This window comes from Oceaniovalibus sp. ACAM 378, from assembly GCF_008085915.1.
GTDB lineage: Bacteria > Pseudomonadota > Alphaproteobacteria > Rhodobacterales > Rhodobacteraceae > Oceaniglobus.
Genome location: NZ_VSJK01000021.1, coordinates 1 through 57,671, shown reverse-complemented (window position 1 = coordinate 57,671; position 57,671 = coordinate 1). Strand labels below are relative to the sequence as shown.

General features: G+C 58.2%; 49 protein-coding genes and 7 pseudogenes (1 of these 56 running past the window's edge). 30 read left to right on the top strand and 26 right to left on the bottom strand.

Annotated elements, in window-relative coordinates; genetic code table 11:
* Together FQ320_RS21485 and FQ320_RS21480 are read left to right on the top strand one after the other, a co-directional pair.
* Nucleotides 1–521: the final stretch of a PLP-dependent cysteine synthase family protein gene (locus tag FQ320_RS21485; RefSeq protein ID WP_148475377.1), read on the top strand. The gene continues 571 nt to the left of window position 1, outside the view; only the last 521 of its 1,092 coding nucleotides appear in the window; its start codon lies beyond the left edge, outside the window; its stop codon occupies nt 519–521.
* Between the two features lies 1 nt (nt 522).
* Nucleotides 523–2,001, top strand: coding sequence for a pyridoxal-dependent decarboxylase (locus FQ320_RS21480; RefSeq protein ID WP_148475360.1), 1,479 nt, complete (start codon nt 523–525; stop codon nt 1,999–2,001).
* A 297-nt stretch (nt 2,002–2,298) separates the two neighbouring features.
* Here FQ320_RS21480 and FQ320_RS21475 read toward each other — a convergent pair.
* Nucleotides 2,299–2,676 (bottom strand): annotated as a pseudogene (locus FQ320_RS21475) (DDE-type integrase/transposase/recombinase).
* 21 nt (nt 2,677–2,697) lie between these two features.
* Here FQ320_RS21475 and FQ320_RS21470 point away from each other — a divergent pair.
* Nucleotides 2,698–3,067 (top strand): annotated as a pseudogene (locus FQ320_RS21470) (DDE-type integrase/transposase/recombinase); the annotation flags it as partial.
* 35 nt (nt 3,068–3,102) lie between these two features.
* On the opposite strand, the gene FQ320_RS21465 reads toward FQ320_RS21470, so the two are convergent.
* From FQ320_RS21465 to FQ320_RS21450, 4 genes are all read right to left on the bottom strand, one after another.
* The gene (locus FQ320_RS21465; protein WP_255509656.1) at nt 3,103–3,765 is read right to left on the bottom strand and encodes an aspartate/glutamate racemase family protein; all 663 of its coding nucleotides are present in this window, start codon (nt 3,763–3,765) and stop codon (nt 3,103–3,105) included.
* Between the two features lie 27 nt (nt 3,766–3,792).
* Entirely contained in the window at nt 3,793–5,031 is a 1,239-nt protein-coding gene (locus FQ320_RS21460; RefSeq protein WP_148475359.1) for an FAD-binding oxidoreductase, read from the bottom strand.
* A 3-nt stretch (nt 5,032–5,034) separates the two neighbouring features.
* Nucleotides 5,035–7,260 carry a TRAP transporter fused permease subunit gene (locus tag FQ320_RS21455; RefSeq protein ID WP_148475358.1) on the bottom strand — a complete coding sequence of 742 codons (2,226 nt, stop codon included), beginning with the start codon at nt 7,258–7,260 and terminating at the stop codon, nt 5,035–5,037.
* An 81-nt stretch (nt 7,261–7,341) separates the two neighbouring features.
* A complete protein-coding gene (locus FQ320_RS21450; protein ID WP_148475357.1) occupies nt 7,342–8,352 on the bottom strand; it encodes a TAXI family TRAP transporter solute-binding subunit in 1,011 nt (336 codons plus the stop codon).
* Between the two features lie 162 nt (nt 8,353–8,514).
* Between FQ320_RS21450 and FQ320_RS21445 the strand changes: the two are divergent.
* Nucleotides 8,515–9,219: pseudogene (locus FQ320_RS21445) on the top strand (IS6 family transposase).
* A gap of 124 nt (nt 9,220–9,343) precedes the next feature.
* On the opposite strand, the gene FQ320_RS21440 reads toward FQ320_RS21445, so the two are convergent.
* The 3 genes from FQ320_RS21440 to FQ320_RS21430 all read right to left on the bottom strand — a co-directional run bounded on the left by FQ320_RS21440 (nt 9,344) and on the right by FQ320_RS21430 (nt 13,088).
* A complete protein-coding gene (locus FQ320_RS21440) occupies nt 9,344–9,844 on the bottom strand; it encodes an RcnB family protein (protein ID WP_148475356.1) in 501 nt (166 codons plus the stop codon).
* 150 nt (nt 9,845–9,994) lie between these two features.
* Nucleotides 9,995–12,244 carry a PBP1A family penicillin-binding protein gene (locus FQ320_RS21435; protein WP_148475355.1) on the bottom strand — a complete coding sequence of 750 codons (2,250 nt, stop codon included), beginning with the start codon at nt 12,242–12,244 and terminating at the stop codon, nt 9,995–9,997.
* A gap of 163 nt (nt 12,245–12,407) precedes the next feature.
* Entirely contained in the window at nt 12,408–13,088 is a 681-nt protein-coding gene (locus FQ320_RS21430; RefSeq protein WP_148475354.1) for an SH3 domain-containing protein, read from the bottom strand.
* A gap of 480 nt (nt 13,089–13,568) precedes the next feature.
* Here FQ320_RS21430 and FQ320_RS21425 point away from each other — a divergent pair.
* The 9 genes and pseudogenes from FQ320_RS21425 to FQ320_RS21385 form a co-directional block, all read left to right on the top strand.
* Nucleotides 13,569–13,939 (top strand): annotated as a pseudogene (locus tag FQ320_RS21425) (IS6 family transposase); the annotation flags it as partial.
* 84 nt (nt 13,940–14,023) lie between these two features.
* A pseudogene (locus tag FQ320_RS21420) lies at nt 14,024–15,448 on the top strand (transposase).
* Nucleotides 15,449–15,690: 242 nt separating this feature from the next.
* On the top strand, nt 15,691–16,023 hold the full coding sequence (locus FQ320_RS26620; protein ID WP_148475353.1) for a helix-turn-helix transcriptional regulator: 333 nt from the start codon (nt 15,691–15,693) through the stop codon (nt 16,021–16,023).
* A 9-nt stretch (nt 16,024–16,032) separates the two neighbouring features.
* Nucleotides 16,033–16,542: an arsenate reductase ArsC gene (locus tag FQ320_RS26615; protein WP_148475352.1), complete on the top strand. Its 510-nt coding sequence runs from the start codon at nt 16,033–16,035 to the stop codon at nt 16,540–16,542.
* 24 nt (nt 16,543–16,566) lie between these two features.
* Nucleotides 16,567–17,634, top strand: a complete 1,068-nt coding sequence (arsB, locus tag FQ320_RS21405) for an ACR3 family arsenite efflux transporter (protein WP_148475351.1) — start codon at nt 16,567–16,569, stop codon at nt 17,632–17,634.
* Nucleotides 17,631–18,053 (top strand): arsenate reductase (glutaredoxin), encoded by a 423-nt coding sequence (gene arsC, locus FQ320_RS21400; RefSeq protein ID WP_148475350.1) that lies wholly within the window; start codon nt 17,631–17,633, stop codon nt 18,051–18,053. Before arsB ends, arsC begins: the two co-directional genes overlap by 4 nt.
* Entirely contained in the window at nt 18,046–18,756 is a 711-nt protein-coding gene (arsH, locus tag FQ320_RS21395) for an arsenical resistance protein ArsH (RefSeq protein ID WP_148475349.1), read from the top strand. The genes arsC and arsH overlap by 8 nt, the downstream gene beginning before the upstream one ends.
* A gap of 260 nt (nt 18,757–19,016) precedes the next feature.
* On the top strand, nt 19,017–19,556 hold the full coding sequence (locus tag FQ320_RS21390) for a recombinase family protein (protein ID WP_148475376.1): 540 nt from the start codon (nt 19,017–19,019) through the stop codon (nt 19,554–19,556).
* Nucleotides 19,557–19,570: 14 nt separating this feature from the next.
* Nucleotides 19,571–19,831, top strand: coding sequence for a WGR domain-containing protein (locus tag FQ320_RS21385; RefSeq protein ID WP_148475348.1), 261 nt, complete (start codon nt 19,571–19,573; stop codon nt 19,829–19,831).
* 304 nt (nt 19,832–20,135) lie between these two features.
* Here the strand turns inward: FQ320_RS21385 and FQ320_RS21380 are convergent, their stop codons facing one another.
* From FQ320_RS21380 to FQ320_RS21370, 3 genes are read right to left on the bottom strand one after another with little or no spacing between them, the layout of a single operon-like run.
* Nucleotides 20,136–20,819 carry an ATP-binding cassette domain-containing protein gene (locus FQ320_RS21380; RefSeq protein ID WP_148475347.1) on the bottom strand — a complete coding sequence of 228 codons (684 nt, stop codon included), beginning with the start codon at nt 20,817–20,819 and terminating at the stop codon, nt 20,136–20,138.
* Nucleotides 20,819–21,994 carry an FtsX-like permease family protein gene (locus tag FQ320_RS21375; RefSeq protein ID WP_148475346.1) on the bottom strand — a complete coding sequence of 392 codons (1,176 nt, stop codon included), beginning with the start codon at nt 21,992–21,994 and terminating at the stop codon, nt 20,819–20,821. The genes FQ320_RS21380 and FQ320_RS21375 overlap by 1 nt, the downstream gene beginning before the upstream one ends.
* Nucleotides 21,991–23,055, bottom strand: a complete 1,065-nt coding sequence (locus FQ320_RS21370; RefSeq protein ID WP_187394022.1) for an HlyD family efflux transporter periplasmic adaptor subunit — start codon at nt 23,053–23,055, stop codon at nt 21,991–21,993. The genes FQ320_RS21375 and FQ320_RS21370 overlap by 4 nt, the downstream gene beginning before the upstream one ends.
* 562 nt (nt 23,056–23,617) lie before the next feature.
* Between FQ320_RS21370 and FQ320_RS21365 the strand changes: the two genes are divergently transcribed.
* Nucleotides 23,618–23,854 carry a YdcH family protein gene (locus FQ320_RS21365; RefSeq protein ID WP_148475344.1) on the top strand — a complete coding sequence of 79 codons (237 nt, stop codon included), beginning with the start codon at nt 23,618–23,620 and terminating at the stop codon, nt 23,852–23,854.
* Nucleotides 23,855–23,894: 40 nt separating this feature from the next.
* Nucleotides 23,895–24,314, top strand: coding sequence for a cupin domain-containing protein (locus tag FQ320_RS21360; protein WP_148475343.1), 420 nt, complete (start codon nt 23,895–23,897; stop codon nt 24,312–24,314).
* A gap of 1,196 nt (nt 24,315–25,510) precedes the next feature.
* Here the strand turns inward: FQ320_RS21360 and FQ320_RS21350 are convergent.
* From FQ320_RS21350 to FQ320_RS21340, 3 genes are all read right to left on the bottom strand, one after another.
* A complete protein-coding gene (locus tag FQ320_RS21350) occupies nt 25,511–26,818 on the bottom strand; it encodes a TRAP transporter large permease subunit (protein ID WP_187394021.1) in 1,308 nt (435 codons plus the stop codon).
* 165 nt (nt 26,819–26,983) lie between these two features.
* Nucleotides 26,984–28,042, bottom strand: a complete 1,059-nt coding sequence (locus FQ320_RS21345; RefSeq protein ID WP_148475341.1) for a TRAP transporter substrate-binding protein — start codon at nt 28,040–28,042, stop codon at nt 26,984–26,986.
* 49 nt (nt 28,043–28,091) lie between these two features.
* Nucleotides 28,092–28,622 (bottom strand): TRAP transporter small permease subunit, encoded by a 531-nt coding sequence (locus tag FQ320_RS21340; protein ID WP_148475340.1) that lies wholly within the window; start codon nt 28,620–28,622, stop codon nt 28,092–28,094.
* Between the two features lie 739 nt (nt 28,623–29,361).
* Here FQ320_RS21340 and FQ320_RS21335 point away from each other — a divergent pair.
* Genes FQ320_RS21335 through FQ320_RS21310 form a run of 6 tightly spaced genes read left to right on the top strand, consistent with a single transcriptional unit; the run spans nt 29,362 to nt 35,223 of the window.
* Nucleotides 29,362–30,138 carry an IclR family transcriptional regulator gene (locus FQ320_RS21335; protein WP_148475339.1) on the top strand — a complete coding sequence of 259 codons (777 nt, stop codon included), beginning with the start codon at nt 29,362–29,364 and terminating at the stop codon, nt 30,136–30,138.
* 45 nt (nt 30,139–30,183) lie between these two features.
* Entirely contained in the window at nt 30,184–31,158 is a 975-nt protein-coding gene (locus FQ320_RS21330) for a tripartite tricarboxylate transporter substrate binding protein (protein ID WP_148475338.1), read from the top strand.
* Nucleotides 31,159–31,174: 16 nt separating this feature from the next.
* Nucleotides 31,175–31,609 carry a tripartite tricarboxylate transporter TctB family protein gene (locus tag FQ320_RS21325; protein ID WP_148475337.1) on the top strand — a complete coding sequence of 145 codons (435 nt, stop codon included), beginning with the start codon at nt 31,175–31,177 and terminating at the stop codon, nt 31,607–31,609.
* Nucleotides 31,610–31,628: 19 nt separating this feature from the next.
* Entirely contained in the window at nt 31,629–33,152 is a 1,524-nt protein-coding gene (locus tag FQ320_RS21320; protein WP_148475336.1) for a tripartite tricarboxylate transporter permease, read from the top strand.
* The gene (locus FQ320_RS21315) at nt 33,152–34,402 is read left to right on the top strand and encodes a CaiB/BaiF CoA-transferase family protein (RefSeq protein ID WP_148475335.1); all 1,251 of its coding nucleotides are present in this window, start codon (nt 33,152–33,154) and stop codon (nt 34,400–34,402) included. Before FQ320_RS21320 ends, FQ320_RS21315 begins: the two co-directional genes overlap by 1 nt.
* Complete coding sequence (locus FQ320_RS21310) at nt 34,399–35,223, top strand: CoA ester lyase (RefSeq protein WP_148475334.1); 825 nt, start codon at nt 34,399–34,401, stop codon at nt 35,221–35,223. The genes FQ320_RS21315 and FQ320_RS21310 overlap by 4 nt, the downstream gene beginning before the upstream one ends.
* Nucleotides 35,224–35,637: 414 nt before the next feature.
* Here the strand turns inward: FQ320_RS21310 and FQ320_RS21305 are convergent, their stop codons facing one another.
* From FQ320_RS21305 to FQ320_RS21295, 3 genes are read right to left on the bottom strand one after another with little or no spacing between them, the layout of a single operon-like run.
* Nucleotides 35,638–36,915, bottom strand: coding sequence for a cytochrome c (locus FQ320_RS21305; RefSeq protein ID WP_148475333.1), 1,278 nt, complete (start codon nt 36,913–36,915; stop codon nt 35,638–35,640).
* Entirely contained in the window at nt 36,912–37,478 is a 567-nt protein-coding gene (locus tag FQ320_RS21300; protein WP_148475332.1) for a (2Fe-2S)-binding protein, read from the bottom strand. The genes FQ320_RS21305 and FQ320_RS21300 overlap by 4 nt, the downstream gene beginning before the upstream one ends.
* Complete coding sequence (locus FQ320_RS21295; protein WP_148475331.1) at nt 37,478–40,285, bottom strand: xanthine dehydrogenase family protein molybdopterin-binding subunit; 2,808 nt, start codon at nt 40,283–40,285, stop codon at nt 37,478–37,480. The genes FQ320_RS21300 and FQ320_RS21295 overlap by 1 nt, the downstream gene beginning before the upstream one ends.
* A gap of 436 nt (nt 40,286–40,721) precedes the next feature.
* Here FQ320_RS21295 and FQ320_RS21290 point away from each other — a divergent pair, with 436 nt between their 5' ends.
* Nucleotides 40,722–41,423 carry a cytochrome c oxidase assembly protein gene (locus FQ320_RS21290; RefSeq protein WP_148475330.1) on the top strand — a complete coding sequence of 234 codons (702 nt, stop codon included), beginning with the start codon at nt 40,722–40,724 and terminating at the stop codon, nt 41,421–41,423.
* Nucleotides 41,417–41,929: a CopD family protein gene (locus tag FQ320_RS21285; RefSeq protein WP_148475329.1), complete on the top strand. Its 513-nt coding sequence runs from the start codon at nt 41,417–41,419 to the stop codon at nt 41,927–41,929. Before FQ320_RS21290 ends, FQ320_RS21285 begins: the two co-directional genes overlap by 7 nt.
* On the opposite strand, the gene FQ320_RS21280 is transcribed toward FQ320_RS21285, so the two are convergent.
* Nucleotides 41,899–42,414, bottom strand: a complete 516-nt coding sequence (locus FQ320_RS21280; RefSeq protein WP_148475328.1) for a DUF2231 domain-containing protein — start codon at nt 42,412–42,414, stop codon at nt 41,899–41,901. The two genes, FQ320_RS21285 and FQ320_RS21280, sit on opposite strands and share 31 nt — an antisense overlap.
* Nucleotides 42,415–42,480: 66 nt before the next feature.
* Here FQ320_RS21280 and FQ320_RS21275 point away from each other — a divergent pair, with 66 nt between their 5' ends.
* The 3 genes from FQ320_RS21275 to FQ320_RS21265 are packed head-to-tail and all read left to right on the top strand — an operon-like array spanning nt 42,481 to nt 45,898.
* Nucleotides 42,481–43,101, top strand: coding sequence for a cytochrome c oxidase subunit II (locus tag FQ320_RS21275; RefSeq protein ID WP_255509655.1), 621 nt, complete (start codon nt 42,481–42,483; stop codon nt 43,099–43,101).
* Nucleotides 43,098–45,581, top strand: a complete 2,484-nt coding sequence (gene ctaD / locus FQ320_RS21270; RefSeq protein WP_148475327.1) for a cytochrome c oxidase subunit I — start codon at nt 43,098–43,100, stop codon at nt 45,579–45,581. The genes FQ320_RS21275 and ctaD overlap by 4 nt, the downstream gene beginning before the upstream one ends.
* Nucleotides 45,578–45,898: a hypothetical protein gene (locus FQ320_RS21265; protein WP_148475326.1), complete on the top strand. Its 321-nt coding sequence runs from the start codon at nt 45,578–45,580 to the stop codon at nt 45,896–45,898. Before ctaD ends, FQ320_RS21265 begins: the two co-directional genes overlap by 4 nt.
* 230 nt (nt 45,899–46,128) lie before the next feature.
* Here FQ320_RS21265 and FQ320_RS21260 read toward each other — a convergent pair whose 3' ends face one another.
* The 6 genes from FQ320_RS21260 to FQ320_RS21235 all read right to left on the bottom strand — a co-directional run bounded on the left by FQ320_RS21260 (nt 46,129) and on the right by FQ320_RS21235 (nt 53,349).
* Nucleotides 46,129–47,757, bottom strand: a complete 1,629-nt coding sequence (locus FQ320_RS21260; protein ID WP_148475325.1) for an ABC transporter ATP-binding protein — start codon at nt 47,755–47,757, stop codon at nt 46,129–46,131.
* Entirely contained in the window at nt 47,754–48,581 is an 828-nt protein-coding gene (locus FQ320_RS21255; protein WP_255509654.1) for an ABC transporter permease, read from the bottom strand. Before FQ320_RS21255 ends, FQ320_RS21260 begins: the two co-directional genes overlap by 4 nt.
* A 2-nt stretch (nt 48,582–48,583) precedes the next feature.
* Nucleotides 48,584–49,540, bottom strand: a complete 957-nt coding sequence (locus tag FQ320_RS21250; protein ID WP_148475323.1) for an ABC transporter permease — start codon at nt 49,538–49,540, stop codon at nt 48,584–48,586.
* A gap of 81 nt (nt 49,541–49,621) precedes the next feature.
* Nucleotides 49,622–51,157 carry an ABC transporter substrate-binding protein gene (locus FQ320_RS21245; protein WP_148475322.1) on the bottom strand — a complete coding sequence of 512 codons (1,536 nt, stop codon included), beginning with the start codon at nt 51,155–51,157 and terminating at the stop codon, nt 49,622–49,624.
* Nucleotides 51,158–51,166: 9 nt separating this feature from the next.
* Complete coding sequence (locus FQ320_RS21240; RefSeq protein WP_148475321.1) at nt 51,167–52,639, bottom strand: sulfatase-like hydrolase/transferase; 1,473 nt, start codon at nt 52,637–52,639, stop codon at nt 51,167–51,169.
* A complete protein-coding gene (locus FQ320_RS21235) occupies nt 52,636–53,349 on the bottom strand; it encodes a class II aldolase/adducin family protein (protein WP_148475320.1) in 714 nt (237 codons plus the stop codon). The genes FQ320_RS21240 and FQ320_RS21235 overlap by 4 nt, the downstream gene beginning before the upstream one ends.
* Before the next feature lie 95 nt (nt 53,350–53,444).
* On the opposite strand from FQ320_RS21235, the gene FQ320_RS21230 reads away from it, so the two are divergent.
* Complete coding sequence (locus FQ320_RS21230; RefSeq protein ID WP_148475319.1) at nt 53,445–54,284, top strand: LysR family transcriptional regulator; 840 nt, start codon at nt 53,445–53,447, stop codon at nt 54,282–54,284.
* 69 nt (nt 54,285–54,353) lie between these two features.
* Here FQ320_RS21230 and FQ320_RS21225 read toward each other — a convergent pair.
* Together FQ320_RS21225 and FQ320_RS21220 are read right to left on the bottom strand one after the other, a co-directional pair.
* Nucleotides 54,354–54,530: pseudogene (locus FQ320_RS21225) on the bottom strand (transposase); the annotation flags it as partial.
* A gap of 69 nt (nt 54,531–54,599) precedes the next feature.
* On the bottom strand, nt 54,600–55,514 hold the full coding sequence (locus FQ320_RS21220) for a LysR family transcriptional regulator (protein ID WP_148475318.1): 915 nt from the start codon (nt 55,512–55,514) through the stop codon (nt 54,600–54,602).
* A 116-nt stretch (nt 55,515–55,630) separates the two neighbouring features.
* Between FQ320_RS21220 and FQ320_RS21215 the strand changes: the two genes are divergently transcribed.
* The 3 genes and pseudogenes from FQ320_RS21215 to FQ320_RS26610 form a co-directional block, all read left to right on the top strand.
* On the top strand, nt 55,631–56,641 hold the full coding sequence (locus FQ320_RS21215; protein WP_148475317.1) for a zinc-binding alcohol dehydrogenase family protein: 1,011 nt from the start codon (nt 55,631–55,633) through the stop codon (nt 56,639–56,641).
* Nucleotides 56,642–56,721: 80 nt separating this feature from the next.
* A complete protein-coding gene (locus FQ320_RS21210; RefSeq protein ID WP_187394020.1) occupies nt 56,722–56,964 on the top strand; it encodes a DUF1330 domain-containing protein in 243 nt (80 codons plus the stop codon).
* Between the two features lie 167 nt (nt 56,965–57,131).
* A pseudogene (locus FQ320_RS26610) lies at nt 57,132–57,331 on the top strand (transposase); the annotation flags it as partial.
* Nucleotides 57,332–57,671 lie beyond the last annotated feature (340 nt).

Here is a 57,671-nt window from a genome sequence, read left to right as displayed (position 1 = left end):
GCACGCTGGCCGGCGTTTCGGCGGTTCTGCGTCGGGAGCGGCCAGAGACGAAGATCGCCTTGTCCGAGCCGGGCAATGCAAGGCTCATCGGCAGCGGAAAGCCGCAGAGACGCGATGGCGATGGCGGCCCCTCGGCCACGCATCCCGCCTTTCCCGCCTTTGAGCCGCACCCGATTCAAGGCTGGACGCCGGACTTCATTCCCCATGTTTTGCAAGCAGCGCTTGCGCAGAACGCCTATGACGAGCTTATGCCGGTTTCCGGCACCGAAGCCATGGAGTGGACACGGCAGCTGGCGCGCAAGGAAGGCATCCTTAGTGGGATCTCGGGCGGTGCAACCTTCGCAGTGGCAGTCCAGATCGCGGAGCAAGCGCCGGAGGGATCGGTTATCCTCTGCATGCTGCCCGATACCGGGGAGCGCTACATGACCACACCGCTATTTGAGGCAATCCCTGAGGAGATGGACGAGGCGGAGACGGCTCTGTCGCGCTCCACACCGGGCTATCAATTTGCGGCGCAATGAGATGGGGGACTCTGAACAAACCACAGCGGCCTCCGAGGAAACCCTCGATCCCGCCGACTGGGACGCCGCGCGTGCCCTCGTCACCCGGGTGGCCGGCGAGGCGGTTGACCACCTGCGCGATATCCGGTCCCGACCGGTCTGGCGCGACATGCCGCCAGAAATCCGCACCCGGCTCGCCACCAAGGTGCCGCACCGGCCGACGCCGCTGGAGGATGTGGTGCGCGAGGTGTTTGGCACTGCAATGGCCTATCCGATGGGCAACACCCATCCTCGCTTTTGGGCGTGGTATATGGGGGCGGGAAATCTGACCGGCGCACTTGGTGAGTTTCTGGCCGCCGTGCAGGGATCGAATCTCGGCGGTGGCAACCATGCGGCAGCACGGATGGATGATCAAGTCGTGGGCTGGCTGAAGGAAATGGTGAATTTCCCGAGTGAAGCCAGCGGCACTCTGACCAGTGGCGGATCCATGGCCAATTTGATCGGTCTGACGGTGGCACGCAACGTCATGGCTGGGGTTGATGTCCGCGCCGAAGGCATCGGGGCTTTACCCCAACCGCTCCGCTTTTACGCCTCGGATCAGGTGCATGGCTGTCACTTCAAAGCGGTAGAGGGTTTGGGGTTGGGGCGTAAGGCGCTTCGCTTGATCCCGACAACTGAGGATTTTCGGATAGATTTGACCGCGTTGCGAACAGCCATTGCCGAGGATCGGGCGGCGGGCCTGAAGCCTGCCTGTATCATAGGCACCGCCGGGACGGTCAACGTCGGTGCCATCGACGACCTCAATGCGCTCGCCGATCTGGCCGCAGTGGAGGGAATGTGGTTCCATATCGACGGTTGCATCGGCGCACTGATCGCCATCGCGCCTGTTAACGCGCCGCTGGTAACGGGGCTTGAGCGGGCCGATTCCATCGCCATGGACCCGCATAAGTGGCTCCATGCGCCCTTCGAGGCTGGCTGCGCCCTTATCCGTGACTCCGCCGCACATCGAGACAGCTTCGCGCATTCTGCAGAATATCTACAGGGCGCCTCGCGCGGCCTCGCGGCGGCACCGTGGCTTCACGACCTTGGCCCGCAGACCTCCCGCGGGTTTCGGGCCCTGAAGGTTTGGATGGCGCTGAAGGAACACGGGGTGACAAAATTCGGGCGGCTGATCGATCAAAATATCGCTCAAGCCAAATATCTCGCGGATCTGATCAACCAAACGCCGGAACTGGAGTTGGCCGCGCCCACTTGTATCAACATTGTCTGCTTCCGCCATCTGCCGAAAGTTGGGATGTCTGCCGAAGACCTCAAGCGTTGGAACGTCGAGATCATGCTGCGGCTTCAGGAAGAAGGCATTGCCGTGTTCTCGGACACGACGTTGAATGGCCGCCACTGTCTTCGGGTCGCTATCACCAACCACCGCACCCGCCGTGCTGATCTGGACTTGTTGGTGAAAGAAATCCTGGCAGTCGCCATGCGTGATCGATGGCCAGTTTAACCCGAACCGATGAACGACGAATGAACGGAGTACTGCGGACGGCTCCGCTGCGAAACGACGGGTTTCCTCTCACCTGTCGACTCCGGCCTTGGCCAACCGCCCGATCAAGAATCTTGGGAAGCATGGACGGACAGTCACAAGCATTCATTGGAGTGCAAGGTCGTGATGACCTGCCCCCCGCGCGTGCTGTTTCCCGGCGGTCAGGGTCAGGACAAGGGCGCCCATATCTACGCCGCACGCTGGATGGTAGTGTCGCACAGTTTTTGCCCGCCTAAAAAGTTCTTCTGGTGAACACACTTATCCAGCGAGCGTCGCGAACTGCGCGACGCCAGACTGCTCTGAGTGGTCAAACTGACCTTTCCGGATCATATGCGCGAATTCAATCCCGGCAAGAGTTGCCGAAGCTGAATTCAGCGATTTGAAGGTCTGCATCGGTCGGGTAAGTTTCTTAGTGAAACGGTGGTCCTGTTCAATGATGTTGTTAAGATATTTCGTCCGCCGGACAGTGACCAACCAACACCAGCCGCACATCACGAGCAGTCAGTTCATGTTGAACAGACCAGCCGTGTTCGATCCACTTTTGTCGATGACGACCGTGCCCGGCCAGCCGTTATTGCCGATAGATTTCATGAAGAACGCAGTAGCTGCGGCTTCGTCGCGGCGCTCCGACAGCATGAAATCAAGGGTTTCCCCCTTCTTGTCATTCTCGTGCAAACACGCCGCAATGCGCTTTTTCGAAAGATTGGTCGTCACGTTCAGCGAACCGAGGGTAGTGATCACCGATAAATTGCGCAGTTATACTAAACCAATCAAGACACTGGCCCCGCGCGCCGACCACCGCGCCCACAAAGGTCTAAACAACGTGATCGAAGTCACGCATCGACCAACCCACAAACAAGAGAAGATATTTGGCCGCTTCAAATCCCACCGCCAAGCTCAGAGGTTTCTGTCTGCACATGACCAGATCACCCTAATCTTTCGCCCTCGACGCTACCAACTCAATGCCCTTCCAGCCCAAACGCCGGCTGTTACCAAGGCATTTCGCCTGTATAATGCGTTCGTGTAGTGACGTTGTGGGCCATTGTTGCGAGGGTTGTCAGATCAAAAACGGGAATCCGCAGCTGGGCCTGAATTTGAGCAGCATAGGGTGGTAGGTCGGTACATTCCAAAACCAAAGCCCCCATATCGGGATTGCGCTTGAAGGCGGGTGACGGCTTGCATCACTTCGGCCTCGATCAGGTCTGTGTCCATCCTGTTGCGCTTGTTTTGCAAGATTACTTCGGAGAACTCTTGCGCTGTCTCCATGCCTTCCACCACGACGGGAATATCCGCAGCGCCGACGCCTGCAAAATGCCGCTCAGTCAGGGCGCGGGTATCAGCGGTAAGTACGCCCACGGGCGCTCGGGCACCCGTCATGTGATAAGCCAGCGGCACCTGGATCAGGCTGGAAGCGAAAACCGGAATGTTTACGGCTGCAGCAAGTTCCTTTTGAAAGAGGGCGAGGAATCCGCAACTGCCGGTGATTGCTCGCACCCCTTCGCGCTCCAATCGTTTGGCGCCTTCAATGAAAGGTTGCAGCAATTTAGAGGTAGGATTATTAAGCAGGATAGGCACCGTCACCCCGTCGATCATCTCATACAATAGGGAGAAGGGCAGGCTGGAAGGGTTTTTAATATGGCCCGGCGGTTTAGGGAAATAACTTTCAAGGCAGAGCACCCCAATCGAGGCGCCGCAGATATTTTGACCTCCGGCAAATATAGGCATCAGGCTTCCTTTAATTTTGAGCTGGATTTATCGAAAGCGGCAGGCGCTAAACGGTGCCAGATCGGCGTTGGCGGCGCGGCCGGACAGGATATCGGCCAAGACCTCCCCTGTTTTCGGGGCCATCATTAGGCCGTAATGGCTGTGCCCGAAGGCGGTGAATAGGCCCGCCTGCCCGGCCAATTCACCAAGAACCGGCAAACTATCGGGGAAGGATGGTCTGCGCCCCATCCAGAATGATGCGCGCGCCGTGTTTAAATCAGGCAGCATTCCCTTGGCTTGTCGAGTTAGAAGGGCCTGCTTTTTGGGATCAGGAGAGGCTTCAATCGAGGCAAATTCTGCCGTGCCCGCAAGGCGAAGGCCGCCCAGCATGGAACTGGCGACGGCCTTGGCATCAACATCCAATACTGAATTAGTCAGGGTTACCCCCGGTGCAAGAAACTCAACGTGATAGCCACGCTCAGCCAGTAAAGGCAGGTTAACACCCAATGGCCGCAACAAGTCGGCAGACCAAACGCCGGCGGCCAGAACCACGCGCGGCGCGCTAAAGCTCTGGTCTTTGGCGCTGATCGTCCATTGGTCGTCGTGGCGCGATAGACCAGTAACCTCGGCCAATACCACATCCACACCCATGGCGCGGGCTTTATTGGCCAGTACACGGCCGATTTCGCCGGGAGCATGGGCGCGGGCCTGACCTTTGATCAGAACGGCTGCTTTGAAGTCATGCGAAAGTCCAGGTTCCAGCGCCTGCAGCTCAGCAGGTCCAATCAGTTCTAGGTCGCAGCCCTTTTCCATCCGGATGCGATACTCAAGGCTTTGTAGGCTGGCCTTGTCCGCGTCGCGAAATGCGTGGATGTAATAGCTATCGCTTAGCAGGTTTTCATGGTTAGTTCCGCGCAAGTGGCGGCGATAGAGATCAACAGAAGGGCTGCACAAATATTCCATACTGTCCGAAGTTTTGCGCGCTTTGGCCTCAGTTGCATGGCGCAAGAACCGCAGACCCCACGGGATCATCTGGGGCCAAAAGCTGGGTCTTACCGACAGGGGGCTTTCTTTGTCCCGCAACAAGCCGGGAAGTGTTCTCCATATTCCTGGCATAGCCTGTGGAATAATCGACCAAGGCGAAATAACGCCTGCATTCCCGTAAGAGGTTTCCTGCCCGGGTGACGCTCGATCGATCAGCCGCACAGCAAAACCGCGTTCGCGCAGCGACAGAGCAGTGCAAATGCCCACTATGCCTGCTCCAATAATGGTGACTTGCTCTTCCATCAACTACCCTGCCTTCACCAGTGCGCGACGCGTCATCAATTGGCTGATAACGGCGGGGCTTGCGATAAGTGCGGCAATCAGATCGGCCTGAAGCGATGGGGCGATGAAGACGACCCCAGCTATGGCCAATAAGACACGCATGAGTATGCCCATCGGTGCTTTCCAATACCCCACGACTGCAGTTGAAAGCGCCAAAACCCCCAAGATACAACTGGTGGCAGTATAGATAAACTCCCACATGTCAAACCCGGTTGATGAGACAATCAAAAGCACCGGCGCATAGACAAAGGCCATTGGCGCTACGATCTTGCCCAAGCCCAATGTAAAGGCGGAAACGCCGGTGCGGAATGGGTTAGAATTGGCGATCGCCGCCGCTGCATAGGCGGAGGTACAGACGGGCGGTGTAATCTCAGACACCACACCATAATAGAGCACGAACATATGGCTTGCGATCGGCGGCACACCGAGTTGTGCCAGTGCGGGCTGCGCAATTGAAACAAGCATGATGTAAAGCGCCGTTGTGGGAATGCCTGCCCCCATCAAAATGCAGGAAACTGCGATAAACACCAACGACAGAAATAGTTGCAGATCCGGGATAGAGATCATTTCCCAACCGCCGAAGGTGATCATCTCGTTCAAGCTTATCGCCATAGCGCCGGCGCTTTGCGTCACCATATAACCCATTCGGAACCCGACACCCGTGGTGTTGATAACTCCAACTACGATGCCCACCGCAGCCGCGGCAGCACCAACTGCCAGCGCGTATTTGACGCCCAGTTCTAACGCTTCAGCCATTTCTGGAACGCGGATACGATCTTGCGGGTTTAACGTGGCAATCATTGCCCCAACAATAAGGCCAAAGGCCATAGGGCCGTCGAAGCCACCCCCGATCCATTTCCATACAACAAAGGCTATGAAAGCCACCGGATAAACCAAGGTAGACGGGGTTCGCAGTCGTGCCATGCCCGCAATCACCGTCAGTGAGATGGCACAAAACGCCGACATATAGGGCGTGTAACCGGAAAACAGGACGACTAAGAGACCGATCAGCGGAATGATATTTGCCCAGCCTTCGCGCCATACGGCTGCGAACCTCGGCAAAGATTCCTTTGCCATGCCTTTCAGGCCAAGTTTCAGCGCCATCAGATGCACTACTGTAAACACGCCGACGTAATGCAGCATCGCCGGAAAAATAGCTGCGATGACTATGGTGGTGTAGGGAAGTTGCAGAAACTCTGCCATGATAAAGGCGGCGGCACCCATGATTGGCGGCGTAATCTGCCCTCCCGCCGAGGCAGCCGCCTCGACCCCACCTGCGAAATGGCCGGGATAGCCAAGGCGTTTCATATTTGGGATCGTCAGCGAGCCAGTGGAAACCGTATTGGCCACGGAAGAGCCGGATATGGTACCGAAGAACGCCGATGAGACTACCGAAACCTTGGCTGGCCCTCCGACATATTGCCCCGCAAGTATCGTCGCATTGTCGATGAACAGTTGCCCAAGCCCAGTGCGCTGCGCGATAACGCCGAACAGAACGAAGTGGAATACGATGGTTGAGACGACCCAAAGTGTGACTCCAAAGATCCCTTCTTGCGGGAAGTACATCGATGAGACGAAGTTTTTGAAATTAACGCCGGGATGCTGCAACAGCCCCGAAAAATGTGCCCCCAGCAGAGCGTAGGATATAAATAAACAAATAATTAGCGGCAAGACCCAGCCCAACGTACGTCTAGCTATATCCAGAACCAGTAGGATAATTACCACCCCGAAAAATACGTCGTATCCGTTGGGGTTGCCCATCCGGAAGGTCTGTTCTTCAATTCCCAATACGGGAATCCCGCGCCACGCAAGGCCCACATACAGTGACGAGGCCACGCCGAGCGCCATGAACACCAGATCATAAAGCGGAATATTGCCCAGCCGTACCCGGCTGACTTTCATCGCAAACAGACTTTCGGTTTTAAATATCGGGAACAGAGCATAGATTAGAATAAACAGCCCAGAAAGATGCCAACCCATATGCCAATGATCGGCTGGGAGGCCAAAGCCCGCCGTGATAAAGTGATACATTGCAAAAATCAGCGCTACCGCTCGCAACACCTTGCTTGCATTCGGGCCAACCGGTCGCGTGGCGACACCCTCGTCATACTTGCGCTCGATCTCGGCCAGCTGTTCCGGTGTCAGTTCCGCTATCTCTTCTGCGGTTAGGTCATCACTGCTATGAGTCACTGGCCTACCTTGTCAATAATAAGAAGGGGTGGCGATGCCCGGTGCCGGGCATCGCTTAGCTAGAACAGATCGCAGGACTGTTTATTTTAGCAGCCCCGCTTCGCGGTAGAACCGTTCTGCCCCCGGATGCAGCGGCACTCCGAGGCTATCAACGCCATCCAGTGCCGTATCCGCCGTGATCAACTTGCCCTTGGCGTGGCCGTTATCCAACAACATGCGGGTGTTTTCATTCCAAAGTGCCTTGGTGATCCCGTAAACCAGATCGTCGGACAGGTCAGACGACACAATCAAAAAGGCCGAAACGGCTGGTACCATCGTATCGTTATCAATACCCTCATAAACTCCGCCCGGAATCTTGGACGGAATATAGGCGGGAACTATATCGTTTATCGCCTTCATTTCTTCGTCGCTGAAGGAATATAGCGACATACCCTTAGTCGAGGCGAGCTGCACCATCGCGGCAACTGGCCAGCCTGCCGCATAGAAAAATGCGTCCAATTGCCCATCCGCCAAACGCTCTGCGGATTGGGCGTTGTTAAGCTCGGCCTCCTCCATATTATCGCGATTGACGCCCCAATTCTCTAGCATCTTAAGCACAGCAACCTGCGTGCCAGAACCGGCCTGTGCAATGCCGACACGTTTACCTGCCAATTTATCCAAGCCGTCCAGCGTTGCATCTTTGGGCATGACCAGGTGAAGGTCTTCGGGAAAGAGATTGGCGACCAGTCGCAATTTCTCGTGTTTCTTGCCTTCGAAGGTGCCGACACCCATGTACATTTCGCGCGTCACATCAGCGGCGGAAAGACCGGCCTCCAAGTCGCCATTCTGAATTGCAGCATTGTTGAACACCGAGGCGGTCGTCGATTGCGCTATTGCAATCAGACCCGGCACGCCGCACTGTCCGCCCTCGTCACAAGGACGAGAGCCGGGTGGGGAAGAGATCGCGTTGGCAATCGTTCCGCCAATCGGAAAATACGTGCCGCCCGCACCTCCGGTACCGATGCGAAAGAATGTCGGATCTTGTGCCAGCGCAGAGCCGGCGATCAAGGCCGTCGCTAATGCTGCACCCGCAATCCTTTGGATAAATGCCATCGTAAACTCCCTATTATTATACGCGCAGCTTGAGCCACGTCCTTGTATGTCGTGATGGGGAGCCTAGTGAAGTTCGACATAGAATCAACTTTTAACTGCTGAAGGGGATTGTCACATAGACTGTCGTTCGGTTGCTCGCGTGACATTTGGACATAGCTGGCAATGATGCATACACCTTCTATCAGCTACAAACGTCACCGCTTCCCAGCCCAGATCATCGCTCATGCAGTGTGGCTGTACGTCCGTTTCAACCTGAGTCTGCGCGAGGTTGAGGCGATGCTGCTCGAGCGCGGCATCGACGTGTCCTATGAGACCATCCGGCGCTGGACCGTCAAGTTTGGTCAGCAGATCGCCCGGAACCTGCGACATCGGCAGGCCTGTCCCGGTGACGTCTGACATGTGGACGAAGTCGTCATGAAAATCGCATGCAGGTCATACTGGCTGTGGCGCGCCGTCGATCAGAATGGTGTCGTGCTGGAAGAATTCCTTCAATCCAGACGGCATAAGCGCGCGGCAACGCGGTTGCTGGTCAGGCTGCTCAAGCGGCATGGCTTCGTCGCCAAACGGATTGTCACAGACAAACTGCGTTCTTATGCAGCGGCCAAACGAGAGGTCGCGCCCGACCTCGATCACTGGTCGCATAAGGGCCTCAACAATCGTGCCTAAAACCGCCACCTGCCGTTCCGAAAGCGTCAGAGAATAATGCAGGGGTTCCGGTCACCGGGCGGGTTACAGCGTTTTGTGTCACTCCACTCCGCAACCCGAAATTGCTTTTCTGTCCCATTCCGTCGCCATGCAGCCCTAACAATCCGCTATCACCGACTGGAAGCATTCGACGCTTGGGGCGCGGCGGCTAATATCGCCTGAGCAACCTAGAAATTGCTCGCTTCGGCGCTCGCGAAGTTAAGGTGACAACACTCCCTGCTGAGCTATGTTGAGCCATGGCTTTCGAAGAAATGGCGTCCGGTCTTTCGCAGTGATGGGATTTCAGTCAATCGATCAACAGGTTTGCCAGCGCGACTAGTGCAAGCACCTCCCGCGTATCGTTATCAACCATCACTGCTGTGTCGCCGACGCGCACATAGCTGCGGTTCTCTGCAACGGGGGCCAGATCAAAAAGATCCGGGTTATCGATCACCCTGACAAGATCGCGATAACTTGTGTTGAGCCGGTCGCCGACACGATAGCGCTCGCCGTTTTCCAATGTGACGTATTCAACGGTGCGTGTCGTAATGGTGCCGTCTCGGGTCTCGGTCGTTGTTGTTGTCTCGCGTATGGTTACATCCGGGTTGGGCGTACTCTGCTTTCGCGCCTTTTTGGCTTGGCCGGGCGGCCGGCAACCGTTGTGTTTCTTCGCCAGACCGGGCGGGCAGCCTTGTACCGCTGTGCTTTGGTGCTTGCCGCCATGCTTGGGTTTGTCATTCTTCGCCAATGCAAGGCTTGGCGGTAAACTGGCCAAGGCCAGTGCCGCTGTAAAAATCAGGATTTTCATAATGACTTCCATTTGCCTATTCACTCCAGGACAACACGGTAACAAACCAAGTGTTCCCTCCGTCCCGGCACCATTCGCAGCGGTGAAAAGCTTCGCCTTAAAAGATGCGATTTTTACCAGTAACGCCTGCCTCAGTGTAACGCCGCAAGCTTAACGGGTACAAAGTTTCCGACCACCCCGATAGGGCTGAAACGTGCAATCCGAAGCCCGAAACGACCGATAGGCGCGTTGGCAGGCTGACACGTTGCAACTGGGGGGGACGGGCGCGGATTCCATGACATTTGTTGCTGATCCAGAAGCGTTAGGTGTGGTTGCCGCCGCCATGAACCGCTTCCAGATCTGCGCAGGCAATTGGCCACCGGTCACTCCGTCCATCGGTGAGTTGTCGTCATTGCCAACCCACACACCCGTTATCAGATCATTGTTCCAACCGATGAAAAGAGCATCCCGGAAGTCCTGGCTCGTGCCCGTTTTGCCTACCGCACCTCCCGGCAAGGCCGCTGCCTGACCGGTACCGTCACTTACCACAAGCGCAAGCATCTCGATCATGTCGCTCCGCGCTGCCATCAGACGTTTGGACTCGTCCGTGACGGGCGCCTCGGGCCATCGAAAGTTGAAGGACGCTTTATCGTCCCCGGAGCTAATTCCTGTTATTCCGCGTCCAGTGACCGGGATGGTTCCGGCGGCAATACCTGCATAGGCTTCGACCATGTCCAACAACGTGACACCAGATGCGCCAAGTGCGAGAGCGGGAGTTTCGCTCAACTCGGCATCAATTCCAAGCGTGCGAGCGGTCTCGATCACATTGTCCAGTCCCACTGCCATTGCCAGCCGAACCGTCGCGGTGTTCAGCGAAAGGGCAAATGCCTCGGCCAATGTGACCTTGCCCCGGTAGCGATCTCCAAAATTGTTCGGGCGATAGCCGTCGATATCCATGGGGGCATCCACGACCCGATCATTCGGTGAAAGCCCCTGTGACAACGCCGTGAGATAAACAAATGTCTTGAAGGTTGAACCCGGCGAACGCAGAGCATCGGTCGCACGATTAAACTGACTCTGAGTATAGTCCCGGCCTCCAACCATCGCCACGACCTGACCCGATGGTGTCATCGCGATGAGCGCCGCCTCAGCCGGATTTTGGGCCTGTTCGAGGATCTCGCGCACTGCAGATTCTGCGGCTTTTTGGATTTCCGGGTTCAGGGAGGTGCGCAAGGCAACCACGCCATCGAATTCGGTGGCAAGATCGTCTGCTTCGCGCACAACCCAATCGGTAAACCAACTGCCATAGCTTGCGCTGGAACGTTGTGGTCTCATGGTTGCCAATTCTGCGCGCGCAGCATTGGCCGATGCCTTACCAATTCGGTCTTGGGTCTGCATCAAGTCGATGACCAAACCGGCGCGTGTGCGCAGTTGCTGAAGGTTTGAGAATGGATTGACTTTGCTGGGGGCCTGAATCATCGCAGCCAATGCTGCAGATTGAGCAAGGCTCAGCTCCGAGATGTTGACACCAAAGTAAACTTGAGCAGCTGCAGGCATTCCGGTAGCGCCGGAACCCAGATAAACTGCATTCAGATAGCGTGTCAGGATCTCCTCTTTGGTCAAACGTCGTTCGAGCTGTCGTGTCAAAATCGCTTCGCGCAGTTTGCGCCGAAAGGTACGATCTGGATTGAGATAGGTGATCTTGACCAATTGCTGGGTAATTGTGCTGCCACCCTCGACGACACCACCAGCACGCATATTGGCCCAGCCAGCACGCGCGATTGCCTTCAGGTCTAATCCTCCATGGTCAAAGAAGCGCCTGTCTTCAATCGCAAGCACGGCATCCTGCAGATCGTCGGGTATTCGTTCGTACTCCGCATAATCCAACGGAACACTGCCTTGAGCGATTAACGGGTTGCCCTGCGAATCCTCGAATATCAGCCGGTTCTCAGCGCCCGATTTGAGGTCGTCCAAGTCCGGCAATGATGTCAGAACAGTGATTATCATCGCCATCAGGGCCAAAGAGGCCAGTCCACCTACCCCGATCGCAATTTTTCGAAAGGACAGGCCAAACCTTGGGGTATTGGCCTTTTTTGGTGACGCCGGATCAGGAACAGTCGGTGCAATCGGCGTTTCGGGAAGGTCAACGCCAGGATTGCTTTTGTGCCGAGCATAGCGAATGACCAGCGCGCGACGCCCGTTATCGAATTGACCAACTATAGCACCGCCTACTGTCGACGCTTTTGCGCCAGCCAGACGCAAAAGCGTCATCATGCCTTTCATCAGTTGGGATATTTCGCGCCAAAGCGCACCGAAAAAGAGGCGCGTTGCGTCACCCAGTCCTGGTTCCGCTTTGTGATCGTTCATTGCCACGGGGTGAGTGACTGGACCGCGCTGCGGTTCAATTGGGTCATCTGGCACGCTGGCTGTCTTTCCTTAATTTCTTGGCAGAAAAATTATAATGCAATTTAGGCCCCGTTTATCCGGCTTCCGGCACCTGAAGCACTTATTGCCGAAAAGGCCCGGGTGCGAACCCGGGCCTGTCGACTAATTCGATCCTGTAGTTATTGAACTGTTTTGGCGATTAGCGAACTACGTGGATAATCGCGTTGTTCTCGGTATTGACCAACACGGTCTGGCCATTGACGTTGAGATAACGCAGCCCGTCTTGGGGCACTTCATAGGTGGTCACAGTTTGAGGCACCGTTGCACCGACTACAACTTCGCCGTCAAGATAAACGGTTTCGACTGGGTTTGATGTTACATAGGTAACGGTTTCGGTGGTCGGCTCCACTGCCGACGAACCGACTGCGCCGCCCAAGAGGCCACCTGCGATTATTCCGCCGATCGGGCCACCCACGGCATAGGCGGCCAGTGCGCCTATTGTAGCACCGGCTGCGGCACCAGCACCCTTATCGGCCTCGGTCGCTGCCGTGTTCTCATAGGTCACCGAGTTGATCTCGATATTGGCAGGATTGGCGCTTAGCGCTACGGCCTGCTCCTCAACCGCTACCGCGAGATAGCTGGACGAGGCCCAACCGGTTGCGCCGTTAAAGTCGATTTTGCACCAAGGGCTGGCATCAAGGCAGCCTTCAACTGCGGTGGTCTCGCCGCCGGGGATCACGCCGACGACTTCGAATTGCGGGCCAGGACCGCTGCGGATATTAAGATCCGTGGCGGCGATTGCTTCGGCGCTCTGTGCGAAGGTAGGTGCTGCAGCGGTGAGCGCTATAACGGAAGCCAATCCAAGCTTTGTAATACGCATGTTCCAGTCCTTTTTCTCGCAGCGATCGGCCCCGGTATGGATGCCGCATTAAACTCGCTGCCTGTCTGGAGAAGAAACAGCGCAGGGGGACATTGGTTCCAGACTCAAATTTTCCATCCTCAATTGGCCTGAATGGAGCGTTCGTTGGTGCGTCAAGACGGCTCTCCGCTACTCAATGGCTATTCGGCAGATCTGTGATTGAGGAAGCTATTCGATTAGTTCCAGATTACACAGCACCGCAACTTCCCGAGAACTACCATTCATTCATTGAGCAACATTCTGGTTGTTCGATTGTCCGCAACGCGGGCGCACCCGCTGTTGCGACCGACAGATTACAAGGTTTGGTTTGCAAATTTGCACGACGCGCCTGATGATCTCAGGCTCTTTAGATGAGGCGCCATGTAGGTACCGAAAGCTCGCAATCCGCCAAGCAGGTATTGCCAAGTTGTTGGACGCCTCTGATCTGGGTATGGATGGCTGATGAACATTCCAACCCACATGCCGCGCCTGAAAGGCTTTCTTTATCCCAGCGAGATCATTGCATACGCGGTTTGGACGTATCACGGCTTCGCGCTGAGCACGGCAGATGTTGAAGACCTTCTGGCCGCGCGGGGCGTAATTGTCAGCCGGGAAGCGGTCCGTCTGTGGGTTAATCGCTTTGGACAACATTTCGCAAACTGGATCCGGCGGGATCGTCCACGACCAAACAACAAGTGGCATATCGACGAAGGCGTGATCAGATCCGGGGCAGGAAACATTGGTTGTGGCGCGCCATCGACGCGAATGGCGACGTACTCGACATTCGCGTGCAAACACGCCGCAACGCCAGGCGCTTCGCAGCATCATACATTTTGGGCTTATTCTGTTGAAAAACTCTTGTTGATTTGGGGCCCTGTCGCTGATTCAATTCCTCTTGTGAAGAGGGAGGATTTGCGATGTTGGGACCGAAGCAAGAGGCGCAAGGCGCGTTGTTTTATGAGTTCTCGATTGAGGATCATGTGCCCCAAGACCATTTGCTGCGCTCCATCGATCGTTTCGTCGACCTGTCCGGCATTCGCCAGCATCTGGCCCCGTTTTACAGTAACACCGGTCGCCCTTCCATTGATCCCGAGCTGCTGCTCCGCATGTTGCTGGTTGGCTATTGCCTGGGGATTCGGTCCGAGCGGCGGCTCTGCGAAGAGGTGCATCTGAACCTCGCCTATCGCTGGTTCTGCCGTCTTGATCTGACGGATCGGGTGCCGGACCATTCCACATTCTCCAAGAACCGCCATGGCCGTTTCCGCGACAGCGACCTGCTGCGCCATCTGTTCGAGACCACTGTGGCGCGGTGCATTGCGGAGGGTCTGGTGAGCGGGCAGCGCTTTGCGGCGGATGCCAGTTTGATCGAAGCTGATGCCAACAAGCAGAACTCGACCGCAAAGGAAGATTGGCATCCGACAAGCATTAATCCGGAGGACGCGCCACGCGCGGTTCGGGAATATCTGGAGGTTCTGGATGCCGCCGCTTTTGGCGCCGCGTCTGAGGTGGAACCAAAGTTCACCTCCCACTCAGATCCTGCAAGCCAGTGCCTCTCGGCAGATTGCTACGCAATCGCATGCCGGTAATAGACGGCGGCACGCAAAGGCCCTGCGTTCTTTGCGTATTCGACCAATTACCTGATCGACACCGACCACGCTGTGATCGTCGATGTTGAAGTGACCCGGTCCATCCGGCAGGCCGAGGTCGGGTCCGTGCGCACGATGCTTGTCCGTGTAAAAGACACGTTCGATCTGAATCCCGAGCGCATCATCGCGGATACTGCTTACGGCTCCGGCCCGATGCTCGGCTGGCTCGTCGATCGCAAGATCGCGCCCCATATCCCGGTGATAGATAAAGCAGGTCGCACAGACGGCACATGGTCTCGCGCGGACTTTGAATGGGACGCGGAGAATAACCAATACATCTGTCCTGAAGGCGAAGCGCTCAAGCAATTCCGCCGAAACTATTCGGACCCGGACCGTGGCCCAACCGGCAAGGGTGTCGCAAAGTATCAGGCGCTGAAGCTGACCTGCCAGGCCTGTCCTTCCAAACCGAAATGCTGCCCAAATGCCGACGCGCGCAAAATCACCCGTGAAGAACACGAAGACGCCCGCCAGGTTGCCCGTGACATCGCCAAAACCGACCAATATGCCGTATCGATGCGACTACGAAAGAAGGTCGAGATGCTCTTTGCCCACCTCAAGCGCATACTGGGGCTGGGAAGACTCCGATTACGCGGCCCGAACGGAGCAAATGACGAATTCCTGCTCGCCGCCACCGCCCAAATCCTTCGCAAATTGGCGAAGATCTTTCCTGCACCGCAGCAAATGCGAAACGCCTGACAGGAAAGGCGCTTACCCTCCAATCAAAGGGCCAGTTTCTGCGGCGGCAGCACGGAGTTTTTCCGCAGAATCGGCTCTTTACGGACCCTCGCTGCACGAAGCACCAACGGCAGGTCTAATGACAGCCGACCTTCGCCACAGTTTACACCGAGGTCCGATGAGCGGACGAAGCGTCCATTACACGAGGGACCGTTTTAAGAAGAGCCTTGACGTGCATCATTTATATCTATAATTCTTGATGTATGGATAAAAATGACGCCATCGACGCTTTCGCCGCTCTCAGTCAGGCTACCCGGCTCGACGTGTTCCGTCTTCTTATCAAGGCTGGAGAGGGCGGCATGTCGGCAGGCGAGATTGGCGACACCCTCGAGGTGCGTCAGAACACGATGTCGACCAACCTGGCTATCCTCGCACGCTCAGGCTTGATCCGGAGTGAGCGCGAAGGGCGCTGCATCCGTTATTTTGCGGACATGGACGGGATGCGCGGCCTGCTGGCTTTTCTGATGGAGGATTGCTGCGGCGGTCGCCCGGAGTTGTGCCAGCCGGTCATCAACGAACTCGCTTGCGCCTGTTAGGAGACAGACATGACCAAGGACATCTACAACGTCCTGTTTCTTTGCACTGGAAACTCTGCACGGTCGATCATCGCAGAAGCCATCATGAACCAAGAGGGGAAGGGCAAATTCAAAGCTTATTCCGCCGGATCGAAGCCAGGATCTGCACCGCATCCCTACACGCTCGATCTGCTTCGGGGCCTCCACCACGACACGAGCTTTGCGCGATCCAAGAGTTGGGATGAATTTGCCAGCCCCGATGCGCCGCAGATGGATTTCGTGTTCACCGTCTGTGACAATGCCGCGGCCGAAGAATGTCCATTCTGGCCGGGTCAGCCAATAACCGCACATTGGGGCGTGCCTGATCCTGTCAAAGCCGAAGGTCCGGAAGCCGTCAAGCGGCTCGCCTTTTCGGAAACCTATCGCATGCTGCGCAGCCGCATCTCCATCTTTTTCAGCCTGCCGCTTGGCTCGCTTGATCGGATGGCACTGCAACGCAACCTCGACGACATTGGCAAGTCTCCCGCCAAAGCCGACTGACCCCCCATCTGCTGAAAGTCTGACATGACCGATACATCGCTTCCCGCTGCGGCGGGACTGGGACCTTTTGAACGCTGGCTGTCCGTCTGGGTGGCGCTGGCGATTGGCGCAGGGCTGTTGCTTGGCAATCTTTTTCCCGGCGCGTTTGCAGCACTCGCCTCTCTCGAGATCGCCTCGGTCAACCTGCCCGTGGCGGTGCTGATCTGGGCCATGGTCTATCCGATGATGGTCGGTGTGGATTTCGGTGCGCTGCGCCAGGTGGGCGACAAGCCGAAGGGGTTGGTTGTCACGCTGGTGGTAAACTGGCTGATCAAGCCCTTCACGATGGCAGCACTCGGTGTGCTGTTTTTCAACTACGTCTTTGCGGGCCTGATCCCGCCGGACGACGCGCAAGCCTATCTGGCGGGCGTGATCTTGCTGGGGGCTGCGCCCTGCACCGCGATGGTGTTTGTCTGTTCGAACCTGACGCGCGGCGACGCCACATACACGCTGGTGCAGGTCAGCGTGAACGATGTCGTCATGGTCTTTGCCTTTGCGCCCATCGTGGCCTTCCTGCTGGGTGCTACGAACATCGTCGTGCCCTGGGACACCCTGCTATTGTCGGTTGGCCTCTATGTCATGTTGCCGCTGTTGGTCGGATTCCTGACGCGACAGCGCCTGATCGCCAAGGGTGGCGAAGCGGCTGTCGATGCCTTCAAGTCTCGCGTTCAGCCGTTCTCGATCATCGGCTTGTTGGTGACCGTCGTGCTGCTCTTCGCCTTTCAGGGGGAGGTGATCCTCGAGCGCCCACTGGTGATCGCCCTGATTGCGGTGCCGTTGTTGATCCAATCCTACGGCATCTTCCTTCTGGCATACGGGGCAGCGCGGGCTTGGGGCATCCCGTTCAATGTCGCCGCGCCCTGCGCCCTGATTGGCACCTCCAACTTTTTCGAGCTGGCCGTAGCGGTCGCGATCAGCCTGTTCGGGCTGGGGTCGGGTGCGGCGCTGGCCACAGTTGTCGGCGTGTTGGTTGAAGTGCCGGTCATGCTTTCACTCGTCGCATTCGCGAACAGAACACAGCACTGGTTTCCCTCTGAAGAAGGTTCAGCATGACCGTCGTCATCCATCACAATCCCGACTGCGGCACGTCCCGCAACGTCCTGGCAATCATCGAGGCCTCGGGCGAGACGCCGCTGGTCATCCCCTATCTCGACATCGGCTGGACCCGTCCGCAGCTTCTGGCGCTGTTTGCCGCTGCCGGCCTGACGCCGCGCACCGCACTGCGGACAACAGAATCTCCAGCCGAGGAGCTGGGGCTGCTCGAATCTGCCGTTAGCGATGAAGCGCTGCTCGCGGCGATGCTGAACCATCCGGTCCTGGTCAACCGTCCCATCGTCTGCTCACCCAAAGGCGTCCGGCTCTGCCGGCCGAGCGAGGCCGTGCTGGATCTTCTCGACCGCCTGCCACCCGGGCCGATGACGAAGGAAGACGGCACGCTCCTGATTGACGCGGAAGGAAACCGCGTTGGCTGATACCCCGAACCTTGAAGACGCCCATTTCCAGCCAATCGATATGGATCGCCTGCTGACACCTGCACGGGCCACACACGCCCCGCGCATTCTGCTGCTCTATGGCTCGCTCCGGGACCGCTCATTCAGTCGGTTGATGACCGAGGAAGCGGCCCGCATCCTGACGCGATTGGGGGCCGAAACGCGAGCCTATTGCCCCTCGGGCCTGCCGCTGCCGGACGATGCAGAGGCCACTCATCCAAAGGTGCAGGAGCTGCGCGATCTGGTCACTTGGTCCGAAGGGATGGTCTGGTGTTCGCCAGAACGGCATGGTGCCATGACCGGCATCATGAAAACCCAGATGGATTGGATTCCGCTCTCCCTCGGCGGAGTGCGACCGACGCAGGGAAAGACGCTGGCCGTCATGCAGGTCAGCGGCGGCTCGCAAAGCTTCAATGCCGTGAACCAGCTCCGCATCCTCGGGCGCTGGATGCGCCTGCTGACGATCCCAAACCAGTCCTCCACCCCAAAGGCGTTTCTGGAATTCGACGAAGCGGGTCGGATGAAGCCGTCGCCATTCTACGACCGGGTAGTTGATGTCATGGAAGAACTGATGAAGTTCACGATCATGACCAGAGACAACAAGGATTATCTGTTGGATCGCTACAGCGAGCGGAAGGAAAGCGCCGTCGCGTTGTCGGTGCGCGTCAATCAGAAGGCGATCTAACCGACTTTCCCCGACGCGACGAAAACAAAAGCTAGCTTTAACCGCAGTGCAGCAACAGTCCATTTGGGCTCTGTACTGCCGTTAGCCGCGTCATGCACGAAGGCCTGCTCCACTGTTTTGGCCAGACCGCATGCGCCAGATGCGCCATCCAACGCTGTTAGAATGACGTCAGATAGCGGTGAAGATCATAGACTTGACGCCGCCACAAACCACGTTCAAAACCAAAGCGGTTGTTGAAGGTTTTTGGAATGAGTGCCCCAGTGATTATCGGTTACGCGCGGGTCTCGACGGAAGATCAGCACCTCGATGCTCAGACCTCTGCCTTGGAGGGTGCTGGGGCCAAGCGCATCTTTGCAGAGAAAATCTCTGGCACAAAGAAGGTCCGGCCCGAACTCACTCGGATGATCGATCAGTTGCGCAATAACGATGTGGTGGTCGTCACCAAGTATGATCGCTTGAGCCGGTCGTTGCAGGATCTTCTGGGGATTGTGGATACCATCAGGGCCAAGGGGGCCGGGTTCCGTTCTCTCGCCGAGGACATCGACACCACGACGCCTGCTGGGCGTCTGGTTTTCCATGTCTTCGCGTCCATCGCGCAGTTTGAGCGCGAGCGGATTTCTGAGCGGACGAAAGAAGGATTGGCGGCGGCGCGCAAGCGGGGTCGTATCGGTGGCAGGCCCCCTGCCCTTTCCCCTGAACGGCGCGCCGAAGTTGTGCGGATGCGCGATACCGAAGGGCGCGGGATCGCCGAACTCGCACGCCTGTTTCAGGTCAGCCCAAACACCATTCGGCGGGCGTGAGACCGAAGACCGAGATGACAACCGATCCCCGCCAGCTTGAAATCTTTCCTGACAGCCTGATCCTGCGGCGGGTCGAGCCAGAGCAAAACATGCGGCGGTTCTATCTGATGACCGTGCAGCGCGACCTGTTCGGCAGAGGTGCGCTGATCACCGAGTTCGGTCGCATCGGTCAAGCCGGCCAAGTAAAGATTGCACATCACGAAGACGAGGCGCGCGCCCTCGCCGCACTTGCAGATCGAGCCAAAGCAAAACGCAAACGCGGGTATCAGGAATAGTGCGGAGATAGTCTTGTCGCCAACATTTCAGTGACGGATATATCTATATGAGCCATATTTCGCTCCGATAGCTACAAAATGTAGCAATCACAGATCGGCGCATGACGTGCCTTCTGGTGGTATTGCCAAGTAGATTGCACCAGACTGTGAAGGGTGAACAGGCAATAGGAACAATTTGGCAATACCCGCCGCTCACGCGGTGCAGTATTCCACCGGCGTTCTCCGATGCACAGGCCTGCCCCTGCAGGAACCCACAGGTCCGGCCGTTGCCCTTCCGCGCCCCACATCAAAAATATCGAAGCAATTATGTATCTGACACGATCCGCCCATCTTCCAGGGTGATGATCCTATCCGCCATTTTAAGAATACGTGGATCATGGGTAACCATCACTGTTGTCGTGCCGCGTGCCTTGCCCAAGGCTTTCAATATCTGGACAACCGTATGCCCTGACTCCTTGTCCAGCGCGGCAGTTGGTTCATCGGCCAGAATAATTTCCGGGTTCGACACCAGCGCACGCGCCACAGCGACCCGCTGTTTCTGCCCGCCGGACAGACTGCCGGGAAGGTAGTCGCGCCGATCCGCAAGTCCGAGGAGGTCAAGAACGTGGTGCGCTGCGGCGCGCTGTTTCAAAGCGTTGCCGCTCCCATGCACCTCAAGCCCCATCAGCACGTTTTGCGTTGCAGTCAAACTTTCATGCAGATTATGCGCTTGAAAGATAAAGCCGAGACGACGGCGCAGACCGACAAGCATCGCTTCTTTCGCGTTGTTAAGCTCATGCCCGAGGACACGCACTTCGCCGTCGTTCACTTCGCGTAGGCAGCCAATTAGCGTCAGAAGGGTCGTTTTGCCGGACCCGGACGGGCCCATCAGGATGGTCAGACTGCCCCGCTCGATTTCAAGGTTGATGTCAAAGATCGCCTGTTTGCGGGCGTCGCCCGTGCCAAAAAAGTGATTCAAACCGCGCGTTATGATGGGTGCATCGCCCATCAAAACAAATCCGCCGGATCGGCATTGGCCAGCCTGCGCGTGGCAATGGCACCCGACAGACTGCAGGCTGCAAGGGTGCCTAGGAATACAAGGATTGCGCGACTCGCGTCCATTGCAACGGGCAACCCGGTGAATGAGACCAGCCCCGCATATAGCAACAGTGAGACGAAGAACCCCGGGATGAAGCCGAAAACGGCGAGTATGATCGCCTCCTCGAACACAATGCCCAGAAAGAAGGGCTGGCCATATCCCATAGCCTTGAACGTGGCGTATTCGCGCAGGTGGTCGGCGACATCGGTGGACAGAACCTGGTAGACTATGACCAATCCCACAAGAATGCCCATGAAGACGCCAAAGCCGAAGATGATCCCCGTTGGGCGTTCGGTCGCCATATAGACCAGATCATTGGAGGCAGACCCTGTCATGGTCTGTATGCGCAAATTGCCGCTCGGCAATGCGCCGGTCAGTCGGGCGACTACGGCGTCCTTTGAGACGCCGTCCGCTGTGCGGATCAGGATGTGATTGGGTGCGCCACTGGTGCGGCTTGGGAACACGCGCAGAAAGGTTTGATCGGACATGATCATCATCCCGTCAGCCAGAAAGCCGCCGCCGGCATCCATGGTGCCGATCGCAGTCAGGGTATTGCCGCCCGTCTCGAAGCTGAAGCGCCCTCCGTTCATCAGTTCGGAAATGACGGTGGCGGGCATGCCACGCGTGCCCTCGTCAAGCAAGACCGTGCTTTCAAGGGTCAGCTTGTCGAGCGATGCTGCAATGTTGGGGCTGGTGAACGACGGCTTGGCCACATCTATGCCAAAGCTGAGCAAGGAGACCGACGACCCATCTTCAAGCGTGAAAGGCAAATTGCCGATGAACAGCGGAGTGGCATCCGTAACACCCGCCACCCCGAGGGCCTGAAACATGCGCGCGCGCGGGATATGCCCACCATCCGTGAGCGTGTTGCCGTCTTGGGAGGACAGGATGATGTCGGCGTTCAGGATCGCATAGGGCGCCATAGTGGAACTGTTGAGCGCACCCATAATACCAAGCTGCATGAACACCAACAGATTGGCAAAAGCCACCCCCGCTACGGCTGCAAAGAACCGGCCACGGCTGTGGGTCAGTTGCAGCCAGCCGATGGGCAGGCGGCCAAACAAGAGGGTGAGCAGATGGCTCATGGGGTGCGGCCAGCGTCGATCCGCACAACGGCCTCAAGATTGGTAAACGCCGCCGCCACGGGAGAAGAGGCGCTATCAAGGGTCACAATCACATCCACCACGCGCGCATCCGTGTTGGCGGCCGGATCGTCGGAAGTGATGGATTGGCGACCGATCTCAAGTCCGATCGCGGTGACGGTGCCGGTCAAGTCCTGCGCCAGCGCATCCGCGTTGACGACCACGGGATCTCCGATCGTAACGCGCCCTATCATGGTTTGATAGACTTCGGCCTCGACCGTCATCTGCGATGTGTCACCAAGATTGATGATCCCCGCAGTGCCCGGCCGCTCGCCCGGGCGCACGTTGATATCCAGAACCTTGCCACGTTCTGGCGCACGCACATAGGCACGGTCGAGATCCTGTTTTGCGCTGGAAAGTGCGGAGCGTGCAGCGTCCAGATTGGCCTCGGCGACAGCGATATCCGCCTGGACGACTTCCGACCCCGTTTCGTAGCGCGACAGCGTGGCTTGCGCGCGTTCAACATCGCGCGCAGATTGTGTGGCCGCCGCGACCGTTTGATCGAATGCCGCACGTGTGGTCACTCCGCGCTCCAACAAAGTGGTGACCCGGTCCAGTTCCGATTGTGCCACATCTGACGTAGCTTGGGCACGGTCAAGCGAGGCCTGCGCCTCGGCACGGCTGGCCGTGTTTGACGCGCGAGTCTGGGTCAGGCTGGCCTCGCGGACGCGCAACGCCGCCTCTGCCGAAGCCACCGCGCTTTGGAGTTGGGCAAGGTTATCGAGAACAGCCAGAGTATCACCTGCCTCGACCTCATCACCGATAGAGACCAGCAGTTCCGCAATTCTCGCATCGCCCGCCCCAGACGGAGTTGCAACGCTAATGACATCTCCTCGCGGTATGATGCGCCCCAATGCCACCACGTCGCCTTCGCTGATCACAGCAACCTGCTCTTGAGTTGCGACCTGCTGTATCGCCACGGCGATGGGGGTGTCTGTGCCTGCACCCGGCTCCAATCCTGTCGTATTGAAGAACACCCTTAATCCCGGTGGTTGAAAATACATGCCGATAACGGCTCCTGAAAACAGGGTAACCAAGAACAGCGGGATCAGAAGAAGGCGTGATCTGCCATGGGTTTTCGGGGCGTTTGCCGGGTCAGCCTTCGTCAAACCTGCGTCTTCCAACGGGAGACCGATGGGCGTGCTTTGTTCATCTGCCATTATTTAGGGTTCAATCCTGTTTTTGCTCCGTAATATGCGTCGGTCTTAGAAGTCCCGGCACGGCATTCCGAATTTAGCACGATTCTTATTATGCGCACCTTGCGCTGGATCAACGTCTAAAAATGTGGGTGACGCCCAAATTGGCTTGGGTCCGTTCTCACATCGAAAGCTGTAAGAAGCTTTTTGGATCAGGTGGCGAACACTGTTAGTCCACGGATGCTGTGAACGCGGCGTTATACGCCACTGCGAGCATTACAACTGCGCGCGGAACGATCCTTAGCGGGGTAAGCTCTGGTCCCCACTGAAGCGGGCGTCCGCGCGAAAGTGATGTGATTTGATCCTTATCAAAGCAACGGCACTCGGTTGGCGGCATAATCCCCCTAAACCAAAGATAGGAGAGTCAAAGATGCCCCACACGCCCCACGAACTGCCCGAGGAATTCCCCGAGCACGCCGACCGGTTCCATGAACTGAAGACTTCTGACAATCACTTTGCCAAGCTCGCAGACGAGTATCATGAAGTGAACCGCGCCGTGCATCGCGCGGAGACCGATGTGGAGCCGACGGACGATCGGCACATGCAGAACATGCGCAAGCAGCGCATGATACTGAAGGACGAAATTTGGCGCATGATGGGTGCGTAGACTCTATGAATTTGAGACGACAGCCTAAAAGGATTGTAGAATGACTGATACCAAGGATTATGGTCCAAACCCCCACGTTATGGACATTGAGAACGACACACTCGAAAATCCAAATTTTCGCACGACTCGTTGGACTGGAAAGCACATTCAACTGACACTGATGACGATCCCGGTCGGGGGTGACATTGGGTTGGAGGCGCATAATCGAAGTGACCAATTTTTGCGACTTGAACAAGGCAAGGGCCGCGTCCAGATGGGTCCGTCCAAAGATCAGTTAAACTTCGATCGTGAAGTAGAAGCGGACTGGGCTGTTCTCGTGCCTGCCGGGACTTGGCATAACATCACAAATATCGGTACAGAACCCATGAAAATATATGCGATTTATGGCCCACAGGACCACCTCAAGGGCACGGTGCATGAAACGCAGGCCGACGCGGAAAGCGATCCTAACGAAGATTGAGTGATAATAGCATCGGAGGTCATATTTATCTCCAAGCACCAAGGCGGCATAGGCCTCGATGTTAGGGGGTTTTTTCATATCGTGTTTCATATCGTGGAGCTGCACCAGTGAAGAGGTTGGCCATTGAGCTGTCAATGAGCGTTCAAAAGTGACCCGGTTTCAGCATCTGATTTTGACCTGTCGTTCAGAGGGCAAAGCCCCCGGGCGGGCCGCCCTCATATAGCGAGTCCGTCTAGGGGCTATGCTTGCGGTGCAGTTATTTTTCTCTGCGGCTTTTGCTCTGCGCCAAGCGGTATGACCTGTTGCCGGTCTCGATGATGGCGCAGTGGTACGTGACGCGATCCAAGAGCGCGGTTGGGAATTGCCATGTTGATTGCCACAGTCTGTGAAGGGTTGGCAAAGGCTGGATTATGCGGCCATTTCGGCGGTGTAGTCGGCCCAGAGGCTGAAAAGCCGCAACAAACAACTTGGCAATACTGGCGACAGACATGCAACCACACTTCGGCGCCAAAACTGCGCCGGATCAGATCGAGGAGCTCGCGGGCAAAGGACAGTTGGCTCGGAACGTTCGACTGAACGCGGCAACGCCTGAGGCGTAGCGGCTCACTAATCTTCTCAGGCGGTACCAATCGGGCGGTTACAATCAAACACATATGTCTCTGCTTCTGCCTACCCCAATGCGCCCGAAAAGTGGTGTGCATCTGCCAACTGCCGAACGCCATCGCCGCGTATCTGTCAGCCGCGGGAAGCTGATGAAGCGGCTCGGCAAAAGAGCATTTCCTCATCTACGTTACAATTTGACAGCATACATATTTCGTCATGCCCTCGCCGCGGATATGAAAGTCTCCGGCCAATTTTACCCGGAAGCCATCGCCAGGGCACCGGGCCATCAGAGGACGCGGACGCGGGTTCACTATGGTCTCATGAGCAGCACACGCGGACTGCCGCTGCACAGATCACCGGGATCGCCGTCACAAGCCCGGTCCGTCGTCCTGACCGCACGGACTTGACCCCCAGCAGAAGCCGCATTGGGTGAAGCCGATGCCTATCGCGGATGCAACAATCTCTACCGGGCAGACCGGGATCCCGGTCCGGTCAACGCTCTGCAGGACGCAGGCAAAGTGGAAGTTTTTCGACCCCGCCGAAGAACCCGCCGAGATGGGGCATCCATGCCGTCCACAAAGCCGAGACACGCGTTATTTGAAGAAATTTGGAAGTCCGGTTGCGATGGCAGGGAAGAGGAAGATGAGCGTCAGTCCCAGAAGCTGTAGCGCCACGAAGGGTCCGACGGAGACATAAACATCTCCAAAGCTGACATTTCGCGGGAGAACGCCCTTTAGCCAGAACAGCACAAAGCCAAAGGGGGGCGTCAGATATGCAATCTGGATGTTAACGATGAACAAGGCACCAAACCACAGTTTGTCGATGCCCAAGTGATCCACAATCGGGATGAACAGAGGCGTACACAGCATGATGATCGCCCAATCATCCATGACCATACCAAGGACCAGGATAATCAGCATCATCATGAACAAAATGCCGTTCGGACCGCCGGGCATCGACAAAACCAACTCGGTCAGAAGATCCTGACTGCCAAGTGTGTTAAAAACATTAAGATAGATGTTCGCTCCGATCAGAATCCACAGGCCCATCCCCGACAGCTTGAGCGTTGTGGATATGGATGAGCGGAAGACATTCCAGGACAGGCGGCCGTAGACGAGGTTGATGAACACAGCACCGGTCGCACCGAATGCGGCAGCCTCGGCGGGGGTGGCAATACCTCCCCAGATGACGCCCAGAACAATGACAACCAGAAGCGCGAACGGCCAGATATTAACGACTGCCTGCGCCTTCTCTTTACGGCTGAAATGCTCATCCTGAGGCAATGCGGGGCCGAGTTCCGGCTGGAAACGGCAGCGGATACCGATGTAGATAATATAGAAAGCGGCCAGCATCAGGCCCGGCCCGATTCCCGCAAGGAACAGATCACCGATCGAGACCTTTGCCAGCAGACCATAGAAAATAAACGGCACGCTCGGCGGGATCAAAGCGCCTAGGGCACCACCAGCGGCAATCGCGCCAATTGCAATTTTGCGATCATAGTTATATTTCATCATCGACGGATAAGCGATCTGCCCCATGGTAATCGTAGCCGGGGGTGTGATGCCGGTCACGGCGGCAAAAATCGTGCAGACCACGACAGTCCCCATCGCAAGCCCGCCAGAAACGTGCCCGATCAACTTGTAAACCGCGTCATAGGCCATTTCGGCGATGCCGGAATACCTGATCAGACTGCCCATGAACAGAAACAGCGGCACCGTCACAAGGATCGAGTTCCACGGCGTATAGTAGAAGGCGCTTGGTACCGCGAAGAGTGCCCGAGGCTCAAAGATCATCGCAAAGATGACTGCCGTTCCGCCCAGTCCGAATGCGACAGGCAATCCCATGAACAGAACGATAAACAGGATGAGAAAGTACAGTGCGGTGATGATTTCCAAGCTCATGGAGTATCCTGCAAATTTAAAGAGGAATCGGGACATTCTGCCTCAGGCAGGTGTCAAAATCTATGCGAATCCCCTTCAATCTCGGGATGACCGAACGATTTTGTTGATGTTCGTCTGCCCCCGTGACGGAGGCAGACTGATAGGCTTGGGTGCGTTTATCGCACTTTAGTCGATATAGCCCTTGTCCTTCAGGAACTGTGTCCAGATCTCGACGCCTTTCGCGTTTCCGGCAGACAGTTCCGCAACTTTCGGCCAGACGTCGCTGATGGATTTCTCACGCATACGGGCAGTTTCTTCGTCCGTCATCGTGATGACTTCACCACCGGAATCCTTCAGCACCTGCAAGGCATGATCGACACCGTCGAGATGCATTTTGCTGGTCTCAAAGTAGGTCGATTCAAAAATGCCATCGATCTGTGCGCGCTGCCAGTCGGTCAGGGCATTCCACTTGTCGAGGTTGATGAAGATTTCCTGATGCTGTGCCGGATTCCAACCGGGCAGGCTCGCATATTGGATCACCTCTTCATAGGACATGTCATCGATGCCACCGGTGTCCCAATAGGTGCCCTCGATCGTTCCCAACTTGATCCCGGTATAGATGTCACCGGCGTTCATCGAAACCGGCGAGCCGCCCATTGCAGCGTGGAAAATTGCCTGCGGTCCGCCTGCGCGCATTTTCTTGCCGGCAAGGTCTTCCAGCTTGTTGATCGGAAACTTGGTAAACATGGCGTTGGGGCCCTGATCCGACCAACCGGCCCAATGCAGGTTGCGCGCATGGGCCGCCTCCTGAACGATATCGCCAATCTTGTAATCTGGGCTTCCCCACATGGCTTCCCATGCTTCTTCGGGGCTGGTCGCACCCATTGCCATGCCAAAAGCCAACATGCCTTCGGGCATTTCGCCGCCATAGACGGTGGCCCAACCGGCATAGCCATCCGTCTGCCCGGCAACAGCAGCACTGAATGCTTCCGAGCCGCTGGTCAGCGCGCCAGCAGGTTCGACGCGGATTTTGACCGTGCCTTCGGTGGCCTCTTCGACAGCCTTGACCCAAGGCATCAACCCGTTGTCCCAACCTGCATCTGTGGAATCGAACGCGGGTTGAAAAATCCAATTTGTTATCTCACTGGGCGGACCGTCTGCCTGCGCCAGCGCAATCGAACTGCCGAGCGCAAAGGCGCCCGCAGATACGACTGTCGTCCTGAAAATACTCGAGAATTTACTCATGATAGTACCCCTCCCAAGGTGTTATCTTTCATTTTCGTTTGCTGCTATATCACCGCAAATCGTCGTCGTAGTTATCCTCCGGGGCCTGCCCGGTGGCAAGGGTCCGGATGTCTATGGCCAGTTGCTTGAACACGACGAGCAATACAGCCACGGCCGCGATCGGGATCGCGGTCTTGATCGGATAGATCGGAATCGGCACACCCGTGGGCGTCACCTGATTGAGCTTGATCGAAAGCAGTGCAGCGTCGATACCCTTCCAGATCAAAGCGCCCAAAAACACAAAGGTGAAAGGGACGGTCAGAATGTCCAGAATGGCCTTATTACGCGAGCTCGCACCTGCATAAAACAAATCGAGTTTTACAAACGAACCGTGGTTCAGCGCGTAAGCCCCGCCGACACAGGCGATCAAGACCATAGCGGCCTGAATTGACGTGCCAATCCACATCGAGGGCGCGTTCAGAACATAGCGCAGGAAAACATCGGTAACCCCGAAACACATGCAATAGAGAATGAGCAGCCAACCAAGCCAGCCCATAAACTCGGACATCGCGTCAACGCCGCGACTGTACCAATGCAACATTCGGTGCTCCCCCGTCTTCGCTTCGTCTCAGTGTAGACCCGTCAGGTATTTTTCAAATTATTCGCGCAGTCTACAATCTAGGTAGCGCCCGTCAAGCTGGCGCAGATCTCGTTCGCCGGTTTTCTGAGGAATTACATGATGATCTGGTGGTCTTCGGACTCGACTATTTTCCAAGCTTTCCGGATCTATCCACTGCCGAAAATATAACGAACACAGCCCTGCTTGGAGCTCCAAGAGCGAAGTATGTTGGCCTCCAGCCCACCGTTAAAAAGGGAGGGCATGGACGTATGATTGGTCGGACGAAGTGCGGTATGAATACGAAGCATGCTATGCACCGTTCCTGACCCATGGATTTCGAGCGTCTCCGCGGTGTGACTCACGCCGGAGAGTTCAGCATGCTTGAGCCTGATACCCGGCTATTTCTGCGAAATCCGTCAAGATCCGGCCCTTCTCGGTTCGGGTCGCGCATCCGTATCGCGCTGCCGCGGCCTCCAAAAGCTCATCTCTCGTACCCATACTGATCCGCCCCATGCCTGCCTCCCGAACCAATCTGCTCCGGGAACATTTCTAACGATGCAACAGCACAATCTTCAGGAACAATTCAGGCGCGGCACTGCGCTACCCAATCCCTCATCAATGTCCATGGCACGCAGGCAACTTGACAGGTCGCATTTCGCCCGATAACCCATAGTTCATAATGTAGAACAAAGTTCACAATACTGAACTAAAGGAGAGTGCGGTGAGCGGACGTGGTGCTGAACGTATCCTTCAGGTCGTCGAATGGATGGCTGAGCAATCTCAGCCGGTCGCGTTCGCCGAGGTCGTTCACGCTCTGGAGCTTCCCAAGAGCAGCACCCTTGATCTACTGCGCATCCTGGTCGACGCAGGATACGTTAGCCGGCTGGAGAACGGCCGCTATCAGCTTCTGCGCCTGCCCGGAGAGCCGACGATCGAGGGGCGAGGTTGGGGAACTCTGTTGCGGCACGCCGAGGATGCCCTGCGCAATGCTGTCGAGCAGACCGGCGAAAGCGGGTTCATCGCTGTCTTGGGCAAGGACTATGGGGTGCGCTACATCCGGAAGATCTTGCCCCAGCGCGAGATCCGTTATGATCGTGATGTGACAGTTGCGCGGCGGCCCCATCAGGTCTCCTCAGGCATCATCCTGTTGGGCAGACTGACGCGTGACGAACTGCGCACATACTGCGCCGTCGAACGCGCGGCCGGGCGATACGAAGGCACCGACGACGCGCTGAGCGAAACAGTCTCGACTGCAGAGCGCAGGGGGTTTCAGTTGACGCGAATAGGCGTCGTGGAGGGCGCCGGCGGCATGGCCTCGCCGATTTTCGACCGCGATGGACGTGTCATCGCCGCATTGAACATCGCGGGACCGGCTCAGCGTCTGGCCGATGCCGTTGATCGTATCGAACCTGTCCTGCGTGAAACCGCAGAGTTAATTTCCAGGTCACTTGGCTGGGGCGGAAACCCGGTGGAGGACGTTGCCCGACGGGCGACCTAAGATCACGATAACCATAACGAAACCTAGCACATGGGAGGAACCATAATGCTAAATCTGAACCAAACCCGCCGTAATGCCCTCGGCCTGATTGCCGGAGGGGTCGCCGCACTGGCGGCAGTACCTGCACTGGCACAAGACTTTCCCGGCGGACGCGGCATTGAGCTTGTCGCCGGCTATGGCCCCGGCGGCGGTCATGACACCTTGCTGCGCACGATGGCCAAAATCCTTCAGGAAGAAGGCATCATCGAAGAACCGCTGAGCGTTGTGAACAAGGAAGGCGGAAGTTCTGCAGTCGCCATGGGTTATCTGAATGGCCATGCCGGCGACGGACATTACCTGATGTCGGTCACGTCGTCGCATGTCACCACGCCCCTGACCTCGAATGTCGGGATCGACTACACGGATTTCACCCCGATCGCCCGTCTAGGCATCGACCCTGAACTCCTTCTGGTCAGCTCGAAAGGTCCGTATCAGTCGATTGACGATCTGAAAGCGGCTGGAAAAATGCTGAACGTGGGCGGAACGGCAACCGGCTCTATCGAGCATATCGTCGCGATTGAGTTTGGTGAACAGGCCGGAGTGGAAGTGAACTTCATCCCGTTCCAGGGCGACGGCGATGTGGTTTCGGCGCTGCTATCGGGTCAGGTCGATTTCACCATCGGCAACCCCGGCTCGGCACGAGACTTTATCGAGGCGGGAAATTTCAAGGCGCTGGCGGTCTCGACCGATGAACGTATCGAATTGATGCCGGAGGTTCCGACTTTTAAGGAGCAGGATCTCGATATCACGATGAGCCTGTTTCGTGGCATCACCGCGCCCGGCGACATCGACGATGAAACTCGCGACTGGCTCATCGGCAAGATGAAAGAACTGAGTGAGAACGCCAAATGGAAAGAGGTTTACCTCGACCCCAACGGTGTCGTCCCCGGTTTTCTTCCAGGCGATGACTTCGCGGAATACCTGGGCCAGACTCAGGGCATCTATAAGGACGCGCTGACCAAACTCGGTCTGCTGAAATAATCCTGGAAAGATACGCATGAAACTGTCGGAACTGATCTTTATTGGCGGACTGGCCATTTTTGCGGCGGTCACATTCGTTGGTAGTCTTGATATGCCCTTCACGTCGGGTTTGACATTCGGGCCGGGCTTCCTCCCGTCGATCATGTCAGTGGCAGTCATCGCGATTGCCGGATTGATAATAATCCGCAACCTGCTTCGGGCGGGGTCTAACCCGCCTGAAACACAACCGGCCAGGGACGTCTGGCCGGTTGTGATCGCAACGGCCTTGATCGCAGCGGCGGTGCTGGCGGAGACCCTCGGATCGCTGCTGCTGCCGCTTGGCCTGTGCATGTTCATTGTCACTTGGCATTTGCTGAAACGAAGCTGGATCGTCAGCGGCGTCTCGACCCTCGTCACGCTTGTCGTGATCTACATCATCTTCGGTCTGTGGTTGCAGATCCCCCTCAGCTGACGACGCGGAGAAATTCCTGATGCTCGATACACTCAATCAGCTTGCCGGTGGCTTTGACACCATCCTGACCCCCTACAATGTGACCCTGATTTTTCTGGCGGGCATGATCGGCACGGTCGTCGGGGCGCTGCCGGGTCTTGGGCCGTCAGCGGGCATCGCTCTCATGCTGCCGCTGGCCGCGGGAATGGATCATGCCTCAGGTCTCTGCCTGCTTACCGGCGTCTATATGGGCACGATGTATGGCGGGCGCATAACCTCGATCCTGATCAACACACCGGGCGACGCGCCCGCGATCATCACGGCGCTTGAAGGCTATCCGATGATGCAACGCGGAGAGGGCGGCATTGCGCTTGGCATTTCGGCCATATCCTCTTTCGTCGGCGGCATGTTCGGTCTGGTGGTCCTGATTTTCTTTGCACCCGTCGTGGCACGCAATGCGATCTATCTCGGGCCGCCGGAATATTTCCTTCTCATGTTGCTCGGCTTGTCGACGATCGTTCTTCTGGCGGGAGAAGACATGCTGAAGGCGCTGCTGATGGTCTGCTTCGGTGTGCTCGTATCGACCATCGGCGCCGACTATATATCCGGGCATGTGCGCTTTGCTCCGGTGCCCGAATTCATCGAGGGAATCGATTTCGTCGCCATCATCATCGGGCTTTACGGTTTGGGAGAGGTATTTCACAACCTGGAACAAAGGGTCACGCTGAACCTCGGAAAACCATCGCTGAAGATGTCGGACTATGTGCCGTCGCGCGCCAAACTACGCGAGGCCAATGGGCCGACAATTCGCGGGTCATTGATGGGAACCGTCATCGGGATTCTGCCCGGTGCCGGGGCCACTATCGCGACCTTTCTGTCCTATGCGTTGGAAAAGAAGCTCTCGAAAAACCCCGAAAATTACGGCAAGGGCGAAATTGCGGGTCTTGCGGCACCTGAAGCATCGAACAATGCCTCGGTGCCGGGTTCGCTGATCCCACTGATAACCCTGGGCATTCCCGGATCGGGTGGTACGGCGGTGATGCTGGGGGCGCTGATCATGTTCGGACTGCAACCCGGTCCGCTTTTGATGATCAAGTCTGGCGATGTCGTCTGGGCGATGATTGCGGGACTGGTGCTGGCCAACGTGTTCCTTCTGTTGTCAAACATCCTGCTGATCCCACTATTCGTCAACCTGTTGCGCGGGGTTCAGGGGGTTCTGGCGTCGGTGGTGATCGCGCTTTGCGTGGTTGGCGCCTTCTCGCTGTCGTATTCGACCTTCAATATCTGGATCGCCCTCGCCTTCGGCATCGTGGGCTATCTGATGCGCAAGAACGATTATCCAACTGGTCCGTTCATTCTGGCCGTCGTCCTTGCACCGCTCGCCGAAAACTACTTCCGCCAGTCAGTTATGCTGGGTCAGGGCCGGATGGCCATTTTCTGGGAGCGCCCGATCTCCCTGAGCATCATTGGTGCCATGGTGCTGGCGATTGCGCTGACTCTGGTACTGCGCATGACCATGCAGCGCCGTCGGGCCGCACTGGCCGCAAATGAGGAGTCCGCCTGATGACTGACACGCAGAACTGGACCCGGAGAGATTTCGCCGCAGCGCCGTCGGGGCCGCTTGTTGGTCTGCGGGTGCTGGACCTGTCGCGGCTGGTAGCGGGGAACATGACGTCGTTGCAACTGGCCGATTTCGGGGCCGATGTCGTCAAGGTGGAACCACTGCCCGCCGGCGACCCCCTGCGTGCGTGGAAACAGAAGGGTCATTCGACATTCTGGAAGACATACGGGCGCAACAAACGCTCTATCGGGTTGGATTTCCGCGGTGACGGTGCGGTGGATCTGCTGCGCGATCTGATGGTCGGCGCGGATGTGATGATCGAGAGCTTTCGCCCCGGCACGCTCGAAAAAATGGGTCTCGGTTCCGATGTGATCACACGCGATTTCCCCAGGCTGGTCCTTTTGCGGGTTTCAGGTTTTGGCCAGACCGGCCCATATAGCAAGCGCCCCGGTTTCGGAACGCTTGTCGAAGGTATGTCCGGATTTGCCCACCGCAACGGTGAGGCGGCGGGCGATCCGTTGCTGCCGCCACTGGCGCTTGCCGACATGATTTCCGGGCTTTACGGAGCCAATGCCGTGATGATGGCGCTGCGGTCGCGGGATGCGACGGGGCGCGGGCAAACTGTCGATCTTTCGCTGCTTGAGGCGATGGTTTCTGTGCTGGGGCCGGAACCGCTGGACTATCGTCTGACCGGTACGCCAAAACCACGGGTCGGCAACGGCTCGAACACATCAAGTCCGCGCAATGTCTATCGAAGCCTTGATGGCCATTTTATTGCGGTGTCGGCCTCGATTCAAAGCACGGCGGCCCGACTGTTTCGCGCAATCGGCCACGATGAGATGAACAGCGACCCGCGCTATGCCACCAACGAAGCGCGCGTGGCGCACTGCGGTGAGGTCGACGCCATCGTCGGCGGCTGGATGGCTGAACGTGACCGCGACGAAATCGTTCGCTTCTGTGACGCGGAAGGTATCACCGCCGCCCCGCTCTATTCGGTCGGGGACATCGTGACAGACCGACATTTCACCGAACGCGAGATTTTCACCGAAGTGCCCGACGTCGAACTGGGAAGCGTGCCGACCCATACACCTCTGCCCCGCCTGTCGGAGACGCCCGGCAACCTGTGGCGACCTGCCCCCGACCTTGGTGAACAGGGGCGTGAAATTTTGCGTGATTACGGCATTGCAGACGACCGGGCCGAGCAGTTGATCGCGGTGGGTACGGTTCTTGCAAAAGGGGACAATACCGAATGAGACTGCGCTCGCTGCTTTATGTTCCGGCCCATGTGGAGCGCTTCGTCGCCAAGGCGCATGAACGCGGGGCCGATGCGGTGATCCTCGATCTGGAAGATGCCGTGCCCGCAGCCGAAAAAGCCACTGCACGTGCCGCACTGACCAAGGCGGTGCCCGATGTCGGCCGATCCGGGGCGCGCGTCTTTGTGCGCGTGAACGCGACTGAGTTGTGTATAATGGATGCCGAGGCAGCCATTACCGCAGGCGCCGACGGCCTGATGTTGCCCAAGGTCGAAAGTCCGGGAGATCTGGATCGCCTTCCCAAGGGAAGCAAAAAAGTGATTGCGATCATTGAATCCGCCAGCGGGTTGTTGGCAGCACAGCAGATTGCGGCGCACCCGCGGGTCATCGCACTGTGTCTTGGCGGTGAGGATTTTGCCACAGATACCGGCGCGACGCCGTCTGCCGAAACATTGCGCTTACCCAAGCTGTTGACCCATTACGCCGCTAAGGCTCATGGCAAACTGTCGCTTGGGCTTCTGCGCTCGGTCGCGCAGTTCGACGATACCGAGGGCCTGACCGAGGCGGCCGCTGAGGCCGCGCGCTTTGGGTTCGATGGAGCAAGCTGCATCCACCCCAAGGTCGTACCCGTTCTGAACGCCGCGTTCGTTCCGGATGAGGCGAGCATCGCCCATGCAAGGCGAGTCATCGCCGCAGCGACCGAGGCCGAGGCGCAGGGCAAGGGCGCGTTCCTGCTCGACGGTGAATTCATTGATGCCCCAATCGTGTCCCGTGCCCGCAGCGTGCTGGACCGCGCAGGAATAGTCCCGAGCCACGAGTGATCGCCTGCGCGTTCCGCTTCACGCGGTTTCGGCGGCGATGGCGCAGCACTACAGGAATCCACTGCCCGGCAGTCGCTGCGTGCAGCGATGAGAAAGGCGATATGCGGCGCCAAGTTATCGCTAAGGTGTCGGCCGCATCTGACCCACGTGTATTTGAAGAAATTTTCTAATCGCAGTTCTGCGGAATCCTTTTCTGCCGGGCCGAGTCTGCGGACGTTTTTACCTTTGTTGAGAACTCGCCAAATTGGCACTTTCATAAGGTCAGGGCGGCGCGATCATGAAAGAAAAATGCTACCGTCAGTCGCTGACTGCAAAATCGCCCGCAGGCGCTGTTGGCCAGAGTGAACCGCGCCGGGTTTGCCGGAGGCTGATTGATCGATACGCGGGTCAATATCTCACAATATGACCCGACCATTAACGTGCTGCATGGCCTTCTTCTCGGGCCGATTGCACCACCTCTGCTGTTACATCACCCTCTTGACCGCCCCAACGCTGGCGCAGGTAATTTACCAACTCGGTCATTTGTTGATCTGAGAGCATTTGATCGAACGCTGGCATGGCCTGCATCCGCTCTCCTTGGGCTAGGTCACGCTCGGGGATGCCTTCTGCGATGACCCGGATCAAATTTAATGGATTGGTGTACATCGCCGTCGTATTAACATCGAGGCGCACTGACGAATTGGGCTGACCAGCGCCGTCCGTGCCATGGCACCCGGCGCAGAGCCCAGTATAAAGTGATGCGCCCTCGGGCGACAATACTGCGACAGGCTTGTCCATTTGTGGGCCAGTCATTGTTTGCCCGGCAGTAAGATAGGACGATATTGCCTCCAAGTCATCGGTGGCCAGGTGGCTGGTGGAGTGTGACAGCACAGGAAACATGCCAAATGTCATCACGCCCTGAGGTGATAAACCACGGTGCAGGAACGTCACCAGATCGTCTTCGGTCCAACCGCGCCGCGCCAAGGCATCAGGCCGCAGATCGGGCGCGTAAGCCCCCTCAATCACTTCACCCGCCAGATGATCATCAGTCAACGCATAGGCAAGATTGCGTGGAGTGTGGCATTCACCGCAATGGCCCAGCACATTCACAAGATATTCGCCTTGCGCGGCCGGCGTTTCATCGGGTTGAAACGGCTCTGCATCGGGGCGGAAGAATGCGTTCCATAGGGTCACCGCGGGGCGAATATTGAACGGAAAGATCAGGTCGTTGGAACGGTTCGGTTTATTTACCGGGCGCTGTGCCATGAGCCAAACCCACAACGCGTCGGAATCCGCGCGCGTGATCTGGTGATAGCTGGGATAAGGCATAGCAGGATAAAGGTTTTTATCGCCCGGAGCCACACCCCAGGCAACGGCGCGGTAAAGATCATCGGCGCTCCAACCACCGATGCCATGGTCGTCGGACGGCGTGATATTGGTGCCATAGATCGTCCCCATGGGCGTTTCCATCGGTAACCCGCCGGCAAGATCAGAGCCGCCCGACGGATCGGTATGGCACGCCGCACAGTCCGAGGCATGAGCAACCCATTCTCCCCGTTCCAGCATCTCTTGCCGTTGATCACCGTCCAGACTGGCGAAATCGACGCTGGCCGCAGGGATATCGCCGCTGCCGCGTCCGATCCAATAGACCGTGCCCAACACGACAAGGCCAAACAGTGCGAAAAGGGTGACGATGCGCAAAAAGCGATTCATGCTGGACGCTCCAACACGACTGGATTTTCATGGGTGAGGCCCGGCGTGCTGAGGATCACGTCCTTTACTGCCTGATAATACCGGACATAACCGGTACAGCGGCAGATGTGTTTATCAAGCGACTCAAGGACCACATCTTCAACCCGATCGGCAGCGATTGGTGAACGCTCAAGCTGTTCAACCAGCACTGTCGCCGAGTTGACGAAGCCGGGTGTGCAATAGCTGCACTGGAACGAGAAATGCTCAAGAAACGCCTGTTGAATGGCCGAGGGCAACGGCGCGCCTTGGCCATCTTCGCCGGCAATCCCTTCGATGGTGCGAACCGTCTTGCCGTTCAGCCAAGCAACACCGGTCACACAGGCCGCGACTGTATAGGTGCCTTTGGCGGGGTCATCGACAATGACCCGGCAGGCGCTGCACATCCCTTGACCACAGGACAGACGGGTGCCGGTGAGATTCAGATATTCCTGCAACAGTTCAACCATCATCAGGTCTTGCGGCACATCCATCGGCCCCACCTTTTGGCCATTGATCGTTGCGGAGAAACTAATTTTCTCAATCATTACAACACCTCCTGAATACGCGATGCGCTGATTGGAAAACTATAGAAACGATGCCCGGTGGCATGGGCGATTGCGTTGGCACAAGCCCCGACGATCGGAATCATCACAACCTCGGCCATGCCTTTGGGGGGATCTTCACCCGATAAGGGCGGCAACACGTGGCCTGTCTGCGTCCAGACCCCAACTTCCGAGGCGCGCGGCAGGTGATAGCGGCTGTAATTCCACGTTCCATTGCCCGGACCATCGGCGTCAGTTGGCAAATCCTCATACAGGGCGTGGCCAATCCCCATGGCGATACCGCCCTGAAGCTGACCCGAGACAAGTTCAGGCACGATCTGGGTCCCGCATTCAAGCCATGTCTTGTGGGACAGGATGGTCACTTTGCCGGATCCGGTTGCGACCCCCAGTTCGACAAGGGTGGCGCAGGGGGCATAGTAAACCGTGCCAGCATTGTTGCGCTGAACGGGGGGGTAATACACTTTTGTCCGCGGTTGAAAGGCATAACCGCCATCCGTCATCTGGGCCTTGCGTGCGGCATCCGCACCGGTCCCCCATTTTACCGAAAGCGCATCAATGGGCGCGCGAAAGCTTTGGCCCTCAACCTCAAATTCGGCCTCGGTCCATGCCCAACGGTTAAAGGTATGAATGCAGACGCCGGTGATGCTGCCCTTCTCATGGGCGCGCTTTGCCAGCCGTTCCAGAGATAAAGGCTCCATCGAGCGGGCAACCAACATTCCATCCCGCCACTCGGCATCCTCAAAGCGCAGAGGCTCGGGCGTAGATTGCCCCCCGGACGGTCCAGCCCCCCAAATGGCAAGGGCCGATGGCCACAGGGCCAAGCGCAGCAGCAGTTGCGCCGCCTGTTGCGTTGCATGGGTGAAATAGTAAGCCGAGTTCGAGGCAGAGCGCGGCGAAGTGAACCGCGGCACCCAATAGGGATCCTGCGAAAGCTGATCCTCTTCCTCTTGCGGGGTGGTGTATGGTTGATCCTCGGTTTTCAGCGGCATTTCCGGCCAATGCTGCACCGAAAATTCAACCTCATCCGCCGGACGCCCCAGATAGGGCTCTGTCACCAGCATCTGTGATGTGGTCGCACCGGCGCCAATCTCGGCCGCGACATGGCGCATTTTCAAACGCCCCTCTGGCGTGATCTCAAGCCGGACCACTGCCGCCTCGGCCCCTGTGCCGAAGTCCTTTTGCACCGAGGCAAAGCCAAGCCCGTATAGCGTACCGGGGTTTTCAGCCTCATAGGCCGCTTTGCGGTCCGCGCGTTCGGTCCACAGGGGATCTTGGCGGGCGATGTCCAAAATCTCGCCAATGCGCAAATGGCCGGATGGCACGGCACCTTGGGTGTTTTTCATGCCGCTCTGGATGACATTTTTGCGGCGCAACTCAATCGCGTCCATGCCAATTTCATCCGCGATCTCATCGACCAACATTTCGGTCGTGGCCATGGATTGCAGCGTGCCGTATCCGCGCATCGACCCTGACGTGACACCAATTGAAGGAAGAACCTGAACCGACATATCGCTTTTGGGCATGTAATAGACGGATTGCGCTGCAGTCACCGCAACCGTTCCGACCGATGGACTGAAGTTCATGACGCCGCCGCCATCGCCCGTCATGTCGCAGCTCATGGCCTGAAACTGCCCGTCCTTATCAACGGTCAGGGCGGTGCGAATATCGAACGGGTGCCGTTTAAGCGCAAACTGGAAATGTTGCCAGCGATCAAGAGCAAGCCGCACAGGGTTGCCGTCGCCATAAAGCGCGGCCATGGCGACGTAATAGGGAAAGGACTGGTGCTCTTTCTGGCCATAGCCCACGGTATAGCCGGTCACGAAATCCAAAGCTTTCAGGGGCAGCGTACTGGCCGACATCATTTCTAGGATATGATGGGCCGCCGAATAGGGCGATTGGGTCGCGCCCACCACATTCAGGCGGCCTGAATCCGGATCATACCAGCCCAGACCGTTCTCCATCTCCATCGCGCAGGGATCAATCGACTGGCTGCGATATTCGCGCGCAAAGGTGCGCGAGCCTTCTGGCGGATTTTCCATTTCGGATTGGATGTCCGACGAGTGGCCCATGGCCGCGCCAAATGCGGGGTGGTCATGAGCGGGCCACTGCACGCCGGATTCATCGGTATCGGGCCAGACAACGTAATCCTTCATCGGTGAAAACCGGTCTGCGCCACGCGGATCATCGCCGCCAATGCGCACAAAGCGCGCCGCACCATAGGGGGCGCGTTTGGGTGGATCAGCCTGTTCACCAAAGCGGAAAATGTCGTTGTTGAATTGCAGCAGTTTGCGCGCCGCGCGGAAGCGTTCGTAATCGTGCCAGATTCCCAAGGCGACAGGTTGCCCAAGCATGGGAGACACATTGCCCGGTTCTAGGAAAAAATCGCCATAGAAATCGGCATCGGGCATGGTCACCTTGTCTTTGGCCAGACGTTCGGCATCAATCAGAACATCGGGGGCCAGATCCGGTTCAAGCACCGACAGGTCAAGCCCCAGATACACCCGATCCGCGCGCGGCACATGGAGAGTCAGCGCGTGAGATTGGTGATCGGGCCAGCCGTCCAGATCGCGGGCGCGCATGTCGATTGCAAAAACTTTGCTGCCCGTCACCTTTGCCATGCCATCGCGACGGTAGCGCAAGCGTCCACCCGCAAACCACCCCGGATCCTGCCCCACCGGAGACGCAACCATTGCGGCCTGCGCCTGACTGAGGGGGCGTACAGCAGCGCTTACCCCAAGGGCAGCGGCCGCTGCCAGAAAATTGCGGCGGGATAAATCGAGATGAGGCACGTGCTCTCCGTCGTTGGGCGCGGTTCGGATAGCTGGCTCGCGCGGGTACGCTTACCGGCCTATCCCTGAGTTAACGCCCCGCGCAAGGCATTGGTTCACAAAAAACTTTTCGTGCCTTTGATTTGGTAGAGACGCCAAGGCGGTGGACGGCTCCCTCCGCTGTGGGTGGAAGGCTCTTCGACAGCGCTCCGGGGATGATCAGGCAGTGCGTGGCAAAAGGCGTGTGGCGTCTGAAAATGCCTTGCGATCACGAGCCTCAAGGTCAGATGCGATCCCATCCGCACTGGGCGCGTGCAGGTTCGGTCATTCGTTCTGGGCGGTCGTAAATTGCCGATGGGCGGATCGGAACCACGGGTCGCCCGAAGAGTTTGTCAAAAACGAACCCTCCGCGCATAGTAACGACATCGCCTAGTGTACACGACGGGAATACTTCGAAATGGACGGGATCTACTGCGGGCCACCGCCGTTGCCACAAAACCTCTGGGCAAGCTGGAATCTTGACCCCGTTCTCATTGCCGTCCTGGTCGGCATGGCGCTGATATTGCGGCGCGAACCGGCGGGGCTGGCAGCGGTGGCGATCATGTTTCTGGCTTTTGTCTCACCGTTATGCGCGCTTTCCTCGGCCTTGTTTTCGGCGCGGGTTGTGCATCACGTTCTCTTGGTCGCCGGGGCCGCACCGCTCCTTGCGTTGGCGCTTCGCAAAAGTCCAACCGGTGGAATCTCTTTGCCATTTGCAGCATCGACACTGGTGCTCTGGGCCTGGCACCACCCAGCGGCCTATGATCTGGCGCTTTCGAATGTCGTTGTCTACTGGTTGATGCAACTCACCCTTTTGGGCAGCGCGGTCTGGTTCTGGAGCGCGGTTTTCACCGCCGAGAATGCGCCGGTCGAGCGACTTCTGTTTGTCGTGGCAAGCTTTGCACAGATGGGCATGCTGGGCGCGGTTCTCACTTTCGCGCCCTCGGTGCTTTATGCGGCACACGTCATGGCGCCATTCGAATGGAATATGACACCGCTTTATGATCAGCAGCTTGGCGGGCTGATCATGTGGGTGCCTGCCGGCGTTCCCTATGCTGTCGCCGCCGTGGTCTTGGCGCGACGCAGCTGGACCCGACTGACGGGCAGTGCCGCGTGCTAGACTGGCTTGTCTCGGCAATTCCGATCTTCAAGGTCGTGCACATCGCGGCGCTGATCATGTGGTGCGGTGGGCTTCTTGCGCTGCCCTTGATGCTTTCGCGGCACGGCCCCTCGGTGATGGCTGATGATTACCGCATGATACGTCACGCCACACATATCACCTACACGCTTTGCGTCACGCCAGCGGCAGTCATCGCCGTAATCGCTGGGACGTGGCTGATTTTTTTGCGCGAAGCCTTCGAGCCTTGGCTGTTCGCCAAACTTGCCTTTGTTGCGCTGCTGGTCGCCTCCCATGCCTGGATCGGTCACATCGTCGCGAAAGTTGCCGAAGAGCCAACCCACCAGAACCCGCCGCAACCGTTCTTTGTCGTCGTCGCGGTCCTGATACCGATCCTTGTGATCCTGCCCTTGGTGCTTGCCAAACCGGCGTTTGATTGGATCGACTTTCCTGAATGGCTGTTGACGCCCAGGGGTGGTCAGCTGCCCTTCGACGTTCCGAGCCGATAATCGAAAACGAGCTTGCCGCCATGCCACCCTGTGAAACTGACCAGCAGCACGCACAGCCCCGACAGCAGTATGCCATAGGGCAACACCGCCTGTTCATAGCCGTACAGCCGATAGCCCCAGTTTGCCCCGAGGAGGGAAAGCAAGGTCACCGCGATGATAAAGTGCGTCCAGGCCGGAGCGCGGGCACGGATACCCGGGACCAGCAAAAGCTCGGCAGTGCCCGAAAATCCGGCGAACATGCCGAACAGAAATCCGGTTCCCGCAGCCCAAAGCGCGGCCCGTGCCCAGAACGCGTCGCCCGTCCACCAATAAAGCACATCCGCACCGAGAACGCAGAACGTCAGGGCCACCGGAAATGCGACGCTCATCGCGTGAATCGGGTGGCCAAGCACGGCAATGCGCGATTCCGTTTCGTGGAAACCCGGCAGCTCGCTGATTGGGTCGATCAGGTCTTCGGGTTCATTCTCTGCATTTTCCGTTGCCATGTCGCCACCATTCTCCGGCTTGTCATTCCTGCAATAACACTTTCAACGCTTCCCGGTTGCAAGGGGGTGCTTTCAGCCGTCGATCCGGCAGGGCCGGCAGCACAGACTATAGCAACGCTTTGGTGGGTGATGCTGGCCAGCGCCGCGCTGATTTTTGGGCTGGTCATGGTGCTTTTGGTGCTGGCGTTCCGCCGACGCAAAGGCCCTGGCGATGAGCCACAGCAAGTGCGTATCTGGATCATCGGACTGGGCCTTGTGTTTCCCATGTCAGTCCTCGCCGCGCTGCTTGTCTATGGCCTTGCCATCGGAGAGCGATTGTTGCCCCGCGAGGGTGACGACGTGGCCCGCGTGGGCGCTGAGGGCCGTCGTTGGGTCTGGACGTTCAGCTATGAGGATGCACCCGGGCGCACGACCCAAGACATTCTGCATATCCCAGCCGGTCGGCCTGTCGACGTAGCGATCACCACCGCCGATGTCATCCACAGTTTCTGGGTGCCGCGCCTGGCGGGCAAACTTGACGCGATACCCGGGCGCGTTAACACTCTGCGGATCGAGGCGGACGCGCCCGGCACCTATGCCGGGGTCAGCGCCGAATTCAGCGGTGCTGGATATGACCGATTCACTTTCTCGGTCACCGCCCATGATGCGGCGGGATGGGATGCATTTCTGAAAGGTGATACTGAATGAACGCCCTAGAGCGCCATCGAAAGCTGACCGCGATCTGGGCGTCCGAGCCGGGATGGCGCGGCTGGTTCTCGACCGTGAACCACACCGATCTGGGCCGGATGTTTCTGGTCACCGCGTTTTTCTTTTTCATCATCGGTGGCCTGCTGGCGATGCTGATCCGCGCACAGCTTGCCACACCACAATCGGCCTTTGCAGGGCCAGAGATCTATAACCAGATTTTCACGATGCACGGGACCATCATGATGTTCCTGTTTGCCATTCCGACGTTCGAGGGGCTGGCGATCTACCTTTTGCCGAAACTCCTTGGCACACGCGATCTCGCCTTCCCGCGCCTGACTGCCTATGGCTTCTGGTGCTACGTTTTTGGCGGAACAATGCTGCTTGTGGCGATGGTGCTCGGCATTGCACCGGATGGCGGATGGTTCATGTATCCGCCGCTGAGCGGCCCGCTTTATTCGCCGGGAATCAACACCGACTTCTGGCTGATAGGCATCACCTTTGTCGAGATTTCGGCCATCGCCGCCGCGGTCGAGATTACGGTTTCAATCCTGAAATACCGAGCGCCGGGCATGTCGCTGGACAAGATGCCGATCTTTGCCTGGTATGCGCTGATCACGGCGCTGATGATCCTGACCGGGTTTCCGCCGCTGATCCTCGGCTCGATCCTGCTGGAGGTCGAGCGCGCCTTCGGCCTGCCTTTCTTTCAGGCCGAACTGGGCGGCGACAGTCTGCTTTGGCAGCATCTGTTCTGGCTGTTCGGTCACCCCGAGGTCTATATTATCTTTCTGCCGGCGGCGGGCGTGATCTCGACCGTTCTGCCGGTGATGTGTCGCACCACGCTGTTGGGATATGGCTGGATCGTCGCAGCGGCGGTGTCGCTGGCCTTTCTGTCGTTCGGTCTGTGGGTCCATCATATGTTCACCACTGGCATTCCGCATATGGGGCTGGCCTTTTTCTCGGCGGCGTCCACGCTGGTTGCCGTGCCGACGGGGGTGCAGATTTTTGCCTGGATCGGCACGATCTGGAAAGGTCGGCCAGAGCTGCGCCTACCGATGCTTCACATCCTTGGGTTCTTCGCCACCTTCGTCATTGGCGGGCTGACCGGGGTGATGGTGGCCGTGGTACCCTTCGATTGGCAGGCCCATGATACCGCGTTCATCACGGCACACCTGCACTATGTGCTGTTCGGCGGCTTTGTCTTTCCGATCTTCGCCGGGGTGTATTACTGGCTGCCGCATTTCACCGGACGGCGGCGTTTCTTTCATCTGGGCGAGCTGGCCTTTGCCCTTGTCTTCATCGGCTTCCATGTCACGTTTTTGGCGATGCATTGGGTGGGGCTGTTGGGCCAGCGACGGCGCATCCCGACCTATGCGCCCGAGGACGGGTGGACCGCGATCAACCTGATCTCATCGGTGGGCAGCTTCGTCCTTGCCATCGGCATCGGGATGATCCTGATCGACGTGATTCTGCACGCGCTGACTGCCGCCCGGGGGCGACGCAATCCTTGGCGGGCGGGCACGCTGGAATGGGCCATGATCACCCCGCCGCCTGCCTATAATTTAGCCAGCCTGCCCCATGTAACCAGTCGGGAACCGCTGACCCAGGAACCGGACCTCGCCGTGCGACTGGCACGGGGCGAAGGGTATCTGGCAACGCCTCGCCACGGCTGGCGTGAAACGCTGACGGTGGACGTGGCCAGCGGCAGGCCAGATATGCATGTGCTCTATCCTACCAACACGCTTCTGCCGATCATCATGTCTGCTGTCACTGGCGTGTTCTTCCTGTCGCTGCTGTTGAAATTCTATTGGACCGTTCCGCTTGCCGTGGCCGGTGTCGCGTATCTCGCTTGGCGGTGGGTCTGGGTGCTGGGCCGCAAGGAAGATCTGGATGCGCTGCCGATGGGACATGGCATCACACTCCTTAATGCCGCCATGACCGACCATTCGCCCGGGTGGTGGGGAACAGTGTTCCTTCTGACCGCCAACGCGACCTTCTTCGGCTCGCTCCTGTTCGGCTTTGCGTTTTTATGGACCGTCGCGCCGGGATGGCCGCCGCCCGCCTGGTTCGTGGCGTCGCCAGTCGAGTTGGGCTTCGGCATTCTGGGCGCGGCTCTTGGCTGCTTTGCAATCGGCCATGCGATTGTTGTAAATCGCCGGAACGGCAGCCCGTTGCCCGGCCTTGTTCTGACCCTTGCAGGTGCGCTCGCGGTTGCTGTTGCATGCGCTGCGATGATGGCCCGAACACCGTCGCCCGAGGCACATGCCTACGGCGCAACGCTGTTCGTGCTCGGTAGCTACGGGCTGTTTCACGCGGTGCTTGGAGCATTGATGGCAAGCTTCCTGATTGCGCGTGTCCTGCAGGGTTTTACCTCGCCGATGCGTCGGGCCGAGTTTACCATTGTCGGCCTGTGGGTCGGCTATCTCTCGGTGGTTGGCACGCTCGTCCTGCTGGCCGGGCATCTGCCGGGTCTCGCCTCATGACGGACCTGATACGAATCCTGATCGCCCCTTTGGTATGGCTGGCGGCGTTCAGTGCAATCTATGGGCTGCATGGCCTGATCTGCGGGCACGGCATTGAAGGTGCGGCTTTGGGCCTTCCAATGCAGCGGCTCCTGCTCATCATGGCCTATATAGTTGCCGTCTTGCTCCAGGCGACGCTGCTTGCGGCGCTCTACCATCCGCGTCTGGCTTCGACCTCGAACTTCGTCAGCTTCGTCAGCCACGCCACCGGGTGGACCGGCCTTGTCGCGACGGGTTGGTCATTGCTGCCCGTCGTCATGACGTCCTACTGCACCTAACGAAGCAGCCGGGCGATCGGGCTGAACCGGCCCGAGACCTGTGCGGCGCGCGAAGGTTTGATCGGCTGTGACATCACGGACGGCGATTTGACAGCACACGCCATTGATCAGCTTGGCGATCAGTTGATTGTGATCCTCACGGCATCACGGCGAGACTCGACGGTGTATCTCGTTGCCGGTTCTCGTCTCTTTCATAGCAAACATTGATCCAAAGAGACCAGAACCTGTGACTACACAATACTATCGACACCACTGACCTGTTTTGAAAGCCAGTCGGGGTCCATTTCAGGCACGGAGGCAAGCAGTTTACGAGTGTACTCGTGCTGCGGACACTCAAGAATGTGCGTTGCTGTCCCCTGCTCGACGATTTTGCCGCGTTGCATGACGGTGACATCGTCGGCAATGGCGCGCACCGTCGAAAGGTCGTGCGTGATGAACATATAGCTCAGGCCATAGTCGCGCTGCACCCGCTGCAGCAGCGTCAGGATGTTTTCCGCTACGATCTGGTCAAGCGCGCTCGTGACTTCATCACAGATGATGAATTGCGGTTCGGCGGCCAGCGCACGTCCAATGCCGACGCGTTGCTTCTGTCCGCCCGATAGTTCTGCGGGGCTGCGGTCCATGTAAGTGTCTGGATCAAGCTCGATATCCGAAAGGATTTCCCGCACCCGCTCGCGCAGGGCGCGGCCGCGCAGACCGGCATAGAACGAAACCGGGCGGGCGATGATATCGCCTATGCGTTGACGGGGATTCAGGGCGGTATCGGCCATCTGATAAATCAACTGTACCTTGCGCAGCTGATCCCGGCTGCGCTTGCGATAGTCGGGCGGAAGAAGTTGACCGTCAAGACGCACCTCGCCGCTGCGCGGGGGCAGCAGGCCGGCAATCACACGGGCGGCTGTGGATTTTCCCGATCCGCTTTCGCCGACGACGGCACGGGTACGCCCGGCATGAACATCGAATCCGATATCCTGTAAGGCGGTGTCGTTGCTCCCATAGCCTGCGGTCACGTTGCTGATCTGCATCAAGGGCGCAGTGTCAGTCGGCGGCAGTGGTTTGGCGGGCGGGCGGATGTTGCGGACCGCCCAGAGCGATTTGGTATACGCCTCTCGCGGGGCATCGAGCATGGTCCGGGTCGCGGCCTCTTCCACGACTTCGCCGTGGCGCATGACCATGATCCGATCCGCCATCTGTGCGACAACTGCAAGATCGTGGGTGATGTAGAGGGCGGCAGTACCCAGTTCATTCACCGCGCTACGGATGGCCGAGAGGACTTCAATCTGGGTGGTCACGTCCAACGCCGTCGTCGGCTCATCGAATATGATCAAGTCCGGGCGACACGACATGGCCATTGCCGTCATTGCCCGCTGCAGTTGACCGCCCGACACCTGATGCGGATAGCGAAAGCCGATCTCTTTGGGATTGGGCAACCGCAGTTGTTCGTAAATCTCTATCGCGTCCTTCTCGGCCGCTTTGCGATCCATAAGGCCACGCAGGACAGGAAATTCGCAATACTGGTCGATCAACCGCCACGCCGGATTAAAGCTTGCCGCTGCCGATTGCGCGACATAGGCGATCCGGGTGGAGCGCAGCCCCGACAGGACCGCAGGACGCGCACCGATCAATTCGTTTCCGTCGAAGTTTGCGGAACCTCCGGCAAAACGGCAGCCGTTGCGACAAAAGCCCATGGCGGCAAGCCCGAGCGAGGATTTTCCCGCACCGCTTTCACCGATCACGCCGAGGACTTCGCCCTTGGCCAGATCAAGATCGATGCCGCGCAGGATGTGGGTGGTGCCGGACGCACCCTGCCCGTCCAGTCTCAGATCGCGTAGTTTCAGCAAGGCGGTCGGATCACTCATTCCTTCAGTCCCGTTGATTTGTGAAGCATCCAGTCGACGATGAAATTGACCGAGATCGTGAGGACCGCAATCGCGGCCGCGGGGATCAGCGGGGTGATATCTCCGAACGTGATCAGGGTCGCATTTTCCCGCACCATTGATCCCCAGTCCGCAAGCGGTGGCTGAATGCCCAGCCCAAGAAACGACAGCGCCGCGATGGCGAGAAAGACGAAACAAAAGCGAAGCCCGAATTCGGCGATCAGTGGCGCTGTGATGTTGGGTAGAATCTCGCGCGTCATCAGCCACCAGGGGCCTTCACCGCGCAGACGCGCCGCCTCGACATAATCCATAACGGCGATTGAACTGGCCGCCGCGCGGGTCAGGCGAAACACTCGCGTCGAATCCAGCACGGCAATGACCAGGATCAGGGTCGGGATGGATGTGCCAAAGATCGACAGCAGGAACAGTTTGAAGATCAGTTGCGGAATCGACATCAGCATGTCGACAATGCGCGACAGGATCGGTTCAAGCCATCCGCCGACCGTCACCGCGACAAGCCCGGCAGCCATGCCGATCGCAAAGGCAAGAATGGTGGTGACAAAGGCGATGCCCAGCGTATTGCGCCCGCCGTAAAGCAGCCGGGTAAGCATGTCGCGGCCCAGACTGTCGGTGCCCAGCGGGTGTGCCGAAGTCCATGGCAGGAATGCACCGCCGACGATCTCGCGTTGGGAATAGGGCGTAAGGGCTGGCGTCAGGATCGCCAGAACGATGTAAAGGATAACGATGACGATCCCGAACAGGGCCGTCGGCGGAACTTGGCGGAGATTTGCAAGGCGGGTTTTCATACTCATGTCCGGTGCAACTGCCGAGGGTCGGAGACGATAGCGATAACATCGGCGGTCAGGTTCAACAGGATGTAAGCCGAGGCAAAGATCATGCAGGACACCTGCACCACCGGCAGATCCCGGCTCGACACGCTGTCGACCAGCAACTGCCCCAACCCCGGATAGACGAACACCACTTCAACGACCACGACGCCGGTGATGAGATAGGCCAGGTTCAAGGCGATCACCGTGACGATGGGCCCAAGAGCGTTTGGCAGAACGTGGAACAGGATGACCCGCATTTCGCGCGCGCCCTTCAGCCGGGCCATTTCAACATAGGGCAGCGACAGCAGGTTCACCAAAGACGCACGGGTCATGCGCATCATATGGGCAACAACGACAAGGGTAAGCGTCAACGCCGGCAGGATCGTGAACACGATCCGGTCCGGCAGGCCCATTGTCGGAGAAATCGCCGACATCGGCGGCAGGATGCCCGCCCGGATCGCGAATGCGAATATCAACACATAGCCGATGAAGAACTCGGGCATGGAGATGGACGTCAGCGTCACGGCATTGATCAGCCGGTCAAAGAGCGAGTTTCGCCACAGGGCGGCAAGCAACCCCAAACAAAGCGCCAGCGGCACCGAGATCAGGGCCGCCATGCCCGCGAGGAACATCGTGTTGCCCAAACGTGTCCCGATCAACTCGGACACCGGACGGCCATTGGACAGCGACGTTCCGAAATCTCCGGTCAGAACGGCGATCTGCCAGTTCCAGTACCGCAGTAGAGCCGGTTGATTCAGATGAAGCTCCTTACGCAGCGCGGCCACCGTTTCGGGTGTCGCGGACTGACCGAGGATCGCCTCGGCTGTATCGCCCGGCAAAGCCTCGATGGCGAAAAACACGCCAAAAGATACAAACCAGAGCGTCAACAGCCCCAGGCCAAGCCGCTTGGCGATCAGTATGAGTATCGGATTCATGTCTAAGCCCATCTCGAAACTGTTGTGCGGACGCCGTGGTCATACGGCGCCCGCACTTGTTTGCATTCGCGGTCCAGCCGATCAGGCCATCCACCACCGTTCGAGAAAACGCAGCCCGTCGAGGTCAAGATTGTTGCCCGTCACCTCGGGCGTTGCGACGGTATCCCGCAGGCCGACAATATAATCCGCAAACATCGGAACGACCGCACCACCGTCGTCGTGCACCAGTTTCTGCATCTCGTGATACATCTCTCGGCGCTTTCCCTCATCCAGTTCACCACGGGCGGCGATCAGGATTTTATCGAATCTTTCGTTATTCCAAGCGGTCTCGTTCCACGGCGCGCCGCTGGCATAAGTCAGCGAGAACATCGCGTCGGCGGTTGGCCGACCACTCCAGAATGAAGCAGCCCAGGGCTTGTTCCGCCAAATGTTCTTCCAATACCCATCATTCGGTTCACGGGCGACCTTGATGTCGATCCCCGCCGCACGGGCGCTTTCGCTGTACAGCGTGGCGGCGTCGACTGCGCCGGTAAAGGCGGCGTCAGCCGCATGCAATTCGGTTGAAATGCTGTCCAGGCCGGCCTCTTTCATGTGAAAGCGTGCCCGGTCGGGATCATAGCTGTGCTGCTCAAGATCCGCATTGAAATAGGGCGACGAACTCGGGATCGGATGATCGTTGCCGACCGAACCATACCCGCCAAGGATCTTTTCGACCATTTCTTCGCGGTTGACCGCGTATTTCAGGGCCAGCCGGACATTGCGGTCGGTGAAGGGATCCTGCGTCACGTTCATGGCGAACGAGAAATGCTGCGGTCCCGAGGTGCGGAACAGGCGCACGCCGGACGCACTTTCGACCCGGCTTGCCGTGGTGGCATCAATCCGGTCGGCAATATCCACCTGTCCGGTGGCGATGGCGGTTATTCTGGCAGTCTTGTCGGCAACGGTCAGAAGCTCGATTTCGTCGAAATAGGCAGAGTCGGGCTTCCAATAGTTGGCGAACCGCTTGAACTCGGTGCGCACGCCCGGCTCATAGCTTTCCACGACATAACCACCGGTGCCCACACCTTCGGAGAAATCGATCTTGCCGTTCTCAGAGGGAAAGATCGAAAAGTGGAAATCCGATATCAGATAGGCAAAATCGGCGTTCGGCTCGTGAAGCGTCATCACGACCCAAGGGCCGTCAATCGAGATTTCAGCGATGCTCTCAGCGCTGGATTTTACGGCCGATTTGCTCCCGTCCACGCGATGATAGTCGATCGAGGCGACGACATCTTCGGGCGTCAGGGTCTTGCCATTGTGGAATTCGACCCCTTCACGGATCTTGAAACGCCAGACATCGGCGGTGGCATTTGCCTCGAAACGCTCGGCAAGTTCGCCACGCAGCGTTTGGTCCGGCGCGATCTCGGTCAGCATGTTGTTGCGGGCGAAGGTCTGGGCGCGCATGTAGAAGTTGCTGTAAAGTGCCGGATCGAAACTGTCCGAGGTGCTGCCGTGTCCCATGGCGGCACGAAGACGCCCGCCGCGTGTGGGCTGGGCAAATGCCGCACGTGGCAACGTGGATGCAAGACCGAGAGCCGTTGCGCCTTGAATGAAAGTCCGTCTGTTCGTCCGTAGCATTTTCTCTCCTTATCCTCCTGAATTGTTCGCCAGAGGGTGCGCGTCACCTGTCTGGGGGGCCGGGGTGTGGCCGAATGCCTGAGCGCGGCAGGCCTCGGGGCCGCCAAGTTCTGCAATGCGTCGGCGCTGATCCTGAAACGCACTGTGGTTTACGCTTTCGGGATCGCAGATGTCCGTGAGCCGCCGCAGCCCTTCGTCGCGCGCCGTCACATATTCCGCTTGGGATGACTCTCCCAGATCGCAGCACTCGCATGGGTCTGCGACCAGATCGAAGAGCTGCGGCCTCATTCCGGCATAGTGAATATATTTCCAGCGATCCCAGCGCACCATGAAACTGCCGGTGGAGGATCCGCCGTCATGATACTCGCTCAGCACTGTCCGGTCGGGTCGGTCAGGCGCCCCCGCCAGGTCCACAAGAGACTCGCCGGGCAACCCGTCCTGAAAAGCGGTGTCGCCGAAAAGCCCGGCCGCGGTCGGCGCGATATCGACAAGGCTCGCCGGAGTCTGAACCCGATGACCGGCGGGAATTTGCGGCCCGGCCAGGATCATCGGCACTCCGACCGAACCCTCAAACATCACCGATTTGGTCCAGAACCCATGGTCGCCCAGCATCTCGCCGTGATCGGAGACATAGACGATAAGCGTATCGTCTTCCTGCCCCGAAGTGCGCAACGCGGCCAGAACCCGGCCCACGCAATCATCCATAAAGCTGACCAGCGCGAAATAGGCGGCCTGCGCCTTGCTCACGCCATCGGGTTCGAAATGGCGGGCATAGTCGTAAAACTCGGCCAAGTGGGCAAGCTCAGGATGGTCGGGCGCCGCCGTATCGCCATGGCCTATCGGTTCTGGAATCTCGGCATCGTCGTAAAGATCAAGAAACTCTTGCGGTGCGCACAGTGGATAATGTGGCGTCACGAGGGAAACAAAGGCGGCCCAGGGTTTCGTCGTACTATCGCAGGACGCAAGCCAGGATTCGACTTGACGGGTGACGGCCCGATCATAGGCGGAATACTCTGTCTCGCCCGCCCCCACATCCGCGGCCAGGCCTTGCGTCGCATCGTATTGCGGCGGCTCCTCGCGCAGCAGTCCGACGGTCCAGCCGCGCCCTTCGTGGACATGCATCGGCAACACCTCACGCGTGAAACCATTGTCATCCGAGGTGCCGCGGAAATGCAGCTTGCCGAAGGAAAAGGTCTCTGCGCCGCTGTCACGCACCGCGTGCATCCAGCTTTTGGGATGGCCATCATAGGGCGCAGCACTGTCCCAATTGCCCGTACGGTGAACATATTGTCCAGTTGCAAGCGCCGCCCGCGCCGGCACACAAATCGGCGACGGCGTATAGGCATTGTCGAACACGGTTCCCCGCGCCGCCAGCGCGTCGAGGTTCGGTGTCTTGACGACACCGTGCCCCATGCAGCCCATCGCATCGCGCCGGTGTTCATCCGCCATGATCACCAATAGGTTCCGCGCCGCTTTGGTCACGATGTGTACTCCGGCTCTTCGGCATTGAGAATGGCGCGTATCGCCGCGAAATGACGATCAGCAAAGCCCGGATAGCTTTCCCATTGGCGTGCGGTCTTTTCAGCCACCACATCGCTTGCGATATTCAGATCGCGCCCGGTGGACAGGGCGGTGATGTAGGTCTCTGCCGCGCGTTCGAAATAGTAGATGTCGTCAAAACACCGGGCGACCGTCGGCCCAGCGACCAAAACGCCGTGTTGCCCCATCAGCATGATCGAACGGTCGCCAAGGCCGCGCGCCAGACGCTCGGCCTCGTCACCCAGACCCATGCCGTCGAACCCGTCATCGACCGCGACACGGTTGAAAAAGCGCATGGTGTTCTGGTCGATCGCAGGAAGGGTCGGATCTTTCAGACAGGCCAGAACAGTGGCGTATTTCGAATGAAGGTGCATGATGCATCTGGCGTGGGGAACACTGCGGTGGATCGCGCCATGGATCGCAACCGCGGTCGGGTCGATCCTGTCATCACCCGCGCCGTCAGAATCGGCAGCCAGATCCAAAAGGTCCGAGGCACGCATCTGCGACCAGTGCTGCCCATAGGGATTGATGAGGAACCGTTTTCCATCCTCCGACGCCAGACTGTAATGGTTCGCGATCCCTTCGTGCAGGCCCAACCTTGCGGTAAATCGCAGCGCGGCGGCAAGATCTTCTCGGTCAGTCTGGTGCGTCATCTGTCTCTCCTTGATCTGCACCAAGGACTATGGGCTTGCATCTCGCGGCACAAATTAATAATTTTTACCCTAAGTCATAAGTAAAACGGTAGTACATGCAGCACCCCCTCTCTTGGATTCGAAGCTTTGAAGCGACGGCACGGCACGGCAATTTCACCCGCGCCGCCGAAGAACTCGGTCTCACCCAGGCCGCTGTCAGTCAACATATCAAGGGTCTGGAAGAACGGCTTGGGATCCAGTTGTTCGAGAGGCAGGCGCGCGGCGCCATGCTCAGCAGTGTCGGGGCCGAACTCTACAAATCTGTCGCCGAAGGGATCGGAACAATTGAAGCCGCACTTGAACGTTTCAGTGAAACGAACGAGGCAAGGTTACATATCCTATGCAACACCAGTTTAGCCTTGAACTGGTTGTCGCCCAGACTGACGCAATTCCTGTCCCAGCATCCAGAACTCGACTTTCGTCTCAGCACTGCGCTGTGGCAAACCGACGCGATCGGCGTGAAGGCCGACGTCTCGATTTTTCTCGCACCGACCAAGGAAGGAAAACTGAAGCAGATCGTCGGAGGGGATCTGATCATGGTCGAGCCGACAGACAAAAGCGTACCGGACCTAAGCGTCGTTCAGGTGGTCGGCTTTGAAAAGATGTTCGAAGGATTTCGAAAGAGTCTTGATACCGACGACGTCCCGCCCCCCAGGATCATCGAATGTGACAGCTTTCACATTGCCTTGCAGATCGTCGCCGCAGGTGGCGGGCGGACAATCGCGCCTCGGTTGCTTGCGAACACCGGAATCGTGAATGGCTCCCTGCGCGACATCGGCCCATGTGAATTTCATCTGCCGATGCACTACTGGGCGAAGTTGAACAGCACCAAGTCAACGGCAGCCAGGGCCTTCATCGACTGGGTCGCTCTCACCGCCGAAAAGGAGCTTCGTTGATCAGCGCCAACGACTGCTCGGATCCGCTCCACAAAACTGAGTTTCTCTCACGAAAGTCCCGTGTGGTCACCAATTGCCAAGCTCTGGTGGCAAATCTCGCCACGATGTTGCATCTCTGGCCAGCCAGAGAATCGCGTCCACAAAGAGCCGGTTATCGATTCCGGTCCGTCCCCGGTCGCCCCGCTTGCCAGGAAGAAGGGCTTCTATCCGCGCCCACTGCGCATCTGTTAAAGTTCGTCTGCTCAAGATCGCCTCCATTCTCAATCTTGAATCAAACATCAACCCGTTTACCAATCCCCTAGATGCAGGCACCGCCTAGGCGTTCATCTGATCTCTTTGCAAAACCGGCTTCAAGGTTTCGAGAAGGAAATCCATGAAGCATCGCACCTTCGGCGTCAGCACGTTCGATCGGGGATAGATCAGCCAGAGGACTGAGGCGTCGTCTAGCCGCCAGTCTGGCAGGATATGCACCAGACGGCCCGCGGCGAGTTCCTCCGCGACGCTCCACAAAGAGTTGACCGACACTCCTCCGCAAGCGACCGTCGCCACCCGCTGGGAAGTGCCGTCGTCAAGAATCGTGCGGCAGATCATCTTGCATGGGTCGAGGGTCGCTCGCCGGCCATCAATATGGATGAGCGTGCGTGGGGCAACATTGGCCCAAGCCAGAAATTCGTGACCCGGCAGGTCCTCGGGTATTTGCGGCGTGCCGTTGCGCGCCAGATAGTCTGGGGCTGCACATAGGATACGTGTGTCATCGGCCAGTTTGCGGCCCCGCAGGCTGCTGTCCTGCAAGGGCCCGCTGCGCAGGGCGAGGTCGAAACTGCCTTCAATCAGGTCGAACCGGGTATCGGACAGACGCAGATCCAGTGTGATCTTCGGATATCGATCGTGAAACGCCGAAAGCAGCGGCATGATGTGCAACTGTGCAAAGCTGCTGGGCGCGGCGAAACGCAATATGCCCGAAGGCTCCGCCGCATTCAGGCCAAGGGCCGCACGCCCTGCTTCGGATTGGGCTAGGATCTCGCGGGCATAGGGCAGAAAGGCGTCGCCTTCCTGTGACAGGGACACCTTGCGCGTGGTGCGGTGCAGCAATTCCGCACCCAGCTCATGCTCGAGCTTTGCCAGACGCGCACTGGCCATCGCGGGGGCGAGGCCAAGGCTGCGCCCGGCGGCAGAGATGTTCAGGCGTTCGGCAGCCGCCACAAAAAGCCGCAGGGTATCGGTGTCCATCTCACCCTCATTATATCAAAAACCGGAATTCTGAACTCAGATATGCGCCGTTTCTTCTGATTTTCAAAGGTGTATCTTCCTGTCAAGTGAAGACGCACAAACCTCAGGAGCGCGAAATGAAAGCAATCGGATATACGCAGACCGGTCCCGTAGATGGCAGCGGTGCCTTGCAGATCGTTGAAGTGGATCGCCCGCAGGTTGGCCCGCGCGACCTTTTGGTTGCCGTCAGAGGCATTTCGGTCAACCCGGTCGATGTCAAACTGCGCGCCGCCCGCGCACCTGAAGGCGGGCCGGGCATTCTTGGTTTCGACGCCGCTGGCGTGGTTGTGGAAACCGGCACAGAGGTGACGGGCTATAAGGTCGGCGACGACGTATTCTACGCCGGCGACGTAACCCGCGCCGGGACCAACGCTGAATTTCACGCCGTTGACGAACGCATCGTCGGGCGCAAACCTGAGTCGCTGGACTTTGCCGAGGCTGCGGGGATGCCGCTGACCGCGATCACCGCGTGGGAGATGTTGTTCGACAGCTTCCGCCTGACTGAAGGTGGCGGCGCGGGGCAAAGCCTGCTGGTGATCGGCGGTGCCGGCGGGGTTGGCTCGATCATGATCCAGCTGGCAAAACGCCTGACCGGGCTGACCGTCATCGCGACCGCTTCGCGGCCTGAGACGCAGGAGTGGGTGCGCAAGATGGGTGCCGATCATGTGGTCGACCACCGCGGTGATCTTGCGGCGCAGATGAACGACCTTGGACTTGCCCCGACTTACGTCGCAGCACTGACCGCCACCGACCAGCACTGGCCTGCAATTGTGGAACTGATCGCGCCGCGCGGTCATATCGCGTTGATTGACGACCCCGATAATCTGAACATTGCCCCTGCCAAGCCAAAGGCGCTGAGCATTTCGTGGGAGTTCATGTTCACCCGGTCGATGTTCGGTACCGAAGACATAGCCGTACAGCGCGATCTGCTGAACCGTGTCGCCGACATGCTGGATGACGGCACATTGCAATCCACCGTGACCGAACGTGCCGATGTGCTGACGGTCGAAACCCTGACCAAAGCACAAAAACTCCAGGAAACCGGCCGCGTGATCGGCAAGCAGGTCCTGCCCGGCCTGTCCACCTGAACCAACAGGGAGAAAGGCCATTGACTGCCTGTTCCATTCTCGAAGTCACCCCACTGAAGGATGACTGGATCCCTGACTAATTGCCGACCGCCAATAGGGTGCTTGCGCGCCATGGCGGCAAATACTTCGCCCGCACATACGGGCATGAACAGTTCGAAGGCCCGGAACGCGGAGCCGCCCTGCGGATCCTGATCGAATGGCCCTCGGAAGACGCAGCGAAAGCGTTCATGCAAGACCCCGAGTATGCCCCGCATCTGGAAGCACGGCATGCCGGGTCGGACAGTTTCCACTGGCTGATCAAGGGTCAGGGCGATCTGGCCTGAACTGTGCGGGCTGTCCCTTGCGGGGCGGCCCCAACCCGAAAGATGTTTCGATGCGCGGTGAATTGCACCAGACCTTCCCGCGGATCAACCGTGGCTGCAATGCGGCGTTTCAGGCCGGGCGGTTGAGCCTTGGTCTTGTCGTGCCTATCGCGCAATACTCGGCCAGCATGGCGCTTCGCCAGACGACGGGCTTTGTGGAAAGCCTCTTGTGGCTGGCGGGGCTGGACTGGGACGTGCCAGATTTCAGCACCATCTGCCGAGGACGCTTGCGGTCAACATTCCGTATCGCGGTTCAAAGGGTCCGCTGCATCTCCTGATCCCCTCTCATCGCTGCAAGCAGCGACTGCCGGGGCAATGCATGGCACGGGACTTCGACCGACAGGTCGCGGAGGTTCAGGTTCGTATCGCGATCCTGAATGGCTACACCACCCTTGGCATCCCCGTCACGAAGGCCATGGGATGAATCCGTCTGGGAAAGGGGAGCCCCGTCCGACAGCCGATTTGTGCATGTATGGATGCCCCCATTGATGCAAGTGGTTTTTGAACGGCGCGAGCGTGTGATCGGGTGCGGTCATGTATCAGGCCTCTGTGTGCGGTTCTGATGTGACCGCGGGCCGGTATGGCGATGCGCGGACCAGAGGCATATCAACAGACCGAGCTCGTGGCTCCTGCGCAAATGCTGCTTTCTCTGACCCGGATCTGATCGA

Coding starts and splice junctions, on each gene's coding strand:
- FQ320_RS21480 (WP_148475360.1), top strand. CDS start 523: ATGGGGGACTCTGAACAAACCACAGCGGCCTCCGAGGAAACCCTCGAT.
- FQ320_RS21465 (WP_255509656.1), bottom strand. CDS start 3,765: ATGCCTATATTTGCCGGAGGTCAAAATATCTGCGGCGCCTCGATTGGG.
- FQ320_RS21460 (WP_148475359.1), bottom strand. CDS start 5,031: ATGGAAGAGCAAGTCACCATTATTGGAGCAGGCATAGTGGGCATTTGC.
- FQ320_RS21450 (WP_148475357.1), bottom strand. CDS start 8,352: ATGGCATTTATCCAAAGGATTGCGGGTGCAGCATTAGCGACGGCCTTG.
- FQ320_RS21440 (WP_148475356.1), bottom strand. CDS start 9,844: ATGAAAATCCTGATTTTTACAGCGGCACTGGCCTTGGCCAGTTTACCG.
- FQ320_RS21430 (WP_148475354.1), bottom strand. CDS start 13,088: ATGCGTATTACAAAGCTTGGATTGGCTTCCGTTATAGCGCTCACCGCT.
- FQ320_RS26620 (WP_148475353.1), top strand. CDS start 15,691: ATGGATAAAAATGACGCCATCGACGCTTTCGCCGCTCTCAGTCAGGCT.
- FQ320_RS26615 (WP_148475352.1), top strand. CDS start 16,033: ATGACCAAGGACATCTACAACGTCCTGTTTCTTTGCACTGGAAACTCT.
- arsB (WP_148475351.1), top strand. CDS start 16,567: ATGACCGATACATCGCTTCCCGCTGCGGCGGGACTGGGACCTTTTGAA.
- arsC (WP_148475350.1), top strand. CDS start 17,631: ATGACCGTCGTCATCCATCACAATCCCGACTGCGGCACGTCCCGCAAC.
- FQ320_RS21385 (WP_148475348.1), top strand. CDS start 19,571: ATGACAACCGATCCCCGCCAGCTTGAAATCTTTCCTGACAGCCTGATC.
- FQ320_RS21380 (WP_148475347.1), bottom strand. CDS start 20,819: ATGGGCGATGCACCCATCATAACGCGCGGTTTGAATCACTTTTTTGGC.
- FQ320_RS21375 (WP_148475346.1), bottom strand. CDS start 21,994: ATGAGCCATCTGCTCACCCTCTTGTTTGGCCGCCTGCCCATCGGCTGG.
- FQ320_RS21370 (WP_187394022.1), bottom strand. CDS start 23,055: ATGTATTTTCAACCACCGGGATTAAGGGTGTTCTTCAATACGACAGGA.
- FQ320_RS21365 (WP_148475344.1), top strand. CDS start 23,618: ATGCCCCACACGCCCCACGAACTGCCCGAGGAATTCCCCGAGCACGCC.
- FQ320_RS21360 (WP_148475343.1), top strand. CDS start 23,895: ATGACTGATACCAAGGATTATGGTCCAAACCCCCACGTTATGGACATT.
- FQ320_RS21350 (WP_187394021.1), bottom strand. CDS start 26,818: ATGAGCTTGGAAATCATCACCGCACTGTACTTTCTCATCCTGTTTATC.
- FQ320_RS21345 (WP_148475341.1), bottom strand. CDS start 28,042: ATGAGTAAATTCTCGAGTATTTTCAGGACGACAGTCGTATCTGCGGGC.
- FQ320_RS21340 (WP_148475340.1), bottom strand. CDS start 28,622: ATGTTGCATTGGTACAGTCGCGGCGTTGACGCGATGTCCGAGTTTATG.
- FQ320_RS21330 (WP_148475338.1), top strand. CDS start 30,184: ATGCTAAATCTGAACCAAACCCGCCGTAATGCCCTCGGCCTGATTGCC.
- FQ320_RS21325 (WP_148475337.1), top strand. CDS start 31,175: ATGAAACTGTCGGAACTGATCTTTATTGGCGGACTGGCCATTTTTGCG.
- FQ320_RS21320 (WP_148475336.1), top strand. CDS start 31,629: ATGCTCGATACACTCAATCAGCTTGCCGGTGGCTTTGACACCATCCTG.
- FQ320_RS21315 (WP_148475335.1), top strand. CDS start 33,152: ATGACTGACACGCAGAACTGGACCCGGAGAGATTTCGCCGCAGCGCCG.
- FQ320_RS21310 (WP_148475334.1), top strand. CDS start 34,399: ATGAGACTGCGCTCGCTGCTTTATGTTCCGGCCCATGTGGAGCGCTTC.
- FQ320_RS21305 (WP_148475333.1), bottom strand. CDS start 36,915: ATGAATCGCTTTTTGCGCATCGTCACCCTTTTCGCACTGTTTGGCCTT.
- FQ320_RS21300 (WP_148475332.1), bottom strand. CDS start 37,478: ATGATTGAGAAAATTAGTTTCTCCGCAACGATCAATGGCCAAAAGGTG.
- FQ320_RS21290 (WP_148475330.1), top strand. CDS start 40,722: ATGGACGGGATCTACTGCGGGCCACCGCCGTTGCCACAAAACCTCTGG.
- FQ320_RS21280 (WP_148475328.1), bottom strand. CDS start 42,414: ATGGCAACGGAAAATGCAGAGAATGAACCCGAAGACCTGATCGACCCA.
- ctaD (WP_148475327.1), top strand. CDS start 43,098: ATGAACGCCCTAGAGCGCCATCGAAAGCTGACCGCGATCTGGGCGTCC.
- FQ320_RS21265 (WP_148475326.1), top strand. CDS start 45,578: ATGACGGACCTGATACGAATCCTGATCGCCCCTTTGGTATGGCTGGCG.
- FQ320_RS21260 (WP_148475325.1), bottom strand. CDS start 47,757: ATGAGTGATCCGACCGCCTTGCTGAAACTACGCGATCTGAGACTGGAC.
- FQ320_RS21255 (WP_255509654.1), bottom strand. CDS start 48,581: ATGAAAACCCGCCTTGCAAATCTCCGCCAAGTTCCGCCGACGGCCCTG.
- FQ320_RS21250 (WP_148475323.1), bottom strand. CDS start 49,540: ATGAATCCGATACTCATACTGATCGCCAAGCGGCTTGGCCTGGGGCTG.
- FQ320_RS21245 (WP_148475322.1), bottom strand. CDS start 51,157: ATGCTACGGACGAACAGACGGACTTTCATTCAAGGCGCAACGGCTCTC.
- FQ320_RS21235 (WP_148475320.1), bottom strand. CDS start 53,349: ATGACGCACCAGACTGACCGAGAAGATCTTGCCGCCGCGCTGCGATTT.
- FQ320_RS21230 (WP_148475319.1), top strand. CDS start 53,445: ATGCAGCACCCCCTCTCTTGGATTCGAAGCTTTGAAGCGACGGCACGG.
- FQ320_RS21220 (WP_148475318.1), bottom strand. CDS start 55,514: ATGGACACCGATACCCTGCGGCTTTTTGTGGCGGCTGCCGAACGCCTG.
- FQ320_RS21215 (WP_148475317.1), top strand. CDS start 55,631: ATGAAAGCAATCGGATATACGCAGACCGGTCCCGTAGATGGCAGCGGT.